Below are 57,671 nucleotides of genomic sequence, written 5' to 3' on the forward strand. Positions count from 1 at the left end.
TTTGCCAAATCGATACTAATTGTTGTAACTTTCATGGGTGGACACCTCGTTTGAGATTATTGAACACATCACTTCAATAATGGCGCATTACGACGCCGTGTAAAGCGAGGTGTCCATCCCATCATCCATGTGGCGCTATGATCCACGCCATCCATGGCGTGGACATTTCGGTGGCGTAAGCCCCTACAACACTCGCAGCATCCCTAGCGGTAACAACCCCTTACCAAACTCGCGTGCTCTCTCATTCAGATCAATAGATTCAGATATTAGCGGCGAATTAATTTAATAATTCACTTATCAATTAGATGCACGTAGAGTGGCGTTACTATTTGGACATTAAAGTGAAACTATTATGGATAATAAATACATTCTCGCCCCACTATTGTTACTCGCGCTTGTAGGTTGTAATTCAAGCGATAACGATAACGAAAGAATAACCGTAACGATTGGAAGCAAGCCACCACTCTGTCCGCCCACAAATGAGTTCAGAACGCTTTGCACTCCCGCTTTGTTCGATGAATCTGGTTCAAATCAGGGCTCAATTGCACTGCTAGTAGATTTTCAGTACGAATTTGGCACTGAGTATGAACTATTGGTAGAGATCGTTGAGTTAGCCGATCCTCCGGCCGATGGTTTTAGTGCTGAGTATCGGATCTTGGAAGTATTGCAAGAAGAGCAGGATGCCATTGGCACCGTCTATACTTACGAATCTGTAACCTTAATCCATGATGCTTTTGTCTTTGTCGATGAGGGAATTTACGCACTCCCACCTCATAACTTTTTATGTGCTGACGACGTTGATTGTGACACCTTGGTTGATATGGCCAACAGCGGTGGCGTAGTTTCCATCGAACTCACAATGACCGGCGGCGAGATTCCAGTTACCGTCACCAACTGGAATTAAAACCGGGATCGTAGCGCTGCATAGATGTGCTCGAGCGGTTCGAGGTGGCAAGCTCTCATGCCACGGAAGTGCCTCATCGCTAGGAATACCGCGAGTGTTGTAGGGGCTTACGCCACCGAAATGTCCACGCCATGGATGGCGCGGATCATAGCGCCATAGGCGTGTGCTTGAGTGGTTCGAGGTGACAAGCCCTCACACTACGGAAGGTATTCCGGGTAAAGCTTCAGGGACGCGAGTGCGGTGAGGCGCTGTAAGCTTGAAATGTCCGCGCCAAGGATGGCGCGGATCATAGCGCCACATGGATGTGCTTGAGCGATTCGAGCTTACAGTGCCTCACCGCACGGAAGTCACTGAAGATCCACACGCACAAAAAAAGGCCCCGGAGGGCCTTTTTTATGCTCGAAGAGAAGCTTAACCAAGCTTTTCTTTGATACGAGCAGATTTACCGCTACGCTCACGAAGATAGTACAGTTTCGCACGGCGAACAGCACCACGACGTTTCACGGTGATACCCGCGATAAGAGGGCTGTGCGTTTGGAAAGTACGCTCAACGCCTTCACTGTTCGAGATTTTACGAACGGTAAATGCACTGTGTAAACCACGGTTACGAATGCGAATAACAACACCTTCAAAGGCCTGTACACGCTCACGCTCACCTTCTTTAACCTTTACATTGACGACAACAGTGTCACCCGGAGCGAACGCCGGGAGATCTTGCTTCAGTTGCTCATCTTCAAGCAACTTAATAATATTCTTGTTAACTTTAGCCATGATTTTCTCCGCCTAGAATATACTACCCGAACTAATCCTGCTGCTGCGCATCGAGGCTATCGATAAAAGCAGTTAGCAGTTTTTGCTGCTCGTCAGTCAGAGCTAGGTTATTTAAGAGTTCTGGTCGCCGTTGCCACGTTCGCCCTAGAGCTTGTTGCAACCGCCACCGCCTTATTTCTTCGTGGTTACCGCTAAGTAACACCGACGGAACCTGCTTGCCGTTCAAAATTTCCGGCCGTGTATAATGTGGGCAATCTAATAATCCATCAGCGAAAGAATCTTCCGTTGCTGAATTCTGATGCCCTAAAACACCCGGCACTTCGCGCGCTAACGTATCAATCATTACCATTGCTGGGAGCTCACCGCCGCTGAGAACAAAATCCCCAATCGACCACTCTTCATCAATATCAGTTTCGATCACACGTTCATCTATACCTTCATAACGACCTGCAACTAACACCAACGCTTTATGTTGGGAAAGTTCGCGAACACCCTGTTGATCTAACTTGCGGCCTTGCGGCGATAAGTAAATCACTTTCGGTTCCACGCCAGCTTGTTGCTGAACTCCAGCTTTTGCATCGCGTATAGCGGCAAGCAGCGGAGCAACCATCATCAGCATTCCCGGGCCACCGCCATAAGGGCGATCATCCACGGTGCGATGGCGATCTGTTGCATAATCTCGTGGGTTCCAAGGGGTTACTGAAAGTAAACCCTCTTGTACCGCCCGCCGAGTTACGCCGTATTCAGTGATCGCACTGAACATTTCCGGAAAGAGCGATACCACGCCCACATGCAAACTAGCAGCCATTAGAAATCAGCTGGCCAATCTACCGTTATCCGGCCTTCTTCTGCATCAACCTTCACAATATATTGTGATTGTAAAAACGGAATTAGGCGTTCACGTTTACCAAACGCATCGTTATGGTTGGCTGTTACTACCAAAACATCATTCGCAACGGTAGATAACAGATGACTCACAGTGCCCATATCGTAATTTTCAGTATTTACAACACGCAGCCCTACGAGATCACGCCAATAAAATTCATCTTCTGCAAGCTCCGGTAACTCAGTTACCGGAACGGCGATCTCCAATCCCGTTAACTGCTGCGCAGTATTTCGGTCTTGAATATCCGCCAATCGTGCTACCAGATCTTTGTTGTGCCAACGCCATTGGCTCACTTCGATCTCGCGCCACTGCCCATTGCGGCCAATTAGCCAAGGGCTGTAATCGAATATGCCTTCTTGATTCTCAGTGTAAGCATTGATGCGCACCCAGCCTTTGATTCCGTAAACTGCACCAATGGTGCCTACTACTACGTTCTCATTATCTTGAGTTTGCTGTTCTGCCATTACTTGAGATTCACTCATATTCAGTTGTGTACCGGTGTGTTGATTACGCAGCTTTACGCGCGTCTTTGATCAACTTAGCTACGCGCTCAGAAAGTTGTGCGCCTTGACCTACCCAATGTTCAACACGGTTTAGATCTACACGTACTTTTTCTTCCTGGCCACGAGCTACCGGGTTAAAGAAACCGACATTCTCAATGAAACGTCCATCACGGGCGTTCCGGCTGTCGGTAACTACCATTTGGTAGAATGGACGCTTTTTAGCGCCACCCCGTTGTAATCGAATGGTTACCATTACCGTTATCCTATCTTTTTCAATGTTTTCAAAGGTTAAAGAAACCCACCCAACACTAGGTTGGGGGGCTGCATTATTCTACGTATTTTTCGCGTAAACGCAAGTAAAACTGAGGGTTTGAGCAGATTCTTAACGGCCAGGGAACATTCCTGGGGGCATTTCCCCCCCCATTTGCCGCATCATTTTCGCCATGCCGCCGCCTTTCATTTTTTTCATCATTTTTTGCATTTGCATAAATTGCTTCAGCAGTTTATTCACATCTTGCACCTGCACACCGGAACCTGCGGCGATTCGGCGTTTCCGCGAGCCCTTAATTAAATCAGGATGCTCCCGCTCCTTCGGCGTCATGGAACTGATAATGGCCTCCATACGAACCGTTGTTTTATCGTCCATTTGCCCTTGCATCTTTCCGGCCATTTGGCCCATGCCAGGCAATTTATCCATCAACCCCATCATACCGCCCATGCTCCGCATTTGTTGCAGCTGTTGGCGGAAATCTTCGAGGCTGAACTTACCACTCTTCATTACCTTCTTGGCAACTTTCTCGGCTTGTGCTCGATCTACTTTCGATTCCACTTCTTCAATAAGTGAAAGCACATCGCCCATACCCAAAATGCGAGAAGCCACACGGTCAGGATGGAATGGTTCGAGCGCGTCATTCTTTTCACCAACCCCAAGAAACTTAATCGGTTGGCCAGTAATATGGCGAATAGAAAGGGCGGCACCGCCGCGGGCATCACCATCAACTTTGGTTAAAATCACCCCAGTCAACGGCAGCGCCTCGCCAAAGGCTTTTGCCGTGTTGGCCGCGTCTTGCCCGGTCATGGCATCTACCACAAACAAGGTTTCGATCGGTTTTATCGCCGCATGCAGCGCCTTAATTTCCGCCATCATGGCTTCATCAATGGCTAACCGGCCGGCGGTATCCACTAACACTACATCGATAAATTTTTTCCGCGCGTAATCGATAGCCGCATTCGCGATATCAACAGGCTTTTGCTCTACCGACGATGGGAAAAATTCCACATCAACATCCGCCGCTAATCGTTCGAGCTGGGCAATCGCCGCAGGCCGATAAACATCGGCGCTCACCACCAAAACCTTTTTCTTCTGCTTTTCTTTCAAAAAGCGCGCAAGTTTACCCACACTGGTGGTTTTACCCGCACCTTGCAGGCCCGCCATCATCATTACTGCTGGTGGTTGCGTGGCTAGGTTTAAGGGCGCATTTGCTTCGCCCATCGCCGCTTCGAGTTCGGCCTGAACGATTTTTACAAACACTTGCCCGGGATTAAGGTTTTTATTTACCTCTACGCCTAGCGCGCGTTCCTTCACTTTGGCGATGAACGCTTTCACCACTGGCAGCGCTACATCTGCTTCAAGCAACGCCATTCGCACTTCGCGTAAAGTATCTTTAATATTATCTTCAGTTAATCGCCCGCGTCCGCTGATATTGCGTAAACTTTGCGATAAACGATCGCTCAGGTTTTCAAACATACTATCTTCCTGTAAGCCGAGTTTCAGGTATTATAACGGAATGAGGTTGGGTTTGGCGATTTACAAGCCTATACTCATCTTTTATTTTGATCTTTTTCTTATACTTTGTGCTAATTAAGCTCTGTATGTGCGAGAATCTAAGCAATAATTTATGAGTGACAGCTGGAAACGGAGAATACATATCTAATGCTCACAGCGTTAACTATCTTTAGCATTGTGGCTTATCTCTTAGCCGGGTTTCTGGTGAGCAAGCGTATCAGTTCGCCAAACAACATGCAGCGGCGCACATTAATTATTTCCGTATTGGCACTCATTAGCCACTTTTTAGTACTTACCAGCATCGTAACGGAAACGGCGTTGGTAAAAATTAATCTCTTTACTACGCTAGCTATTATCACTTGGTTAATTGGTGTATTTAATAGTTTGCGCGGCGAGCAACCTGCTAGCTTGTTGCTGCGCCCATCGATCTATGCACTTGCAGCAATGAGTTTGTTAGCCCTATTTTTGGTACCCGAGGATGTTGGCCGGCCGCTAGAAATGAGCCCGGTATTTGCCTTACACATTAGTTTATCGTTACTCGCTTCGAGCATTCTCACCTTAGCCACGTTCTACGGTATTCAGCTCCTTTACGTAACGCGCTTACTAAAAACTCATAGCGTGAAAGCCGTTTCCGAACGCATGCCTTCATTGTTGTCAGTGGAGCAATATTTCTTCCGCTTACTCACTGCCGGTAGTGTTTTACTGGCGCTCGCGATTATTGTGGGCTTCATTTATCTCGATGATATTTTTGCCCGTGGCCAATTACATAAAACCATATTCTCAATGGCTGCCTGCTTAAGTTTTGGCGCTATTGTAGTGATTCACTATTGGCGCGGGCTACGTGGCCGTATAGCGGTGTTTTATACCTTGATCGCCAGTGCCTTGCTCATTTTAGGGTATTTTGGCAGCCGCTTTGTACGCGATATCATCATAAGCTAAATAATGAAAGGCAACGGCAGAACTTGACTTCACCACTGCTATCTCTACATTAAGAGTCTTATAATAAACCACAGGGTTCTCTCTTGAACGACATTGCGACTAGCACTTTATTTCTCATTCTCATTGTTTTAATTTTCGTTTCTGGCTATTTTTCCGGCTCAGAAACCGGAATGATGTCGGTTAACCGCTACAAGCTTCGGCATTTAGCCCAAGGTGGCGATAAAGGCGCAAAACGCGTATCGGCTATGCTCGATCGCCCAGATCGCCTAATCGGCCTCATCTTGATCGGCAACAATCTAGTGAATATTGCCGCTTCCGCCATAGCTACCATTATCGGCATGCGCTTATATGGTGATTATGGTATCGCCTTGGCTACTGTTGTGCTCACCCTAGTAATCCTGATTTTTGCAGAAGTAACGCCGAAAACTATTGCCGCTTTGCATCCAGAGAAAGTAGCCTATCCGAGCTCTTTGTTACTTTCCCCGTTAATGAAAATCTTTTATCCCATCGTTGCCACAGTTAACTTTATTACCAACAACCTTATGCGTTTGTTGGGCATTAACCCTAAAGCTGCCGGCCGAGATACGCTAAGCGCCGAGGAGTTACGAACAGTAGTGCACGAGGCCGGTTCTCTCATTCCATCACGCCACCAAGAAATGCTAGTAAGTATCCTTGATTTAGAAAAAGTAACGGTGGATGACATCATGATTCCACGGAATGAAATTGTCGCCATCGATGTAAATGATGAGTTACCGGCTATTATTCGCCAATTGAATCATATGCAGCACACGCTTATTTTGCTCTACCGCGGAGAAATCGACGATGCCATTGGTTTCTTGCACGCGCGCGATATCCTGCGCCTACTCACCCGCACTCATGTAGATCCAGAAAAAGCCGCTATTGTTCGGGCGGCAAGAGATATCTATTTTATTCCTGAGGGCACGCCACTAAACGTACAATTGCTAAAGTTCCAACGCAATAAAGAGCGTATCGGCCTAGTGGTTGATGAATACGGGGATATTCAAGGTTTAGTAACGTTGGAAGATATTCTTGAAGAAATTGTCGGGGAATTTACTACTAATATTGGTGGCCAAAGCCATGAACACATGGAAAAGCATGCCGATGGTAGTTTTATCGTTGAGGGTACGGTGAATTTACGGGATCTTAACCGCGAACTGAAAATATCACTGCCTATCGACGGCCCGAAAACTTTAAACGGCCTAATCATCGAGGAGTTTGGCGATATCCCTGAACATCCGATGTGTATTCGTATTTCTGGCTACGCCATTGAAATAGTATCGGTTAACGATAATCGAATAGAAAAAGTAAGGGTACAACCGCAAACGAAAAAGCGCCGAAAGCTGCTGAGTAAAGATAATAAAACCTAGAATATTAGCCGAAGAATAAGCGCCGGAACCAGCCTCGATTCAACTTCTCTTCACATTGGTTTAATTGTTGCGCGTACGTAATTGCGCGGGCATCTACGCGCCGAGCCACTTGTACTAACCATTCTTTTTGCAAATAAGTTTGCCGCTGATAACCGCCCCACCCTTCATGATAATTCAAGTATTGCGCATAGGCATCCCACTTAGAAACTCCGTTAATACGCTGCGATTTATCCATAAACCAACCAATAAAATCGATAGCATCATCAAAGTTATCTCGGCGGGCGCGGCGTTTACCGGTTTCCCGAATGTAATCATCCCAGGTCATGGTTTTAGCTTGGGCATACCCATAGGCATCGCTAATACGGCCCCAAGGAATAAAACCGAGAAAATATTTTCGCGGTGGCGCTGCATTGTGCTTGAACGAGCTTTCTTGATACATAATCGACATCGGCACATGAATAGGAACGCCCCACTCTTTATTCATATCTTTTGCGGCCCGCCACCAATCTCGCCGCTCTTCAAAAATATTACAAATATTATCTGGTTCCCGAGGCGGCGCTGTGGCGCAGCCGGCGGTAATTACAACGAGAGAGGCTACAATTAAAGTTCGAATTATATTTTTTTTCATAGTTTGTTGGAACTTTTCCCTAATCACATGTTCAGAGTTTATGTGTAGAGTTTTCATGTGTTAGATCCCTTGGTAAGTTTGGTTAGCGCGCCTTTTTAGGCGCGCTTTTTTTTATCTAAAGCTTGTTCGAAATATGCTGCTAAAAAATCACCAAAACTTCCCTTATCTTGCGCTTCTATCTCAGCTTGTTCCGCAAGTGATTGCGCGGCCATTTTCTGGAAATCTGCTTCAGTATAAAATTCGTAACCAGAGTTTTTTAACCTATCTCGATATTCCACAGCAAAACGCATTCCAACATGCTGGAAAATCTTGCTGGCTTCTTCGTACATGCGCAACAGTTTTGCTGAAAAAGTGGCATCGGGGTTGCTAATTGCTGGCGCAAAGCTTTGCAGGGCCCGATGATAAGCGCTACTTTCAGCTTCTAACACATCGGCAATCTTTGCCATCTCCGCGAACAAGTGCGCTAGCCGCTCTTGCACTGAATACTCACCAGCTTCATCCATTAGGGTTAATCCGGGCTCGCGGCCACGCAACACAACCTTGTTCACATTTTTTTCCGTGGCTTGTTGGCACTCAATACTCAGCTCAGGGCTTTCGGTAAACAAACAGAACAACAAGAATAAATCTAAAAACCGCATTTGCTCGGCAGTAATTCCCACTTCACTAAACGGATTAACATCTAATGCTCGTACTTCAATGTATTGAATGCCGCCGCGCTCTAAAGCCTGAGTTGGTGTTTCGCCGGAATCCGCTACCCGCTTTGGCCGAATGGGTGAGTAGAATTCATTTTCAATTTGTAGAATATTGGCATTTAACTGTTGCCATTTATCACCAGTTTGCACACCAATATCGGCAAATTGTTCCGAGCGTGTAAACACAGCACGGCGCAGGCCATCAACGTAATCATCAAGAGAATTATAAGTAATTTTTAAGGCGGCTTGTTCCTTGTTGGTATAGCCTAAATCACTCATGCGCAACGAGGTTGAGTGTGGTACATACACCATACCCGAGCTGAGTTCGTGAAAATCAAGATCAGCAGAACTATGTTTTAGAAAGGATTTACATAAAACAGGAGAAGCGCCGAATAAATAAGGAATCACCCAAGCCCAACGCTTAAAATTGCGAATTAAACCAAAATACCGTTCTGAGCGATAATCAGCATTGTTTTCCCGCCCTTCCTCCGCAGCAAGCAGAGGCCAAAGTTCATCACTTACCGACCAATTAAAATGCACCCCAGAAATGGTTTGCATCACCGCACCATAGCGATGAGTGAGGCCCTGACGATAAACCGTTTTCATTCGGCCAACATGAGATTTACCAAATTGAGCTAAGCGGATATCACTGGTAGCGTTCAAATAACATGGCATGCTCAACGGCCATAAGTATTCATCGCCAATATGTTGATAAGTAAAACGGTGTACATCACGAAGTTGCGCTAATGTGGTTGTGATTGAGGTGCTCACCGGCGTGATAAATTCCATCAACGCCTCAGCGTAATCGGTTGTAATTAACGGATGCGTTAAAGTTGCGCCAAGCGCTGCTGGGTGCATTGTGGTTGCCAGCTGGCCTTCACTGGTAATCCGCAAGCTTTCTCGCTCAATACCACGGTTCATTTTTGCCAATGCAGAACGAATATCTGCGCGCTCGAATTGCTCTAAACGAATGGTTTGCTTCATTGACAAGGCAACATCCCGGAAATTGTCTGATATGATATGCCTTAGTGTGCCACATTAATTGGCAAAATGCAGCGAAAGGAATACAGCTTGAAAACAAAACCTCGCTCTCGAATTTTAGTGCTTTTGCATCATAGCTATTGGCTTTGGAACATTCTCGGCTGTGTTGCTATCTTACTGATGCCAGCGCCTATTCCAACTGTGGTTGCCGCGATTTTATTGCTCATGGCTTTAATTTACGGTTGGCAAACTTGGCGTGGCTACCGCGAGAGCACTTTGAATACGGGTTCGGCAAAACCAGAGTTTTTCTCCACCTCGAGCACGCAACTTTTGCAGCAGGTATTCAATGATTTACCGAATCGGGTTTACTGGCGAGATAAGAACCTACGTTTTGTTGGTGCCAACCCCGGGTTTTTGCGAGATTTCGGCTTGTCTTCGGTTCAGGAATTACACGGCTTAACTGATGCCGATTTGCCACTTCTAGCGCAAAACCCGGAGCTTCGTGCCCGTGATGAGGCAACCTTCAAACAACAAGTTGCCTCGTGTAATCAAGAGCTCCGAATACAACTTAAACTTGATGATGATTCTCTTGAAAACGTACGTTGGGCGGAACACTCTAGCGTGCCGCTCTACGATGAATTCGGCGAGATTATTGGGATTCTTGGTAGCTATTACGATATCTCAAGTATTAAACGTGCCGCTGAAGAAATGTCCCGTGCGCGAGAAACCGCGGAAGAGGCACGCTCTGCCGCTGAAACGGCGAATCTAGCGAAAAGTGATTTTCTGGCCAATATGAGCCATGAAATTCGCACTCCGATTAATGCGATTGTGGGTATGGCGAACTTAGCGCTGAAAACTGATTTAACCGATAAACAAAAACGTTATGTGAAGGTAATTGATTCCTCTTCCCAAGCCCTTCTTGGGGTTATCAACGATATCCTTGATTTTTCAAAAATCGAGGCGAACAAACTAACTATTGAGCGGATCCCTTTCGATCTTGATGAAGTGCTCGGCACCCTAGCGGATATGTTTGCCTACAAGGCCTATGATAAGGGCCTTGAGTTCATCATAAACTTACCTGCGAACATTCCTACAATGCTGATGGGCGATCCTTTGCGCTTGCAGCAAGTGCTAATCAATCTGGTGAGCAATGCCATCAAATTCACAGATGACGGGGAAATTAATGTTTCCTGCACGCTGCTCGATATAAGTGAAGATAAAGTTTGGTTGCGTATTGAGGTGAAAGATACGGGCCTTGGCATGACAGCCGAACAAACTGCGAAATTGTTTCAAGCGTTTACCCAAGCGGATACCTCAACCACCCGTAAGTTCGGAGGCACGGGCCTTGGCCTAACTATTTCCCGCCGTTTAGTAACACTTATGCAAGGTGATATTGGGGTGAGTAGTAGCCCAAATCAGGGCTCTAACTTCTTTATTGAATTAGTTCTGCCACTGCAAGAAAGCCAGGATAGCTCTCATCACCAGCTTTTGATGTCGCAACTTCGCGATGTGAAAGTGTTAGCGGTTGACGACAACACCAGCACACGGGAAATGCTCAAAGAAACTCTGCGTTCCTACCGCATGAACGCTTTCACTTGCCACAGTGGTGAGCAAGCTATTAAACAGGTTGCCGCGGCCATTGCTGAAAAAGAGCCCTATCAACTCATGCTCATCGATTGGCGCTTACCCGGCATGGACGGGCTTACTTTAGTTGAGCGTATTAAGCAAAAAATTCCGCCTGAGCAGCAGCCTAAAATGATTTTAGCCACGGGCTACTACGCCGAGGAATTAGCTGAAAAAGCGCGGCAAGTAGGCACTGATGATTTCATCACTAAGCCTTACACAACCGCTACACTTGCCCGTGTAATGACAGGTGCTATGTTTGGTAGCCGGAAACAACAGGCAACTGAAAGCAATACTCAAAATATTCCCGAGGCGCTGCAAGGTGCGCCGCTTTTGGTGGTTGAAGATAATGAAATTAACCAGCATGTTGCTCGGGAAATGCTCTCCGGCCATGGTTTCAATGTGGATATCGCTGAAAATGGTGAAGTTGCTGTGAATATGGTGCAAGAAAATCAATACGCTGTGGTGTTAATGGATATTCAAATGCCCGTTATGGATGGCTACCAAGCGGCTGAGAAAATACGGCAATTTTATAGCTATCAACAATTGCCCATTTTAGCGATGACGGCCAATGCCATGAGTGGTGATGCTGAACGCTCGCTCGCCGCGGGTATGCAGGGCCACATTCCAAAGCCCATTGATGAAGCCTTACTACTTTCACAAATTGCGAAATGGGCAGTGCCAGGCCCCTACGAGAAGGTTGAGAAGCCGGCTAACAACGAAACGCCAGCAGAACAACCTCATCGTTACCCACAAATGCGCGGTATTCATCTTGAGCAAGCGCTGAGCCGGATTAATCATAACGTTGAGTTGTATACGAAGTTACTCGATCATTTGGTAGCAAGCTATCGCGGCAGTGCGATTAAAGTTTCGGAGTACATTAGCCGCGGCCAACACGAAGATGCGCGGCGTTATTTTCACTCGTTAAAAGGTGCTTCGGCTAATTTGGGTTTAACCGCACTGGCAGAAAAAGCAGCTCACTTAGAGAGCGCCGTTGTTGATCGCGATGTTGGGTTGATAGCCGACCAAATAAGTGGTTTAGAAGGATTACTGAACCACGCTGAACAAGCGGCGCAAGATTTACGTAGCTTAGATAGTGATTCACTGATAACACCGGAATAACACCATGATTCGATTTTTGTTCTTAATACCTCTATTGCTCTGTGTGATTTGGACGCTCTACCTGCAAATGCGCGGATTTCGCATTCGTGATGGCAAACAGGGTTATATCTACATCATCGTTGTAAGCGCGGTTATTGCTGCGTTTTATACAATAATGCTCTGGCTTACCAATTTGTAAACCAGAGCATTAATTAGGTTTTAACCCGCCAAAAACACAGGTTACTAGCCCGCGAGCGCTAATAAAATACCGGCCGCCACTGCAGAACCAAGCACGCCGGCCACATTTGGGCCCATAGCATGCATGAGCAGGAAGTTATGCTGATTCGCGCGTAAACCTTCCTGATTCACAACCCGCGCCGCCATCGGCACAGCAGATACACCGGCGGCGCCGATCAATGGGTTAATCTCTTGTTTGCTTACCAAGTTCATCAACTTCGCCATCAACACCCCAGCGGCGGTTCCTAAACAGAATGCAAACGCACCTAACAACAAGATGCCTAAAGTTTGCACGGTTAAGAACGACGTTGCCGTAAGTTGTGCACCCACAGCCAAGCCTAAAAAGATAGTTACCAAGTTGATCAACTCGTTTTGCGCGGCTTTACTCAAGCGATCAACCACGCCTGATTCGCGCATCAAGTTACCAAAACAGAACATACCAATTAGCGGCGCTGCGGTTGGTAGTAACAAGAAGGTAAGAATTAGCACCATCAATGGAAACAGAATTTTTGCGCGCTTAGAAACCGGCTTCAACTGCACCATTTTAATTTCACGCTCTTTCTTGGTGGTTAACAACCGCATAATCGGCGGTTGTAGCACCGGCACTAACGCCATATACGAATATGCAGCTACTGCAATTGCACCCAGTAACTCAGGGGCTAATTGAGAAGAAAGATAAATTGCAGTGGGGCCATCAGCACCACCAATAATAGCAATCGCCGCTGCTTGCTGAATGGTGAATTCCACGCCTGGCACTAAGTTTAATGCAATTGCACCTACTAAAGTGGCAAAAATACCAAATTGCGCCGCGGCTCCTAACAACAACATTCGAGGATTCGCTAAAAGTGCGCTGAAATCGGTCATTGCGCCCACGCCAAGGAAAATCAGCAATGGGAATAAGCCAGTGGCTACGCCGGAATTATAGAGGGTGTAGAGCACTCCGCCTGCCTCGTTCATACCAGCCAGCGGAATGTTGGTTAACACAGCACCAAAGCCAATAGGCAAAAGTAACAGCGGTTCAAATTTGTGCACGATAGCGAGGTAAATTAATACCAAGCCTACTGTGATCATTACAAGAGCACCAAAGGTGAGCGAGGCTATGCCCGTTGTTGCCCATAAGGTATTTAACGTATCCAAACCTTAAGCTCCTTGCAGGGTTAACAATACATCACCAGAAATCACACTATCGCCTTCCCGCGCAGAAATCTCCGCTACGGTACCATCAATCTCGGAGCGAACTTCTGTTTCCATTTTCATGGCCTCTAAAATCACAACAACATCGCCCGCTTTCACCTTATCGCCTACTCGCACCTGATATTTCCAAAGATTACCGGAGAGCGGTGCATTAATCGGCCGAGAATTGCCGGCAGCCGGCTTTTCTGCAGGCGCTGGTGCACTTGCTTGCTCTTCTTTCTGCGCAGGCTGTTGGCTTTGCTCAGAGGCTTTCAAGCTGCCATCAGGGCCAACTTCTACCGAGAAACACTCACCCGAAATACACACATCGTAGCGTTCAATACTATTATCGCCAGTTTCCGATTTTCGTACTGGTTTCTCTTTCTCTGTGCCCGGAGCCGGTTCAAACGCACTTTTATCATCTCGATTCTGTAAAAACTTCAAGCCTACTTGCGGGAACAACGCATAAGTGAGCACGTCGTCTACCACATCGGTAGCAAGGCGGATGTTCTCAACCTTCGCTTTTTCTTGCAGTTCGGCAGTTAGGCTATCTAATTCGTTCTCTATCAAATCAGCTGGACGACACGTAATGGGTTCCGCATCACCCAAAACTGTTTTCTGCAATTCCGCATTCACCGGCGCTGCCGTTGCACCGTATTCGCCTTTCAGCACGCCCGCGGTTTCTTTACTTACCGATTTATACCGTTCACCAGTAAGCACGTTCAATACCGCCTGCGTGCCTACAATTTGCGAAGTTGGGGTAACCAAAGGGATAAAGCCTAAATCTTCCCGTACCCGAGGAATTTCTTCCAATACCTGATCAAATTTATCTAAGGCCTTTTGTTCACGCAGTTGGTTTTCCATGTTCGTTAACATGCCACCTGGCACCTGCGCTAGAAGAATGCGTGCATCTACGCCTTTCAACGAGCCTTCAAAACGGGCATATTTCTTCCGAACATGGCGGAAATAACCAGCGATTTCCTCTAATTCCGCTAAATTCAATCCGGTATCCCGTTCTGTGCCCTCAACCATGGCTACTAAGGTTTCTGTTGCACTGTGGCCGTATGTCATACTCATGGATGAAATCGCGGTATCGAGCATATCAATGCCCGCATCAATGGCCTTTTGATAGGTTGCGGTGCTTAATCCTGTAGTGGCATGGCACTGCATGGCTACTGGAATTTTTAAGTTCGCCTTTAAATCGGTAATGAGCGCTTCGGCTTCGTATGGCCGTAACAACCCCGCCATATCTTTAATACAAATTGAATGGCAGCCCATGGCTTCCATTTCCAACGCCATTGCTACCCAACGCTCACGGGTATGCACTGGGCTTACCGTGTAAGATAAGGTTCCTTGTGCATGGCCATCATTGGCAATAGTGGCTTCAATCGCAGTTTTTAAATTACGCACATCGTTCATGGCATCAAAAATTCGAAACACATCAACGCCGTTAACGCGCGCGCGCTCCACAAAACGTTTTACTACATCATCCGCATAATGCCGGTAACCCAGCAAGTTTTGCCCCCGCAATAGCATTTGCTGGCGGGTATTCGGCATCGCCTTTTTGATTTCTCGTAAACGTTCCCACGGATCTTCACCCAAGTAGCGAATACAGGCATCGAACGTGGCACCACCCCAAGATTCCATCGACCAATAGCCCACTTTATCGAGCTTCTCCGCAATTGGCAGCATATCTTCGATTCTTAACCGCGTAGCGAGCAGAGATTGATGCGCATCGCGAAGTACGAGTTCTGTTAGTAAAAGAGGTTTAGACATGAATTACTCCTGTTGGTCCGCGGAACTTTCGCGGGCTTGCCGATACTTTTGCACGGCAACGGTAACAGCCGCGAGTTTTGTCGCTCTTGTTGTCGATTCTTGGTCACCGGCTGAGGCGGCTTCGCTACCCGCAGCTGTGCTAGCTTGCTTGCTATTGGGGCCTTGCGATGCATCACCTTCGGAAAAAAATTGAGTAAGGAGAGTAACGGCTATGGTTAAAAGAATAAGGAAAAGAAACACACCGCCCATTCCGGCTAGCATTATTTCTATGGTTTCGGCGAACAGTTCATGCATAACAAGCCCCTGTAACCCGCACGTTTAGAACGAGTGTATAAATTTGTTATGTAATTGTAGAGTGCTGCGCCGGGAAAGAAAAGGATAAACCTTATGCAGAGGAATGATAAAGGCTATAGCCGCAAACAATAAAGCGTAAGAATTGTACATCTTTTGTGGGCAAATAATGACTACCAAAGCGTAAGCATCAAAATGTGAGAATATCTGAGAACAAAGAAAAAGTAACCGCAAAGGCCTAGTGCACATTTGAGTTAAAACGAAGTGAGTTAAAACGAAGTGAGTTAAAACGAAGTGAGTTAAAACGAAGTGAGTTGAAACAAGATAGTGCTGAGTTTTTATAACTCAAGGAGGGAATCAATGGCGCGCTCGGGAGGATTCGAACCTCCGACCGCCTGGTTCGTAGCCAGGTACTCTATCCAGCTGAGCTACGAGCGCGTATTGATCCTATTGCATGTGATTTTTCAATCACCAAGTTGCAGAGCGTTTTGAATTGGCGCGCTCGGGAGGATTCGAACCTCCGACCGCCTGGTTCGTAGCCAGGTACTCTATCCAGCTGAGCTACGAGCGCGTCACATAACAATTTCAAGTAAGAATTAAGCTGCTGTTGAAGCTAGCTACTTTCTTTCTATCAACCATCTTTTCAAAACTGGCGGTGAGAGAGGGATTCGAACCCTCGATAGGGCTATAAACCCTATACTCCCTTAGCAGGGGAGCGCCTTCAGCCGCTCGGCCACCTCACCGCAACTTGTGGGCACGAATGATAGCGATTTGAGCGAGCATGTCAAACGCTTTTTCAACTTTGCACTTCTAACTGCGGTATATTTAAGCATTATGCTTAAATTTTGCTAGTTTTCATTCATTTTATAAGAGAAAAGCCGGCATTGCCGGCTTCTTATTTCTTTCTAAATTTCTCGAGATTTGCGGAGCCAAAACTACAAAAAACTAATCAGTGTTATCTGAATCGTCTTTCTCTGCTTGGATTCGCATGTAAATCTCTTCACGATGAACTGAAACATCTTTCGGAGCATTCACACCGATGCGTACTTGGTTACCCTTTACGCCCAAGACAGTGACCGTGACGTCATCGCCTATCATTAATGTCTCTCCGACACGTCGCGTCAATATTAGCATCCATCTGCTCCTTTCATGTTAGCTTCTCGTGCGTCTATCAACGACGCACTACAACAGAAGCCGTGAAATAGTATCAATTTGCCTAGATTTCGCGATATGACGATCTTCATATTTCGCTATGATTTACCTATAGCATCGTACGAGAAGCCTTACAGCGCACTCTCAAGCCAATGTTTGGCAGCTGCTAACGCAGCATCTAAATTTTCAGGTTGGGTGCCACCAGCTTGAGCCATATCTGGCCGGCCACCACCTTTGCCACCAACTTTTTCGGCAGCTACATTTACTAGGTCACCCGCTTTAACTTTACCGGTTAAATTCTTCGTAACCCCAACGATTAAACTTACCTTATCGTCTTGGCGGAGGCCGAGTACAACAATACCCTCGCCAATTCGATTTTTCAGATCGTCAACCATTTCGCGCAAAGCCTTAGCTTCTGTATTGTGAACTTCCGCTACAATAACTTTAACGCCGTGTATCTCACTTGCGGTATCCAGTAAAGATGCGCCAGCTTGTGCAGATGCTTGCTTTTGCAACTCCGCAAGATCTTTCTCTAGTTGTTTTTGCTTTCCTAGCAGCAACTCAATACGATCCGCTAATGCGCTGGGATCACTCTTTAATAAGCTTGCCGCAGTTAAAAGCTTCTGTTGCTGAGCTTGTGTATAAGCTACTGCACCCGCCCCTGTAACCGCATCAATACGGCGAATACCCGATGCAATTCCAGATTCAGCAACAATGCGAAAACTACCTATATCACCCGTGCGCTCAACGTGAGTACCACCACAAAGTTCCAACGAGTAATCGCTCATTTGAACGACACGCACGTTATCCGCATATTTTTCGCCAAATAACGCCATTGCACCGCGTGCTTTGGCTTCTTCCAAAGGCAATACATCGGTTGCCAACGGGCTATTCAAGCGAATTTGCTCGTTCACCTGTGTTTCAATCGCTTGTAACTCGGCATCGGTAACCGGTTGTGGATGGGCAAAATCGAAACGTAAGCGCTGTTCATTTACCAACGAACCTTTCTGAGCAACATGATCACCCAAAATATTTCGCAGTGCAGCATGAATCAGGTGAGTAGCTGAGTGGTTACGCCGAATCGCCCAGCGCCTTTCATCATCAACCACAGCAAGCACGGTATCGCCTACCCGCAGATCGCTATCAGCGGTGCCATGGTGGCCAATAGCCTTACCAATATACTGAGTATCCGCCACGGTATAAACCGGTTCGCCGGCTACTTCGAGCACACCAATATCGCCAACTTGGCCACCGCTCTCGGCGTAAAAAGGTGAGTTGTTCAATACGATAATACCGGTATCACCTGATTTAAGCTCGCCAACCGATTCCCCGTTGGCAAAAATCTCAACGATTTTGGCTTCACTCTCATAGGCACTGTAGCCCTCAAAATCGGAAACTACTTCAGATTGCAAACGTTCATTATAATCGGCACCGAATTGCGAGGCCTGTTGGGCTCTTGCTCGTTGTTCGGCCATCGCCTGCTCAAAACCCGCTTCATCTAACCCAAAGCCACGTTCGCGCAAAATATCAGCGGTTAAATCGTAAGGAAAGCCATAAGTATCGTACAATTTAAAAGCAACATCGCCAGCTAACACGCCTGCTTCGGGTAGTTGCGCCACTTCGTCTTCTAACAAACTCATACCGCGTTGCAAGGTACGTGCGAATTGTTGTTCTTCCTGCAGCAATGCCTTTTCAATTTGCTTTTGCGCAGCTGCTAATTCTGGGAATGCTTCGCCCATTAAACGGACAAGCTCGGCAACTAACGTATGGAAAAACGGTTCGCTGGCGCCGAGTTTCGAACCATGGCGCACAGCGCGGCGAATAATACGGCGCAATACGTATCCACGGCCCTCATTCGAGGGTAAAACACCATCAGCAATTAAAAAGGAACAGGAACGAATATGATCGGCAATTACACGCAGTGATTGTGCATTTAAGTCATCAGTGCCAACCGCCGCAGCGGCCGCTTTAATAAGGGCAACAAAGGTATCGGTTTCATAGTTCGAATGCACATTCTGCAATACCGCAGCAATGCGCTCTAAGCCCATACCGGTATCTACTGAAGGCTTAGGTAGCGGCTCCATGGAACCATCAGCTTGGCGGTTGAACTGCATAAACACCAAGTTCCAGATTTCAATATAACGATCACCATCTTCTTCCGGTGTTCCCGGCGGCCCGCCCCACACGTCTTCACCGTGGTCATAGAAAATTTCAGAGCATGGTCCACAAGGGCCCGTATCACCCATTTGCCAAAAATTATCTTTAGCGCCTATCCGGCTAATACGATCGTGAGGCACGCCAATTTCATCAGCCCAAATATCGTAAGCTTCGTCATCTTCTTCAAAAACAGTAACCCAAAGCTTCTCTTTTGGTAATTGCAGCTCTTCGGTTAAGAACGACCAGGCATACTGAATTGCTTCGCGCTTGAAATAATCACCAAAGCTAAAATTACCGAGCATCTCAAAGAAAGTATGGTGGCGCGCCGTGTAGCCCACATTCTCTAGATCGTTATGCTTACCACCGGCACGCACACAGCGCTGAGAACTGGTTGCACGCGTATAATCACGCTTATCTGAGCCCAAGAACACATCTTTAAACGGCACCATTCCCGCATTGGTAAATAGCAGCGTGGCATCATTACCCGGAATGAGCGAAGAACTTTGCACAACCTGATGGCCACGCTCAGCAAAGAAATTCAAAAAAGCCGTACGGATCTCGGCGCTTGTCATGCTCATAAATACTACCCTGCCTCAAGTTCGAATCTTCGGTATATGCTAAATTTTATGGCGCGATCTTCTCACAAAATGGCCACTTCGTCATCATCTTCCGCCGCTGCAATCGCAGCATATACTTGCTCTGCGGTGAAGCCACGTTGGGCTAAAAACCGCTGGCGTTTAGCCCGTTCTTTTGCATCTAATTGGCGAAAATTACCGGCTTTTGCAAAGCGCCGTTGATAGCGATCTTTGGCTAGTTCTCGCCAATCAGGCGCGCTAGTGGCAAACACTTCCTCAATTTCCAAATCAGAAAGGCCTTTTTGGCTCATTTCCATACGAATTCGCAAAGGCCCATACCCTTGCTCCACGCGTTGCCGAAAGAAACTTGCCGCGAACCGTTCGTTTGATTGCCATTGGCGTTCTTGCAAGCGTGCTAAAACGCGTTTTATGGCTTCAACATCGAAGCCTTTGTGTTCAAGTTTACGCCGTAACTCATAATCGCTGTGTTCTCTGCGGCTGAGAAGATCCACAGCCCGATGTTCAATCGAACTCTCATCATTCGGATCTTTTGGCGGTTTTGGCACACGATTCAAAAGGTTAACCCACTACTGAAAAATAAATTTCACACTTACCGATACTGATAATTGTTGTTGCCCTACTTCGGTAGCCGTATCCCGTGTACGCAAGGCCATGGAACGCTCTGCATAAGCCGGCGCGGCCCCATGTTCTACCACTTCATGCACGCGAGCAATAGTGCGGTTACTCGCCTCAGCCAACTCTCTCGCTTTTTGCCACGCTTGGGCCATGGCATCAGCGCGAGCTTCGGCGTACAACGGAGAAGGGTCCGCTACTTGAAACTGCACCTGCTCAACACGGCCAATATCCGCCGCCAAGGCTTGATCAATAATTACATCGAAGTTTGCAATATCATCGAGCTGCACTTTCACTGACCGGCTTACCCGATAGCCCAAAAATTGCTGCTCACCATCACGATAATTATACCGAGGGGAAACATCGAGTTGCCAACTGCTAATATTCTCTCGCGGCACTTGCAATCCATCCAGCACCTCTAAAAACGTAAGTGTGGTGTTATCCACGGCCTGCTTAAGCACCCCGAGTTCAGTACCTTCTTCAACAATTACAAAGCTTAAACGTGCTTGATCTGGAATACCCAAGGCCGAGCCTGTTGCCTGCACTTGCACAGTATCCATCACTGCTGCCGTTCCAGAAGCTTGCCCACTCGATTGCCCACAACCTCCGAGAGCCAGTGCGAATAACAGGAGCAAAGAATAAGGTAAAAATTTGTTCACATGTAATGCCTTTCTCGCCTCAACGGGGGCTGCTGCGTTAATACGCGAACTATGGTAAATCGAATTCATGGCCTACTCCTTGGTTATTTCCTAAATTAAGCTTACCAGCAAGATTGCTGCTCACGTAAAGAATGAGCTACAGAGCAAGATTAAATTACTCCCTTAACCTCAATACGCAAAGCTTGCACAATGCCAACCGCCCCCGCCCACGAGCAATGCGCGAGCAGGAACGCTTACTACGCGATAATCAGGCAACCATTTTGCCATCAGGTTCCTTGCAATCTCATCACTAGGCAAGCCAAAGCCCGGCATTACAATTAATTTACTTTGCACAGGGCTTCCACTTTCCTCCGAATCTGCGGCAAGCCGACAGTTTATTCGCAAAAAGTTGACGTAAGAGGCCATCAAAGGCATCCCAGCGATCCGCCGCCGCACACCCGGCCGCTGTTTAATAGTAACCGCTTCGGCGGCACTTAATCGCGGCGCTCTAGGCAGCGGTAGTTTGTGGATTACAAACGCACGGCCCTGTGCATCAACCGCATCCTCAAAAAAATCCAAAACGCGCCGACAAGTTGCATAATCTGGGTGGCTAGCATCATCTGTGTAAGCAATTACCACCACACCCGGCGCTAAAAACGTCGCTAGGTTATCAATATGGCCTCCGGTTTCATCGGCGGCCAAGCGCCCCGGCACCATTAACACTTTATCGATCGCAAACACATCATGCAGCTTTTGCCGAAATTCCGCCGCGGTTAACCCATCGTTACCTGGCCGGAACAAAATACTGCCCGCACAGGCAATTGCCGTTCCTTCACCGTCGTGGTGCAGGGCACCGCCCTCTAGCACCATACTATCGGTTTGTACCCCATCTGCGGGTACACCTAGTTGTGCAGTTAACCAATCGCGCGCTTGAATATCACTTGGATATTGATCATCGATTCCGCCCCAGCCATCAAACTGAAAGTGCCAAGCTGCCGGCTTCGAGCTAGGCGTGCTAGAACTATTCGCGCTCGAACCACCTGAGTTAACCGCAAGAAAAGGTGCACAATCACGCAGCCAAACATCACCATAGCTCACTTCGTGCAAATGAACCGCAAGTGCCGGCGTGAAACTTTGCGCTGCTAACCACTTATTCACAGTGTCTAAGTGCCCGGGCGCAACTTGCAAATTCACCGGAATATTCGCCGCCGCCAACGCTTGTAACAATAGTAAATATTCATTTTGCACAGCAGCCCACTCATCGGCGGTTTGCGGCCAAACTTCCTCGCGATATGGCCAGCGCAACCAAAGGCTTTCGCTTTCGCTCCACTCAGTTCGCAACGCTATGGCCGTAGCTTGCTCGATCGATACACTACTCATACTGCTTACTTCTTCCCACTACCCGATGTATTTTGCGCTTGCCCTTGATGTTGCCGTTGTGGCCGGCCTTTACCTTGCCCTTTGCCACTATGCTTACCTTGATGCTTGCCATGATTTTTGCCGCGTGCTGCTGGCTTGCGATCTTGCCGTGCGCCATCTTGTCCCGTGCCCTCGTTGCGTTCTTCGCTGCGTTTCACATTCCGTGAATGCTCGCGGGCACTGATTGAATCCGAACCAGCGGATAATCGGCGGCCACCTCGGCCTACCGGATTCTCCTTTCGATGCCGCATACTGCCACGGCGCGCTTGCTTTAATTGCCGGCGCTGCTCTTCATCGGTAATTACCGGTGCCGATTCAATCAGTGGTAACTCCACCAAGCGCCGTAAATAATTTACTTGCTCGGTTTGCAACTCCATCCAGCCGCCCTGCACCAAGCCCTTCGGCAACAATAAATCGCCCATGCGAACACGCATCAAGCGGCTCACGGTGCAACCTTGTGATTCCCATAAGCGCCGAACTTCTCGGTTTTTACCCTCAGTTAGAATCACATGGAACCACTGGTTCATGCCTTCGCCACCACGGCGTTTAATCTTCTTAAACTTTGAAACGCCGTCTTCTAATTTCACACCCTTCAACAGCCGTTGAATTTGCGCTTCGCCAACTTCCCCAAACACGCGTACTGCGTATTCGCGTTCTACTTCATAGCTTGGGTGCATGAGCCGGTTTGCCAACTCGCCGTCGGTTGTCATTAACAATAAGCCGGAAGTATTGATATCTAAACGGCCCACCGCAATCCAACGGGCCGCATTTACATAGGGCATGCGTTCATACACGGTCGCACGCCCCTCAGGATCTTTCCGTGTCACTAGCTCACCTTCCGGCTTGTGATACACCAAAACACGACATGGCTGTTCCTCGGCATTGCGCACCTTTACGTGATGACCATCAATACGAATATCCGCAGTGGCGGTTACCCGCTCGCCAAGTGTGGCAACGTGGCCATCAACACGAATTCGGCCTTCGCTAATCATCGTTTCTAGTTCACGGCGTGAGCCATGGCCAGAACGTGCTAATACTTTTTGTAACTTTTCGGTGTCTTTCACGGGTTTTCTTCCTTATTTGTGCCACGCTCCCGCGTGTCATTAGTATCTGCTGCACTTTCCAAGTCGAGCTCAAGCTCAGGCCGAGGTTGTGCTAAAGCCGGTAAATCAGCCACAGATTGTAGCGAAAAATAATCTAAAAATGCTTTCGTTGTTGCATAGAGCGCGGGCCTTCCCGGCACTTCTTTGTGGCCTACTACTTTTACCCAGCCCCGTTCTTGCAACGTTTTCATAATTTGTGTGCTTACCGAAACACCACGCACAGCCTCAATTTCACCGCGTGTTACCGGTTGCCGCCAAGCGATTAAAGCCAAAGTTTCAAACAATGCCGCCGAATATCGGGGCGCGCGATCTGGCCACATATTAACCAATGCCGGGCCTAATTCCGAGCGTGTTTGGAAACGATACCCCGAGGCTACTTCTACCAGCTCAATCCCGCGTTCCCGGTAATCATCTTTCAATTCATCCAGTACTTGCCGAAGCCGTGGCCGATTCAAGCGATAATCTGCAAGCACGCCACCAAGCAGTTGATCCAGAGTAACGGGTGCTTCAGCTGCAAACACGGCCGCTTCTACCAGTTGCTTTAATTGTTTATCTGCAATCATGCCAATTAACCCTCGGCTCTATGCTCTGTTGCGCCTGCGGTTGATTTGCTAACAACATAAATCACTGAATATGATTCAGCCTGAGTAAGCGCGATCAAACCCTCTTTATTGAGCTCTAAAATTGCCAAAAAGCTTACAACAACGCCGGATCGCCCTTCATTTGTTTCGAAAAGCTGCGAAAACTCAATTCTGGTATTCGTTTGCAGCTTCTCAAGTATTCGGCTCATACGCTCACGCGTAGAAAGCGCTTCACGTTTCACTTGGTGATGGGCTTGCACATCCACTAGTTGCATCACTTTTAGCAGCGCTAAACTTAACTCCTCTAGGCTTACCTCTGGCGGCGCATGGCCTGCCAAATCGCGTGCATCCGTATCAGCGTGAGCAATAAAGTAATCGCGCTCTTGCTGCGGTTGCATATCGAGTTCATGGGCACCACTGCGCACGATTTCATATTCTTTTAAGCGCCGAACCAACTCAGCGCGCGGATCTTCCTCTTCATCTTCATCGCTGGCTATCTTGGGCAACAACATGCGGCTTTTGATTTCTGCTAACATCGCTGCCATCAATAAATAATCAGCCGCTAGCTCTAACTTCATTTCCCGCATCATATCCACATACACCATGTATTGCTCGGTAATACGGAGAATGGGTAAATCAAGAATGTCCATTTTTTGCTTGCGAATCAGATACAGCAATAAATCCATCGGCCCAGAGAATAAATCCAGCATCAATTCCAGGGCTTCCGGGGGAATATATAAATCCTCCGGTTGTTCAAAAACCGGTTCGCCCCGCACAAAGCCTAAGGGTAAGGATTGCTGCTCAGTAACCAAATGCTGTTTCCTAATTAGTTATCTTGTTGGCTCAAAAGAACCCTGTTCAATTCAACTAAAACGGCTTGGATCGCCCTCACCTACGCGAATAATTTCCACTTCATCATCCACCAAATCAACCACTGTAGTGGGCTTTTCCATTAAATGGCCACCATCAATAATTAAATCCACTAACTTTTCTAAGCGTAGGCGAATTTCGTAAGGATCAGGCTCTGCAAACTCTTCGTTTGGAAAAATCATCGTGGTCGACATCATCGGCTCGCCCAACTCCGCCAACAAAGCTTGGGCGATATCGTTGTCTGGCACCCGCAAGCCGATCGTTTTTCGTTTTGGATTCATTAACCGTTTCGGTACTTCTTTCGTCGCCATTAACACAAAAGTATAGGGACCAGGCGTATTATTCTTGATTAATCGAAATGCTTGGTTTCCTACTCGCGCATAAACTGAAAGCTCCGATAAATCACGGCACATCAGGGTAAAGTTATGTTCTTTCCCGAGTTGGCGAATAGTTAAAATTCGTTCTACCGCATCTTTATTTTGTAACTGGCAACCAATACCGTAGCCGGAATCTGTGGGATACACGACCACGCCACCCTTGCGGACAATATCAGCCGCTTGCACTATTAATCGATGCTGTGGATTTTCCGGATGGATTTGAAAAAACTGGCTCATCCTTACATTCCTCTTATCTGGAGCGGCCAATCGTGCCACACCGGTGTGAGTTCATTCGGCATTGTTAAATTACGCCCCAACTCACGGTAGCGCCCTGGATAATGAAAATCTGAGCCTGCCGATGCTAATAGCTCGTATTCTAGCGCTAATTCCGTGAGCCATCGGCGCTGCTCTGGGTTTTGCTGGCTACTGATTACTTCCAGCGCTTGGCCGCCATCATCTTTAAATTCGGTAATTAACCGCCGTAACCACTTGTTACTCAAATCATACGCTAATGGGTGGGCAATGCTGGCAACACCGCCAGCAGCATTTATCACGGCTACTGCCTCACTCATCAAACACCACTGGGGCTTTTCGTAGGCGCACTGGCCCTTTCCTAAGTACTTTTCAAAGGCATTTTGCACCGAATTACAATAGCCATGGGCAAATAGCGCTTCTGCATAGTGCAGGCGCGTTACCACCTTAGCGGTAGATTCAGAGTTCAGCTCCGGCCTTGAGTCCGGCCTCGGTGTGGGCAACACATCGGCCGCAACCCCTTGCTTTACAAGTTTGGCATGAATGGCTTCCGAACGTTGATGCCGCCGCTCACGTTGTTCCGCAAGCAACCGAACAATTGCTGGATGCTCAAGGTCAAACTGCCAACCTAAAATATGGATTTCAAAACCTTCCCAAAGCGTGCTGAATTCAACCCCGGGAATCAATTGCAAGCGCGCTAAACGTTGCTCTTCGCGGGCTTTCTTTGCCGCATAAAAGCCACTCACAGAATCATGGTCGGTAATGGCTAATACATCGATTTGCATTACCCCAGCTCGCATCACCATTTCTGCAGGCGTGAGTGCCCCATCAGAGGCCGTGGTATGGCAATGTAAATCAATTTGCATGAGCACGCCTCCATGTATAGTTGCTAGTAGTGATGTAAGTAAGGTTAGCAGTGTGTTTTACAGTATAATTAATAACAAAATTCATAGCGTTATCATACGCCCTTTGCACACACAAAACCATTATTGTGCCCGCCTGTCAGGTTACTGTTCGCGCAAATTTCTTGTCGCGATCTTGTCTGGCCCTTGTTCTGGTGTGTTTAGTTCTAGTGTGCTCAGTTCTGTACTACTCGCATACAACTCGCGTTCAACTCATTCTCCAAGGTTTCACAGCTTTTTGAAAAACCTATTGACAGATTTTAGCGCTGCCGTTATCGTTCACCTATTAATTTTTGCATACAACTTGCATGCTCTTGTAAACGCACAGTTTGTAAACATTCGTTTTGTAATTGTTTGTGCTTTGAAGTTTCGCAACAATTTTCGAGCAACAATTTTTCGAACAACAATGTTTCCCATTACAAAAGCATCAACGTATACCCTTTAATTTGTAACGAGCCCGCCAGAAAGGTTGGGGTTAAACTGTTAAGAGAAACGCACAATATGAACCAATTCGCATCTGTACAACATCATTGGTGGTGGCACTTCCTTCGCGGGTAGTGGATGCGTCTGTGCGCTTTTTATAAAGCAAATTAGAAAACAGAAATTCATTCAAAACCCGCTTAGTAAGCGGGTTTTGCTGTTTTAGCATTCCGCTGAGTGGGTATAAGAAGTACCAAAAAAGCGAGTAAAGGCGAATAAAACACACGCATTTACTAAATACGAAAAGTTTAAATCTAAAATGGATGCCGAAACATCATGCTTGGGAACGAAACAACCAGCACATCGTTAAAGCAGTTACAAACACTGGGAAATCTTTTTCCGATTTCGGTGGCTACGCAATATCAAGCCGACCCGGTTGACGTACTAAAGCGCCTTGCACACAGTGGCGGTGAGCACATTCTGTTGGAATCAGCAGAAATTGATTCACGGCAAAATCTCAAAAGCCTGTTTATGATCGACGCTTCCTTGAAGCTTGTTTGTAGAGGCCAGCAGGTAACGGTTCAGGCGCTTAGTGAAAACGGTGAATGCATTTTAAGTTGGTTACGAGCAGAGCTAAATGAGTTTTTAATCGAAGATGAAGCCAGCGCTAACACCAACTCTAAGGCTAACGCAGGCAAGAGGCAGTGTGTGTTCGAATTTACACTCCCCAAGAGCGATTTAACCGAGCAAGAGCGTTTATCAGCACCGGCCAATACCTTGCCGTTGCGCACACTGCAACAACAGTTAACCGCTTTACAACCGCACCCTTTCGCCATCTTTTTAGCCGGCGTTTTTGCCTACGATTTGTTAGCTACATTCGAGCAGCTTCCGGCCGTAGCCGAAGGCATTAACGATTGCCCTGACTATCAATTCTATTTGGCCGAAACCCTGCTCATAATGGACCATGCAGCGCAACAAACGGAACTGCTTGGGGTTCTCGCCAGCGGTAACAACGCCGAATACAGGCACCAACAACTATGCCAGCGCTTAGGCGAATTAATGAGCCGCATGCAGGCACCTTTTAGCGGTGGTGCTGATCTCTTTTCAACGCATAGCGCGCCAAAACAAGAGCATAGCGCGCCAAAACAAGAGCAAAGCGAACCTAAGCACAGTTCCGGGGCAACAGCCAAAACAACAAGAGCAAAGCTTGATTTCGCTAAAATAACCAGCCACCCGAAACGCGAAGAATTTAAAGCCATTGTTTTGGATATGAAGAAGCACATTGCCGCCGGTGATATTTTCCAAGTTGTGCCCTCGCGCAACTTCACGTTGCCTTGTACAAACGCCTTACTTAGTTACGCTGAATTAAAAAAGAGCAACCCAAGCCCTTACATGTTTTATCTCCGCACTGCTGAGTTCGAACTCTTTGGTGCTTCACCCGAATCCGCATTGAAATTTACCGCCAGTAATCGGCAGGTAGAACTTTACCCTATCGCCGGCACCCGCAGCCGAGCGCGTGATGCTGCGGGTAACATTAAGCCCGATCAGGATTCCCGCATTGAACTTGCTTTGCGGCAAGATCAAAAGGAGCTGGCCGAGCACATGATGCTGGTTGATTTGGCCCGCAATGATCTAGCTCGCATTGCCCGCACAGGCAGCCGCTACGTAGCTGATTTGTTGAAAGTTGATCGCTATTCCCATGTGATGCATTTGGTATCGAGAGTAGTAGCCACGTTGCGCGATGATCTCGATGCCATCGATGCCTACCGCGCCTGCATGAACATGGGCACCTTAGTTGGCGCGCCAAAAATTAGTGCAGCCAGCCTTATTCGAGGTGCCGAAGGCTGCCGCCGAGGCAGTTACGGCGGCGCCGTTGGCTACCTGAACGGAGCCGGTGATATGGATACCTGTATTGTGATTCGTTCAGCTTATGTGAAAAACGGCAACGCTATCGTGCAAGCCGGCGCAGGTGTTGTATTTGATTCCGATGCTGATGCCGAGGTGGCGGAAACCGAACAAAAAGCTGGCGCAGTGCTCCAGGCAATTTTGCATGCCAATGAAGCACTTTCCGCCGAAAATGAGGTAACTGCATGAGCGCTGAACTGAAAAATCACAACGCCAACACAGCAGCCAAAGGCCACATTATTTTTATCGATAATCTCGATAGCTTCACCTATAACTTGGTTGATGAGCTTGCACAAATGGGCTTCGGGCTCGATGTTTATCGCAATACTGTGAGCACTGATTTCATCGCCGCTCGTTTGGCCGAACAAGCAGCCAAAGGCCCCGTACTTTTGTGTTTATCACCGGGACCTGGGCACCCTAGCGATGCAGGCAACTTAATACCGATCATTCAACATGCTAATGGTGTTTACCCAATGCTCGGCATCTGTTTGGGTTTCCAAGCTTTGCTTCAACAAGCTGGCGGTGTTGTTGATCGCTGTTTTGAAACCGTACACGGCAAAACTAGCCACATTGAGTGTTTAGAACATCCTATTTTCGCCGGCTTAGCGAATCCACTACCGGTGGCTCGATATCATTCCCTTATGGCCACTGTGGTTCCTACTGGAACAGAAATTATTGCGTCAGTGAATAAGATTCCAATGGCCTTTTACCATGCTAAGCAACGTAGTATTGGGTTCCAATTTCACCCGGAATCCATCATGACAACTGATGGCGTGCAGCTATTGCAGCAAAGTATCGAATTTTTAATGCAGGAGAGAGTAAATGCTTGAACTCGTGAAAGTGATTAATGGTGAAGTGTTGTCGATGGATGAAACAACCAAACTATTTCAGCATTTAATTGCTGGCCAGCTCACGCAAAACCAAATTTCTGCCATGCTCATTGCCCTGAAAGTGCGCGGCGAAACGCCAGCCGAAATTGCTGGGGCTGCGCGTGCTCTGGTGAACGGTAGTAAAAAGTTCCCCGAGCTAGCTTATGCTGTTGCCGATACCTGCGGTACTGGCGGCGATGGAAGCAACACAATTAATATCTCTACTGCTGCAGCCTTGGTTTCCGCCAGTATGGGCCTAAAAGTGGCCAAACATGGTAATCGCAGCGTATCCTCACGCTCGGGTTCCGCTGATGTTTTAGAATCACTGGGGGTACCCCTTGATCTATCACCTGATGAGAATAAAGTGCTACTCGATGAGTTCGGCTTTTGTTTCTTATTTGCACCTCACTATCACCCGGGTATTCGTTACGCGATGCCGGTGCGGCAAGAATTGAAAACCCGCACACTGTTTAACCTTCTCGGCCCCCTTTTGAATCCGGCTCGGCCGCAAGCACAATTACTCGGTGTTTACACACCTGATTTGTGTTTGCCCATGGCGCAAACCCTGCAACTTTTAGGCTGCGAGCGTGCGATGGTAGTAAACGGCAGCGGGCTCGATGAAATTGCATTACATGGGCCTACCAAAGTAGTGGAAATCAATGCTGGCGAATTACGTGAATACGAGCTCACGCCGGCTGATTTTGGCCTTGAAGAAGCGAGTTTAGAAAGCCTTCGAGGTGGTGATGGCAACCAAAATGCACGCATGCTACACGATGTGTTTAATGGTTGTGGAAAAGATGAGCATGCCAACGCCATCGCCATGAATGCCGCGGCGGTGCGCTATTTAACTGGCAACGCCGATAGCCTAAAAACAGCCACTAACGATGTGCTCGAGCACTTAGCCAGCGGCAAAGCCGCTGAGCATTTACGTCGCATGCAGGAGGAATTTAAAGCATGAGCTTTGTAGTTCATTCCGATACGCCAACCGTATTACAAGAAATTGTTGCTAAGCGCCAGCAACGGCTAGCAGCAATGCGTGAGCATTATCCTGAAGCGGAGATCGCAGCCAGTGCCCTTGCAAGCTCGCGGCCTGTGCGTGATTTCACTGCAGCACTTGCCGAGCCGGGCGCACAATTTATTTTGGAGTGCAAGAAAGCATCGCCTTCCAAAGGGCTTATCCGAGAAAACTTCGATCCAGTAGCAATTGCTCGGGTTTATGGCAGTTATGCAGCGGCTATTTCCGTGTTAACTGAGCCCGATTATTTCCAAGGTGATTTTGCCTATTTACAGGCGGTAAGCGCACAGGTAAACACCCCTGTGTTGTGCAAAGATTTTATTGTTAGTACTTATCAAGTTGATCTTGCCCGATACTTTGGGGCTGATGCCATTTTGCTGATGCTTTCGGTGTTATCGGATGATGAATACCGGGCGTTGGCAGCGCGAGCGGAACAACTTGGCTTGCATATTCTAACCGAGGTAAGCGATGCTGAGGAAATGCACCGTGCCGCGGCTTTAGAAGCCCGAGTGATTGGTGTTAACCACCGCAATTTGCGCGATCTTTCTGTGGATTTAAACCGTAGCCAAGAACTAGCAGCACTAGCGCCAAAAAATGCCTTGCTGATTGCCGAATCAGGTATCGAAAATAACCGCCAAGTGCGCAGTATCAGCCCGCATGTTGATGGCTTCTTAGTTGGGGGTGCGCTAACTGCGCAAGATGATGTTGATATGGCTTGCCGAGCGCTGATTTACGGTGAGCACAAGGTTTGCGGTATCACCAGCGAAGCACAAGCCATTGCTGCGCGCAGTGCCGGCGCAGTTTATGCGGGGTTAATTTTTGCTAAACGCTCACCGCGGGCGGTTACTCAAACGCAGGCAAAGCAAATCTGCCAAACGAGTGGTTTACAGTTTGTGGGGGTTTTCAGCCTCGATGATTATCCCCATGCAACGGAGCACGATACAACGGAAACGGCAGAGGCCATTGCAAAACTTGCCATCGATTTGGATTTAGCGGCCGTGCAATTACATGATGTTACCGAAAATCAGGTGATTACCAAGCTAGCGGCACTGTTGCAAGTGCAAGCACAAAGCCAGGTGCATTCAAGCTCGCGAGTAAAAGCGCGTGGAAAAGATAACTTAGTAACAGGTAACTCAAAAACAGCTAACTCAGCAACAGAGAACCAGCACAAGGTTATTGAGATTTGGCAGGCTCATAGTGTGAAACCTGAGGAATCAGCGATTAACACAGCACCATTTACGCCAGAAGTTGCACGCATATTGTTTGATCATGGCCGCGGTGGCAGCGGCCAAACCTTTGATTGGCAATTGTTACCGGCAACGCCAGAGCAACGGCAACACATTCAACTCGCCGGCGGTTTAAACAGAGAGAATATTGCAAAAGCTGCAGCACAAGGCTGCCGTGGTTTAGATATTAATTCAGGATTAGAGCGCCAGCCGGGGCATAAAGATCCGGCATGGTTGCAACAAGCATTTCGCGCGATTCGGTTATATTAACGAGGTTATGACGATGAGTTCAGAACAAATTTTAAGCCCCTATTTTGGGAATTTCGGTGGCCAATTCGTGCCAGAAATTTTACTCCCAGCGCTCGATCAACTAGAGCGCGCGTTCATTGATGCGCAGAATGATCCTGAATTTCAGGCCGAATTTAAAGATCTTCTTAGCACCTATTTAGGCCGCCCTACACCCTTAACCCTATGCCATAATTTAACCAAAGGCTCACCGGTTAAAATTTACTTAAAACGTGAAGATTTACTCCATGGTGGCGCTCACAAAACGAACCAAGTGCTCGGCCAAGCACTCTTGGCCAAACGCATGGGTAAAACTCGGATTATTGCCGAAACCGGTGCTGGCCAACATGGTACCGCAACCGCATTAGCATGTGCCCTTCTTGGCCTTGAATGCATTATCTATATGGGCCGCAAAGATGCCGAGCGCCAACAACCTAATGTATTTCGCATGGAATTAATGGGGGCAACAGTAGTGCCAGTTGATGCTGGCAGTGGCACCTTGAAAGATGCGGTAAACGAAGCAATGCGTGATTGGACAGCAAGCTACCCGAACACCCATTATCTTTTGGGTACCGCCGCTGGGCCGCATCCCTTCCCTACCATTGTGCGCGAATTTCACCGCATGATTGGCGCCGAAGCAAAAGAGCAAATTTTAGCTCAAGAAGGCCGGTTACCCGATGAAGTGATCGCTTGCGTAGGTGGTGGCTCGAATGCGATTGGTATGTTTGCCGAATTCATTGATGAACCCAGTGTGCGTTTAACTGGGGTGGAACCTGCTGGCCACGGGATTGATAGTGGTGAACATGGCGCTACCTTGAGCGCGGGTAAGCCTGGCGTATTGCACGGCTGCCGTTCATTTTTAATGCAAGATACGGATGGTCAAATCGAAGAGAGTTACTCCGTATCAGCGGGGCTTGATTACCCCGGTGTAGGCCCACAACACGCCCATTTGCACTCGATTGGCCGCGCTGAATATACTAGCGTTACCGATCAAGAAGCCTTAGATGCCTTTAAGATTTTATCCAGCACTGAGGGTATCATTCCAGCTTTGGAACCTGCCCATGCCTTGGCCTATGCTATTAAGCGTGCCCAAACCAGCACTAAGCCAGAAATTTTACTGGTAAACTTATCTGGGCGCGGCGATAAAGACATTGATCACGTACGTAAAATTCTTGCCATGCAAGCAGAAGAAAAAAAACCACAGGAAGGTGAAGTATGAGCCAAGCCGGAAAACGCTATGAAACCATGTTCACGGCCCTAAAAGAGCGAAATCAGGGTGCGTTTGTACCCTTTGTTACTTTGGCTGATCCTGATTTAGCCACCAGTGAAAAGATTATCCGTACACTTATTGAGAATGGTGCCGATGCATTAGAGCTTGGTTTACCTTTCTCAGATCCTGTGGCGGATGGCCCGGTAATACAGGCCGCGAATATTCGAGCGTTACAACATCATGTAACTAAGCAGCAATGCTTCGATTTAGTTGCTCGCATTCGCGCTGATTACCCAGAAATTCCGATCGGCTTGTTGGTGTATTGCAACTTGGTGGTTGCAAACGGTGCGGACGCTTTTTACGCCCAAGCTGCGGCTGCAGGTGTTGATTCGGTATTAGTAGCCGATGTACCGGTAAAAGAAGGTGCTAGCTTTATCAAAGCAGCCCACGGTGCCGGTGTGCAACCGATTTTTATTGCACCACCCGATGCTTCCGCAACCACATTACACCGAGTTGCCGAGGCTAGCGAAGGGTATATCTATTTACTGAGCCGCTCTGGGGTAACGGGCGATACTCAGCAAGCGAGTGCTGCACCAGCGGCCGAATTAATTCAAGTATTGAAAGATGCAGGTGGTGCACCACCATTATTGGGTTTTGGCATTGCCAAGCCAGAACATGTTCAAGCCGCAGTTTCTGCCGGTGCAGCAGGGGCCATAAGTGGTTCAGCTATTGTTCGAATCATTGCCGATAACCTTGAAAATACCGAAAGTATGCTAGATAAACTCGGCGTTTTTGTAAAAAATATGAAGGCGGCTACCCAGCTTTAATGCGCTAGCCTAGCTCGGGAGTTCAAGAGTTCAGGAGTTCAGGAGTTCAAGAGTTCAAGAGTTCAAGAGTTCAAGAGTTCAAGAGTTCAGGAGTTCACAAAAAAGCACCGCTAATACATAATTAGTGGTGCTTTTTTTATATTCCCGAAGCCTTTTCGCGAAAACCTAAGCTGTTATGGAATAAGAAAAGTGCGGCCTAGCCATCTGTTTTTTCAATCGGCAACTGTTGAGTTTCCGCATCGAGGTGGCGTACTTCATCGCCCGAGAGCAAAATAGCGAGCCAACGCGTGCCCGGATTTTCATTAAAACCAATTTTCACGCCCATGGTAAGCGGCACCGAGAGCAACATACCCACCGGGCCCAAGAGCCAACCCCAGAATATCAAGGATAGAAACACCACTAGGGTTGATAAGCCAAGGCCACGGCCCATCATTCTTGGCTCTACAAAATTACCCATCACTACGTTAACGGCTAAGAATAGTAACGCAACGAAACCAGCCATCGCTGGGTTAAACTGAATTAATGCCATTAACACGGCCGGAACCGCCGCAATAATCGAACCAATATTTGGAATATAATTGAACAAGAAAGCGATAACGCCCCAAAGGATATAGTGGTCAACCCCCATCAGCCAAAGCCCAGCACCGATCAACACGCCGGTTAAAATACTGATCACGGTTTTCAAGGCGAGGTATTTATTAATTGCCATTAAAAGGTGGCTCATTTGCGAGAGCTTCTTCTCTGGGCTTGGGAATGCTAACGCTATTTTTTTCGGCATCAGGGCCGCTTCGCTCAGCATAAACACCACGATAAGTAGAATAATGAAAATATTTGTCATCATATTGCCAAGCCCAGATAACAAATTCACCGACATTGAAAGCAAGCGCGAAGGATCGAATTGATTTTGCAGCATCTGCGTATCTAAATGAATATTGAAACCTGCCGCGAAAACCGTTAACGCCTGAAACTGCTCACTCAAGCGCCCCCGATACTCCGGCATATTGGTAGTAAATTCATTTACCGAGTTCACCACTAACCCTGCAAACCCAGAACCGAGCACCAAAATAATTACAAAAATGGCGCTAGTGGCTAAAATTGGCGGTAGCCCTTTGCTGCGAAACCAAAAAATGGCCGGCTGGAATACAATAGCGATAAATAAGGCCAATAAAAACGGCACCACAATCACGCTGGCGGCTTTTATGCTTGCTAAAATTACCATGATAGCCGCGGCTACCAAGAAAAAACGGCTACTGGTTAATAGACCCGGATTGTGGTCTGACATTGTGAGTTCTCCGTATTCGTAACCACATCATCCGCAAAAAGCGTTGTTGGTTTTTTATATCCCAAATCATTATCTTACGTTAAGGCTTCGAAATTAACTATACTGCTTTTGCAACAGCGTATATTGCCATAACGATACGGCAAACCCATATCAGCGGCAACGCATTAAGGGAGGAATCACATGAAAATTCTAATTACCGGCGCCACAGGGCTAGTTGGCTCGGCATTTATTCGTAAATATGGCGAGCAGCATGAAATAACCGCCCTCTCGCGAACGCCAAGTAAAGCCAGTAAAAAATTGGGTAGAGGTATTCGTGTGTTAGGTTCGCTTGCTGAACTTGATAATCTGAACAACTATGATGCGGTAATCAATTTGGCCGGTGAACCTATTGCCGAGAAACGTTGGAGCGAGGCGCAAAAAGAACGCATCGAAAACAGCCGTTTTCGTATCACCGAGCAGCTCACGGCATTGATTAAAAACTCTGAACATCCGCCGGAGGTGTTCATTTCTGGCTCCGCCGTGGGTTTTTATGGACGCCAAGGCGAGAAGCTTGTATCGGAAACCGAAGGTACGCCACATAAAGAGTTCAGCCATGAACTTTGCCAGCGCTGGGAGCAATTAGCGAATGAGGCGGCTTCCTCGCAAACTCGGGTATGCCTACTGCGCACGGGAATTGTGCTCGCTCGTTCCGGAGGGGCCTTACAACGAATGGCACCGCCGTTTAAGTTTGGCTTGGGCGGCCCGATCGGTGATGGGCAGCAAATGATGTCGTGGATTCATATTGCCGATATGGTGGCTGCCATCGATTTTCTACTCAACAAAACAGCCTGTGCCGGCGCCTATAACCTTACCGCGCCAGAGCCTGTGAACAACGAAGTTTTTTCGAAAACCCTTGCGAAAGTGCTGCATCGGCCCGCTATTTTTCGAGTTCCCGCGTTTGTGATGCGTTTAGCTTTTGGCGAAATGTCTGATCTCTTGCTCACTGGGCAAGCTGTGGTGCCAAAACGTTTACTCGAAGCTGGATTCCAATTCGAATATTCTAAACTTGAGCCTGCATTGGCAAACGTTTACCCAAGGTAATTGTGCTCGGCGTTTACTCTGCACCTTTGTGCCAGTGCCAACGCGTTTATACCGATAACAAAAAGCACCGCTACTCTACTAAGAGTGCGGTGCTTTTTCACTGCGCGCTACGTAATTGTACGCTAGGTAATTGCGCGCTACGTAAATTAGCGATATTAGGTGCTCAAAACCACAGCTATTGCCAGGTATTTCGCCACGCTAATTCAGTTGCCGAATCAAATTCCCCGTTTGTTGCCGCATTAACCGCCAACACACCGACCAACCCAACAAGGCAACAATACCCGCACCCACTAATGGCCCGAGAATCCAGAAACGCAAGTGAATACTTGGGTCCATGTTAAACACTTGGGTTTGCAGCATGAAAATCGATAGCTCCATGGCTATGGTGGCAATTACACCAGCTAACGCCCCAAGCACCACAAACTCATAGGTAATAGCCCGAGTAAGTAACGCTGATTTTGCGCCTAAGGTGCGTAAAATCACGAGTTCTTGTTCCCGCTCTTCTAACGAAGCTTGCACTTGCGCAACAAGCACTAACGCACCTGCCCCAATCACTAATACCATCACAAAAGTAACCGCGAGGGAAACATGGCTGATGACATCGCGTACCTGCTGCAAAATATCATCCACATCAATTAAAGATGCTTGTGGGAAATCACGAAATAGCTGGTAAAGCTCCGGCTGCCGCTCTTCCGGCAAATGAAAGCTCGCAATATAGGTAGCCGGCATGTTTTCAATAAGATTGGGGCTGAACACCATGTAAAAGTTTGGCTGCATGGTGTTCCAATCAACATTACGAATATTACTTACTGGCACAGTAAATTCATCGGCACCAATCAAAAATGTGAGTTCATCGCCAATGTTGATACCAATCCGATCTGCTACCTGAGATTCTACCGATACCCCAGATTCGCCCTCGGCAAACCACTCGCCTTCCCGCAATGTATTTTCTTCTGGAAGATCAGCCTGCCAAGTGAGCTGTAGCTCACGGCCAAAGCCTTCGCGATATTCACTATCATCCCGCTCCTCTTTGCTTACGGCATCGCGCACCAGCGTACCGTTAATTGCAGTTAAGCGCCCGGGAACAATTGGATACAAGGTAGTTGCCGACAAATTTTCCCGATCAAACATCGCTTGCATCGGCTCTGCTTGCTGGCTTGCCACATTAACCACGAAGTAGTTGGGTGCATCCGCTGGTAATTGTCCGCGCCAATCTTCAAGTAATTCGTGGCGCAATGCGAGTACCAGCAAAAACAACATAATAGCCACGGAAAAACTCAGCATTTGCATGCTGTTTTCTTTCGCTCGGCGTTGCAAGCCTGCCATGGCTAAACGCCAACTGCTTCCCGCTTGCATGCCGGCTTGCCGGCTGGCGCGAATGAATAATCGGCTCACTGCGAGTAATAACAACATCGCCAACAAACCACCAGCAAACAGCGCAAGCGATAGCATGGCACTGCCGCTGTATATCACCATTAATAGGAATATCGTGCCACCGGAAATAACCCAATGTAGCCAACGCGCTAATCCAGAAGCGGTTAAATCACGGCGCAGCACCCGCAAAGGTGGGACCTTCAGTAAGCGCAACAAGGGGTACAAGCTGAACATGAGAGCACATAAAAGCCCGGTTGCAATGGCTAATAAATATGGGCCTGAGCCTGTGGCTGGCAAATCATAACCAAGCGCGCCACTCACCCAACCCACCACGGAGGCTTGCAAGCCAATACCCAGCAACAAACCAACTACAATGCTTGCCGAGGTTAACAGCAATAAATGTAGCGTGAAAATCTTGCCCACTTGTGATTTTCGCCCACCTAGGGTTTTCATCACGGCTACGGCATCGAAGTTACGCTGTGCATAGCGTTGTGCTGCCACGGCAACTGCGGTAGCCGCCAACACAACCCCTAACAAGCTAGCGAGCAGCATAAAGCGTTCCGCTCGTTCAAGCGCAGCTGAAAGCGGCGAATCACCATCTTGTACATTGCGCCAACGCTGGGTTACTTCGTCGAGTTGTGGTAACAGCCAGTTCTCGAAGCGTTCTAAATCAGCGGGATTCCCCGCGAACAAATAGTTATAGTTAACCCGGCTGCCTGGTTGAATTAGCGCGGTTGCTGCTAACTCATCAAAATGAATGAGTACCGTGGGGCTATCGGCGAATACATTAAAGCCCGCATCGGGTTCGCGGCTTAATACTCGAGTAACCACGAACTCAGATTCGCCCACTTCCAAGCGATCGCCCAATGCTAAACCCAACTGCTGAAATAAAGTGCTTTGCACCCAGGTTTCACCCGGGCCTGGCAAACCCTCGGCTACCTCACCCTGAATAAAAGGTTCTTCGGCTGTTTCCAGGTTGCCCCGCAAGGGATAACCATCACTTACCGCCTTCACATCAACAAGCGCAAGCTCACCGTTGGCGAACGCCATCGAATTGAATGTTACTCGGCGCGCACTGGCCACGTTCTCTGCCTGGGCGCGAGTTAACCATTCAGTGGGTATTTCATCGCCACGGCTACGAAGTACCCGATCAGCCGCCAAAAATTCTGCGCTGCGCTCCATTAAGCCAAGCTGTAAACGCTCGCTAAACACCGACAACGACAACACCGCACATACGGCTAAGGCCACGGCCGCAGCCATGATGGTGAGCTCTCCCCGGCGCAACTCGTGTTTTAATAAACGCCAAGAGATCTTGTGCCAATTCGATTGTTTTTGCCCAGCAACCTGAGCTGTTTCCTGGTGAGTGCCATTACCCATCGCTTGGCTCCAGCAATTTACCCGCGCTTAACCGTAAAATGCGATCGCAGCGTGCCGCCAATTCATCATCGTGGGTAACCATCACCAGCGTGGTGCCATACTCACGGTTTAATTCAAACAATAACGCCTCTACTTTTGCACCGGTGGCAGAATCAAGATTGCCGGTAGGCTCATCGGCAAATAAAATTTGCGGTTGGCCGATAAATGCTCGAGCAATGGCAACGCGCTGTTGTTCACCGCCTGATAGCTGATTTGGGTAGTGGGTAGTGCGATCGCCTAGCCCTACCTTTTCAAGAAGCTCACGCGCTTGTTTTTCGGCATCGCGGCTGCCGGCCAGTTCCGCCGGTAACATAACGTTTTCTAAAGCGGTTAAACTTTGAATCAGCAAAAACGATTGGAAGATGAAGCCGATTTTCTCGCCCCGTAAAATCGCCCGTTGCTCCTCATCCAAATCATTGAGTTTTACGTTATCAATTACAATATCGCCAGTTGTAGGTAAATCTAAACCTGCCAATAAAGATAGCAAAGTAGATTTACCTGAGCCTGAAGTTCCCACAATCGCTACCACTTCTCCGGCATCGATAGAAAGGCTTAAGGGCGAGAGAATTTGCAATTCACCAGCGGTGGTTGCAACATTGCGAGACACTGAAGATGCTTCTATTAGGGCCATAATGATTAAAATTTTCCTTACAAAACTGAGTTCCATTAAATTAGCATACCAGCCGCTAACCCGAACGTTGCTGCTCGCTGCCATGGCGGTTGTCATGTCGCTGTCATTTTCAATACGCGCTGCACATGCAAACGTATCACTTATGGTGTTAGGTGATAGCCTAAGCGCGGGCTATGGCCTATCGCAAGCAGATAGCTGGGTGAGTGAAATAGCCAGAGATTGGCAAGCCAATCACCCGCACCTAGAAATTATTAATGCCAGCATTAGCGGCGAAACCACCGCTGGTGGATTAAATCGGTTACCTGATCTGCTTGAACGCCACCAACCGAGTATGGTGTTTATTGAGCTTGGTGGCAACGATGGCCTGCGCGGTTTTAATTTAACCACGATGGAAAATAATTTACGGGAAATGGTTGCCCTCATCGAAAGCAGAAACATTAAAGTGGCATTGAGCGAAGTTGAAATACCACCCAACCTTGGTCGCCGCTATACCGAAATGTTCAAACAAGTATTTCATGATGTTGCCGAAGATATGGATATTCCGCTGGTGCCATTCTTTATGCGGGAGATCGCAATCGATGAGAGCCTAATGCAAAACGATGGTATTCACCCTAACCTCGCCGCGCAGCCGATTATCGCTACCATCATGGAACCGCAGCTGCGCCAGCTCTTGGAGAAAGAGGTTCTCGCCGAACAAGCGAGTAGCGGCCAAACGCAATTCAAACAAGCCAAACCCACGTATTTGCAAACCGAATTTCGGCAACACAAAACAGGAATATCCCAGTGATTTTTTACCTAAGTTTAGGCAGTAATCTAGCACCCGATGAACACATCGCCCGCGCACTCCGTGAATTGAGTGAGCGTTATGGCTCTATACTCGTTCTGCCTATTGTGCGTACTGAACCCTGTGCAATAAACTCCAGCAACGGCTTTTTAAACACCATTGCGGTGATATCCAGCAAGGAAAGTAGCTCAGCATTAAAGGCTTGGTTAAATAGTTTAGAGATGGCGCACGGGCGCGATCGTAACGACCCGAATCGAAGCACGAAAGATCGTACACTAGACATCGATATCTTATTGGAGCAAGGGTGTTTTGATTTTAGCGTGGCGCACAGCCAACATGAAGCGTTCGCAGAACCTTACGTGCAAGCCTCGATAAAAGCGTTAGATAAATACCTTGAGCAACCGGTAACGAATGACGCTAACGGATCTGAAGCTCAGGTATCGGAAGCAAATGAATCTGGGGCAAAGATTGATGCTGAAGCAACCTCCACGCCCGCTAACGATTCTGTAAATACAACCACAGTTCGTATTCCGGGCGCGCCTGTATCTTTAGGTCACCGAGCGGCCACCATCGATTTTGAGTACAGTAGCGGTGATATACTCATTGCCGAGAATAGCCTCAATACCCTTCTCCAGCGCTTCGAAGCCACCTTCGATCGGCAACAAGGTTTCGCTTAACACCTGCGCTTGCTCATTACTCGAGTGCTCGGGCAAAAATTTAATGGGCCCGGGCTGTATTGCATTAACACGAATTTTCGGGGCTAATCGTTTAGCGAAACTCAGCATCAAATTTTCCAACCCAGCTTTGGTGGAGCAATATAGCGCGTACTCTTCATTTGGGTTGGTGGCGTAGATATCAGTGATATGAATAATGTTGCCGCTAGGCCGCACCGTGTTCTCTAGCAAGCCGCTGAAAGCACGATTTAACGCTGCTGGCAATTTCATATGAATTTGATAGAGGGCATCATAGAAGGCACTAAAATCATCCTCGTGGGCGTTATCACGCTCGTAAATTGAGGCATTGTGTAAGATAAAATCAAGATGTGGGTAATTGCTTTGTACATAGGCAATTACTGCATTCACACTCTCATCACTCAGCGCATCGCACTCCACAATATCAAGTTCTGAAGTTTCTTCTGCAAGCTCTGCAAGTTCACCACCACGGCTACGTGATAGCGCAATAACGCGCCACCCTTGAGCAAGGAGTGAACGGCTCATGTGTAAGCCTAAGCGGCGCCCAGCTCCAGTAATCAAAGCCACTGGTTGTTGATTGTGTTCGGGTAAAGTAACTGATGAGTGTGACAAAGAGAATCCCTCATTTGAAAAGCGAATAATGCATAGCTTAACGGATTCTAAGAAAAAGCAGATCAAAAACCAGATCACAAAAACGCAAAAACCCGCAGATAGCGGGCTTTTTGTGTTTACTGGTAGAGCTGGCTTGTTTTGGAAGTGGCGTCCCCTAGGGGATTCGAACCCCTGTTACCGCCGTGAAAGGGCGGTGTCCTAGGCCTCTAGACGAAGGGGACTAAGTATATACACAGCACTTCAAAACATATCACAAAATTGGCGTCCCCTAGGGGATTCGAACCCCTGTTACCGCCGTGAAAGGGCGGTGTCCTAGGCCTCTAGACGAAGGGGACGCAGCATTTGTGAGTGTAAGCAGATTGGCGTCCCCTAGGGGATTCGAACCCCTGTTACCGCCGTGAAAGGGCGGTGTCCTAGGCCTCTAGACGAAGGGGACGCATTTCTGTTTACGCTGCAAAACTTTTCACGTTGGTTATTATACGTGTAATTAACACTTAATGTTCATTACATGATTGGTGGAGCTAAGCGGGATCGAACCGCTGACCTCTTGCATGCCATGCAAGCGCTCTCCCAGCTGAGCTATAGCCCCAAATAACCAGATTTTGCAGTTTGCCACCAGGACTTCATCCCCGACAGCGAGGCGCATTCTATGAATAGCCCGCTAAAGTGTCAACTTTTTTTTCGGACTTATTGACCGTTCGCCTATTTTTTTACCAATATGAGTTCTTTTTCAACAAATCAATAGCAAATAGGCGCCGATAAGCGTTTTATTCTTCATCTGAATTTTCACGAAGATAATCGATTAAAGCGTTCATCATTGGATAAAAATTGTGCTGATCCGTAATGCCGGTCCAAGTCGTGTCCAGATAAGTTTCCGTGATAAAGTAATCATCTAACGTTAATGGATCCGTCAATATGAGTTGCTGATATGACCGGAATCCATCTTCTCGGATATCCCAACGTATCCACAGAAATGGCTTGTACTCTTTAGCTGCACGATTCACTCCAATACGATCAGAAATCGACGATACTTCATCGGTAAGATCTTCTTGGATAATGATTTTCTCTAGATCCTCAAAGTTAATAACCCGGTCAAAGTAACCAATATTTTCTATCATTCCTTTCGTGAAATCGCCATTAGGAACCAAAACCAGCTCTTTTCTCGAGCTAAGGTCAATAGTTTCACTTTTAACCACAACAGCTACTTGTTGAGTTGGAAAATAGCCAGTGTCGGCATCAGTTTCCACTACCTTAAAGGTGGTGCAACCTGATAGGATAAATAGCATTACAAAAACAACGAAATTACGCATGTAAACCCCTAAAGTTATTGTTCGCCGAAGCTTAGTTTTTATTATTTAAAATTATTTATGTGTTTCAGATAGGAAAATGAAGCGGCCAAACAAATTCGGGGCGTTCAAGCTCATACTGATGGTTTCTGTATACTTACTCGCTATTTATAATACAAAAAGAGTAAAAACTCTCGAGTTTTTACTCTCAAAATTGTAACAAATTGTGTTTACATTCGATGAAACAATAAAAACCAAACACGCATTTGGCACTTAATCTTAATCGTCCGATTCTTCATCTGAATAATATTGGTAAATCGGATCTAAGCCCTCTTTACCGGTAATGGTGACACCTAGATCACGGACAATGCCATCGCGAACACTGTAGCACCAGCCATGAATACTCAGCTTTTGGCCGCGATCCCAAGCTTCTTGGATAATATGATTCTTGGATAAGTTATGTACCTGCTCAATCACATTGAGTTCGCACATGCGATCGAATTGCGCTTCATACGGCAAGCCCAGCAGCGTTGATTCATTACTCCGATAAATATCTTTTATCGGGTGTAACCAATGATCTACTAACCCATGGCGGCTGGTTTCCAAAGCGGCTTTCACGCCACCACAGCCGTAATGGCCTACAACTAAAATGTGTTTCACTTGCAAATTCAGCACCGCGAATTCAACCACCGCCAAGCAATTGAAATCAGTTTGGATAACCTGATTTGCCACGTTTCGATGCACAAATACTTCACCGGGCGCCATACCAACAATCTGATTCGCGGGCACACGGCTATCGGAGCAGCCGATCCATAAATATTCGGGTTTTTGTTGATTCACCAATCGATTGAAGTACTCAGGATCTTGCTGCAATTGGCCTTTTGCCCAACTCTTATTATTGGCGAGTAAATCGCGAATCTTCGGCATTAACTGTTTTCCTCTCGCGCCCGAATGAACGCGAGTGCTAAATCAATTCGTTCAACAACAGTGTGCCTTGGGATTAAAGCAAGGGTGGCATCCAAGGATGGTGAATTCCCACCTCCGGTAGCGGCTACACGCAATGGCATACCCACTTTACCCATGCCAATATCGAGCGCAGTGCAGGTTTCTTGAATAGCCTGTTGTATCGCTTCCGGTGTCCAGGTGCTTAATGCTTCAAAGCGATCCCGAATATCCTGCAAAGCATCTTTAGCCACTGGCCGTAGATGTTTTTTCGCGGCTTGCGCTTCAAACTCGGTAACGGGTTCAAAGAAATAACGGCTTATTTCCGCCATTTCCTTCAACGTTTTTACCCTATCTGCCTGCAGCGTAACAATTGCAGCCAAATTCGGGCCACGATCTGTGGCTACACCAATGCGGCCAAAATGCCACGCTAACTCAGCTGCCACCTGCTCAGCCGGTAAGGTTTTCATGTAATGTTGGTTTAGCCAATTTAGCTTTTCGGTATTAAAAGCTGACGCTGCTTTATTGATGTCGCTTAATTTGAAAATCTTAATTAATTCATCACGGCTAAAAATTTCCTGATCGCCATGGGACCAACCCAATCGTACTAAGTAATTGATCACAGCATCCGCTAAATACCCATTATCGCGATACTCAGTAACACTCACTGCACCATGGCGCTTGGATAACTTCTTGCCATCATCGCCCAAAATCATGGATACATGGGCATACTCTGGAATGGGTGCGCCAAGTGCTTGCAGGATATTGATTTGCCGTGGTGTATTATTGATATGATCTTCGCCACGCACCACATGGGTGATACCCATATCCCAATCATCTACCACTACACAAAAATTGTAGGTTGGTGCGCCATCGGTGCGAGCAATGATTAAATCATCAAGCTCTTTATTTCCAATTTCAATACGCCCGCGAATATGATCATCAAAAACTACTGAGCCATCTTGTGGGTTACGGAAACGTATTACAAAGGGCTTGCCTTCAAGCTCCGCCTGTTGTTCAGTGCTTAAATGCCTGCACTTACCGTCATAACGAGGTTTCAAACCGGCTTCCATTTGCTCTTCGCGCATTTTTTCTAAACGCTCATGGGAGCAATAACACTTATAAGCTTTATCTTCAGTGAGCAGCTTATCAATCAGGGTTTTATAACGATCAAAACGCTGAGTTTGATAAATAGGCTCTTCATCCCACGTGAGGCCAAGCCATTGCATTCCCTCAAAGATGGCATCAATCGCTTCTTGTGTGGAACGTTCACGATCCGTATCTTCGATTCGCAATACAAACTTACCGCCAGCCGCGCGGGCGACAAGCCATGCATAAAGCGCTGTACGAGCGCCACCTACGTGTAAGTATCCGGTGGGGCTAGGTGCAAAACGAGAAACAACTGACATAGATCATTTTCCTGTGGGCAGAAGAGGTTAAACGAATTTTTTCGATGCCCGCGATTATAGCAGAATTATCTACACCACTACACTGATCCACTTTCATGTTCCGCGGCTATTCATAGTGTTGAATAGTACATTTGTGGCACACAACGTATAATATTTGTGCAAAACAATAATCATAAACCCACAACGAGGACAATTTCTGTGAACATAATTTTCACGACATTATTCATAACAATGCTATTGCCCTTCTTGGCGAAAGCACCATTGGTAATCGCAATGAACCGGCAGCCCGGCGGTTACAACAACCGCTACCCGCGTAAACAACAAGCCGCTTTAACAGGCTTCGGCGAGCGCGCTACCGCGGCTCACTATAACAGCTTTGAAGCCCTAGCAATTTATGCGAGCGCAGTGCTCATGGTTGCGATTTCAGGAACTGCTGATGCAGTTACGATTGGTTTAGCCTGGGTATTTGTAGCCTCCCGCATACTTTATCTCATTTGCTATTGGTATGATCGCAGCAGTATCCGCTCCTTGGTTTGGTTGGCAGGCATCGTTGCGGCGTTTGTAATGGCCGGCAGAGCAATTTGGGGTTCGTAACTCGCAACAGCGGTTTAGGCTTAGCAACAAAAATACCGAGCAACAAAAAACGCCCTTTAATTACTTAAAGGGCGTTTTTAATTTGGTGGATGGTACTGGGCTCGAACCAGTGACCCCCGCCTTGTAAGGGCGGTGCTCTCCCAGCTGAGCTAACCATCCGGGAAACTTGCTTGTACTAATTACGCCAAAAACTAAACTTGGCACAACCTAAAAATTTGGTGGATGGTACTGGGCTCGAACCAGTGACCCCCGCCTTGTAAGGGCGGTGCTCTCCCAGCTGAGCTAACCATCCTGGGAATTAACTAAAATCATTATTTGTTAGATTTTAAATTAAATAGCAACTTTTGGCGAATTTGGTGGATGGTACTGGGCTCGAACCAGTGACCCCCGCCTTGTAAGGGCGGTGCTCTCCCAGCTGAGCTAACCATCCACATTTCGCTGAGTTGCAGGCCGCTATTATAGGGATGCGGCGAAAGCTGTCAACCGCAATTTACCTGCTTTTATCCTAACTGCCGATTTTTGCACCATTTCGCCGAGAAATTAGCCGTGCGTTTTCAGTTGCTCCCTCAGTTGCTTTAATTCATCCCTTATTTTCGCAGCCTTTTCAAACTCTAAATCTTTTGCCGCTTGATACATAGTTTTCTCACGCACGCTAATCTCTTGCATTAACTCTTTCGGATCACGGTACTCTGGAATTCGAATGCCCGCTCCTGCAGCGGCTACTCGTTCTTTATCACGCTTACGTTTGGCCGCATTACCACCAAGATCCATTACATCGGTAACCCGTTTGTTCAAACCTTGTGGCGTAATGCCATGTTCAAGATTGTGCGCAACCTGTTTTGTTCGGCGCCGCTCCGTTTCATCCATGGCGCGTTGCATCGAGCCCGTAATGCGATCCGCATATAGAATGGCTTTACCATTCACGTTCCGCGCTGCGCGGCCAATTGTTTGAATCAATGAGCGTTCGGCGCGCAAAAAGCCTTCTTTATCTGCATCAAGTATTGCAACTAGGGATACTTCCGGAATATCCAAACCCTCTCGCAATAAGTTAATACCAATTAGCGCATCAAACTCACCTAAACGTAGATCGCGAATAATTTCCATGCGCTCTACCGTATCAATATCGGAATGCAAATAACGTACGCGAATACCATGTTCATCGAGATAATCGGCTAAATCTTCCGACATACGTTTGGTAAGTGTAGTAACTAAAACACGCTCACCATTCGCGGCGCGAAGCCGAATTTCCGACATCACATCATCAACCTGGGTAGCCACTGGCCGTATTTCGATTTCCGGGTCAATCAGCCCCGTTGGCCGCACCACCTGCTCTACCACCTCGCCACCGCACTTCTCTACTTCATAATTACCGGGCGTGGCGGAAACATAAATAGTTTGTGGTGAGATAGCTTCAAATTCAGCAAACTTTAATGGCCGATTATCTAGCGCTGAAGGCAGCCGAAATCCATAGCCAACAAGATTTTCTTTCCGCGAGCGATCGCCTTTATACATGGCGCCTACTTGCGAAACCGTTACGTGTGATTCATCGATGATGAGTAGTGCATCGTCGGGCAAATAATCCATCAAAGTTGGTGGCGGCTCGCCAGGGGCTCGTCCAGAAAGATAGCGGGAATAGTTTTCAATGCCCGAGCAATAGCCAAGCTCCAACATCATTTCAATATCAAATTGAGTGCGTTCGCGAATCCGCTGTTCTTCAATCAGCTTATTTTCACCAATAAATTGCTCACGGCGATCTTTCAGTTCTTCTTTTATCCGATCGATAGCTTCAACGATTTTATCCCGTGGCGTCACGTAGTGGGTTTTCGGATACACGGTAAAGCGCGCTAGATCGGCTTGCAGTACTTGGCCAGTTAAGGGTTCAAACAGGCTTATTCGCTCTATCTCATCATCAAAGATTTCGATACGCACGGCGGTATCATCGGATTCAGCCGGGAAGATATCAATCACTTCACCGCGTACACGGTAGGTACCCCGGGTAAAGGCCTCGTCGTTACGCTTGTATTGAATAGTGGCTAGGTTACGAATAATATCGCGCGGATCGATAATATCGCCACGGCGAATATGCAACATCATTTTCCGATAGGATTGCGGATCGCCCAAACCATAAATCGCAGAAACGGAAGCAATCAACACAACATCACGGCGTTCCATCAGCGCTTTCGTAGCAGATAAGCGCATTTGCTCGATATGCTCGTTTATTGATGCATCTTTCTCGATAAAGGTATCAGTGGTTGGTACATAGGCTTCAGGCTGATAATAATCGTAGTAGGATACGAAATATTCCACCGCATTATTCGGGAAGAACTCTTTCATTTCACCGTAGAGCTGTGCTGCAAGGGTTTTATTATGGGCAAGAATAAGGGTGGGCCGATTCGTGCTCGCAATCACATTAGCCATGGTAAAGGTTTTACCCGAACCGGTTACGCCGAGCAGCGTTTGCTGCGCAAGGCCAGCATCGAGATTCTCAATCAGTTTAGCAATCGCTTTGGGTTGATCACCTGCTGGCTGATATTCTGATACCAGCTTAAAATCACGCGCCATGCTGTTCTCCTTTCGGTTCATTCGCAGTAGCTGTTGCTACCGCGTTAGCTGCCGTTATGCGCCCTGCTTGCCCGTTTGTTTCCCGCATAAACCAGCGGTAGGCCAAAAACGCCGTGATCACATTCGCCAGCACGCCGCCAACGAACATGCCCGGTAAATCAGCTATCATATTGCCCAACCACGATAAGGGCACAAACATCACAAATAAACGCAGCAAACTCAATAATAAAGCTTGAATCGGCAAGTGCAGCGCGTTTAACGATGAATTCGTAAGAATTATCCAACCCTGCACGCCATACCCTAGCGGCATGATCCAAACAAACAATGCCAGCACACGCGCTACTTCCGCATCTCGTGCAAAGGCCATTTGAATAACCGGCAACAGTGCCAGCATGAGGAGATATACCCCAGCTTGCAAAAGTAGAATGAGTTTTAGTGCGGTTTTATACGCGGCTTGAACCCGTTGGATCTTACCGGCTCCAAAGTTTTGGCTGATGAAGGGTGGCAGCGACATCGAAAGCGCCAAAATCACTACAGAAGCGATAGATTCTAACCGCGCTCCCGCACCAAATGCGGCTACCGCAGGCGCACCATGGGTGGCCACTATGGCGGTGAGCACTCCCATCGCAATCGGCGTTAACATATTTGCACTAGCCGCTGGAAGGCCGATACGAAGCAGCTGCTTCGATGCTCGCCAAAAATCAACAAAACCGGGCGGTAACGGCTCAATCAAGCGTTTACGCCACACTAGTAAATAAATAATCGCAACGAAACCTATCAACCACGAGCCCACACTGGCGTATGCCGCGCCCTCCATACCCATTGCCGGCACCGGGCCCCAGCCGAAAATCAAGATGGGATCTAAAATGGCGTTTACTAAACCACCTGTAGCCATGATCAGTGAAGGGGTTTTGGTATCGCCAGAGGCGCGCAATATGCTGTTCCCCACCATGGGTAACACAAGAAAAATAGCGCCCAAAAACCAGATATTCATATACTCGTCGATTAACGGCATGATTTCAGGAGTGGCGCCGAGCATGGCGAATATTGGCCGGGAAAAAACAAAACCCAAAAACGCTAAAATACCAACTAAGAGAGCCGAGAGCCATAATGCGCTACTGCCACTATTACGAGCCTCTTCATCTTCATTAGCTCCAAGCTTGCGGGCAATTACCGCTGACGTACCAATTCCTAAGCCAATGGTTAAGCTAATCACTGTAAAGGTTACCGGAAAGGTAAAACCAATGGCTGCAAGGGCTTCCGTGCCTAAAAGGCTAATGAAAAAGGTATCAACTAAGTTGAAGCTAATGAGCGTGGCCACCCCAGCGATCATCGGCCAAGTCATTGACCATAAAGTAGGCGTAATGGGGCCATTAAGCATTTGTTGTGATTTTTGCGTGGATGCCGCCGAGCGCATACCATCTCCTCGAACTACTGGGCTAAAGGCGAAACAAAGGCATAAAAAACCGCCATAATGCGCTCACTTAAACACCGGCGAGTGCATCTTGCTAAAGCTACGGGGAAGCCTTGTGGAAAGCCTGACACTATACCCGAATTAGGTTCTAAACACCATGTTGGCGGCAGCGCTACCACTGGACATTTAACCTCACTCCACATATAGTTAGCAGCCAGTGCTCACATCTTAATTTCTCTTCAAACTACGTTAACAGGTGCCTTGTGGATTACAAACTTTCCAAGCGCGTCAATGCTATTAAACCATCTCCAACCTTGGCTGTTAGCCAAAAAGCGGCTGAACTAAAAGCTGCCGGTGCCGATGTAATTGGTTTAGGTGTTGGTGAGCCCGATTTTACTACCCCAAAATTTATCTGCGATGCGGCAAAAGCAGCCATTGATGCGGGCCATACGCGTTACACTGCCGTTGATGGCATCCCTGAGCTGAAACAGGCCGTTTGCGATAAGTTTGCGCGTGATAATAAGCTACAGTATGAACCCAACCAGATTTTGGTTTCTGCCGGTGGCAAACACAGTATTTTTAATCTACTCACAGCCTGGCTAGATGAGGGCGATGAAGTAATTATTCCAGCGCCTTATTGGGTTTCCTATCCGGATATGACGTTATTAGTAGGCGCTAAACCCATTGTTATTGAAGCCGGTATTGAACAAGCCTATAAAATTACTGCCGAGCAATTGTCAGCCGCCATCACCGAAAACACTAAACTACTATTTTTGAACAGCCCATCGAATCCAACGGGTATGGCCTATACAGCAGAAGAACTCAAGGCGTTAGCAGAAGTTCTGCGCCAACACCCGCAGGTGTTGATTGCCACGGACGATATGTACGAGCATATTTTGTGGACCGAGGCATCTTTTGTGAATATCGCTATGGTAGCGCCCGATTTAATCGAGCGTACTGTGATTCTTTCTGGAGTTTCGAAAGCATACGCAATGACAGGATGGCGGATTGGTTATGCCGCTGGCCCTAAAGCCATCATTGCTGCGATGAAAAAAGTACAATCGCAAAGTACCTCCAACCCTGCTTCGATCTCGCAACATGCTGCCCTTGCTGCATTAACCGGTGATCAAAGCTTCATTGCTGAAATGGTTACTGAATTTCGTGCTCGCCACGATACGTTAGTGGCGGATTTGAGCAAGATTCCAGGCTTAAAGGTGATTTCAGGTGATGGTACTTTCTATACCTTTCCCAATATCGAGGGTTTAATGGCAAAAGTTGGCGTAGAAACCGACGTTGAGCTTTGTGAAAGGTTATTGAGTGAAGCTAACGTGGCACTGGTGCCGGGGTCAGCATTCGGATCTCCGGGGCATTTCCGCTTATCCTTTGCCGCTAGCCGCGAAGTGTTAGCAGAAGCCGTGAAGCGCATTGCAAAGTTCGCTGCGGATTATGCCTAGGGGCCTCACCTGCTAAATTAAAATCTCAACGAAAAGGCGTTAGCAATATGAATTGCTAACGCCTTTTCTTTTGTTTCCATAAAAACCGTAAAAGTATTTGTTTTGATGTTCAAAAAATCACTTAAACAAGCATAAATACGAACTTGAAAGTGCAAATTAAGTCAAGCTGTCATATTTGCCAAATAGTATAAAAATCCCGCATGTTGGTGATTACTCCGCGTTAACTATGCGAAAAATAAAGCATTCTTAAAGCAAAAAAATTAAAGTAATACACAAGCTTTTGCGAATATTGTTGGAATAACGCACCAAGCCTGTGCAAAATCCAACCTTTTTTGTGATAGTTTTATAACTCATTGAAAAATATGGATTATAAAAATCATGCCAGTTTTTAACCTATCACATAAATCCGCTATAACCCCCGTGAAATAGGCTCGCCCACAGAGTTAACCACAGCTTTATCCACAGAAATAGTGGATAAGATCCTACGGAGCACGTACTGTAAGCGATCAACTCAATTGTGGATAAATTGTTAGTGGCCGTAACCACAAAATTGGAGAAATCACCACACATATTTTAGTTTTTGCGTAACATAGGCGAAAATCAACACAACACGTTCAAAATATACGCAAATGGCTCGGAAATTTGAAAATTGTTCAGCTTCCATATTGACAGCGTAGGCCCATGCATTTAACATCTCGCCCCGTTAAGCGATTCCCCAGTAGCTCAGTTGGTTAGAGCGGTGGACTGTTAATCCATGTGTCGTTGGTTCGAATCCAACCTGGGGAGCCACTTGCTTAACACCCTTCAATATCAATTCCCCAGTAGCTCAGTTGGTTAGAGCGGTGGACTGTTAATCCATGTGTCGTTGGTTCGAATCCAACCTGGGGAGCCATTGAGCGCCAGCCAAACTCTCAAGCTAATTTCTTCTCTTTTGCCAATACTTAAACATCAGCAATGCTAAAGAATCCCGAAGAAATCCGAGAACCCATCATTTCAAAGCGTGAAAGGTGTTGGTAGCAAAGTAACAATGAAGGCGGCGATAGAGGTGCCGAGAATAGCTCCGGCAACCACATCACTAGGGTAATGCACACCAAGCGCAACCCGTGAAATGGCCACGGCAGCAGCCCAGCCGTAGAACAGAGGTGCCCATACCGGAAAGCTTGCCACAACTAAGGCAGCAAATAGAAAGGCAGCCGTGGAATGGCCGGAAGGAAACGAAAACCGATCGGCGGGTTTCAAAACCACTTTTTCTTTGCGCCGCAAAATCGGGCGATCTCGGCGGAGCAGGTTTTTCAGCGCGATAAACAGCGGGATCTCTAATGCAAAAGCCAGTAGCGCACGCTGAATGAACAAGATACTGCCTTCAAACGCCGCCACGCCCGCTAAAAGAGCGAACAGCGCATAATACGGGCCATCACCACTGCGTGAAAGCCAGAACGCGAGCCTACTTTTTCGCAATGAGCGCGTAGTATGAAATAACCAATGAAACGTCATTTCATCAAATGCGCGCAAGCGTTTAAATAATGATATCAAACGAGAGCCCTCACCACTCTTCTCGGCCTCCCGGCTGCAAACTGAACCCCATATCTTACTGCAAAGAGGTACGGCTGCCTACACGGCAGTATAGGAAATTACCGGATTCAACAGAATTACCCGGAAAAACCTACATTCTGTAAGTTGTTTCCCGGGCCGTAAACCCGGATAATAGGCGCATGTAATAAATTTCACGAGTGCATGTTTGCACGCGATCAATTTCTTTGCCCGCACGGAATGTTCGCGTGCAGGTTTTTCATGGGCAGGCATTGCAAAAGGTTGTAGATGACAGAAATACTCTTACTTCTGGTAGCTACCGTTTTAGTTAATAACTTTGTGCTGGTTCAGTTCCTTGGGCTGTGCCCGTTTATGGGTGTTTCTAATAAACTTGAAACCGCCATTGGTATGTCGCTTGCCACCACCTTTGTACTTACCTTAGCTTCAGTAAGTAGCTACTTGGTTAATCAATATATTTTACAACCTTTCAACTTGATGTCGTTGCGCACCCTAAGTTTTATCCTAGTGATTGCTGTGGTTGTGCAATTCACCGAAATGGTTGTGCATAAAACCAGCCCCACGCTGTATCGCTTACTTGGCATTTTCTTACCGCTCATTACCACAAATTGTGCGGTACTCGGCGTGGCGTTACTGAACGTTAATGAACAGCATAATTTTGTCCAATCTATCGTATACGGTTTTGGCGCAGCTCTTGGTTTTTCTCTAGTGTTGGTGCTCTTTGCCGCTCTGCGCGAGCGCGTAGCCGCCGCTGATGTACCCAAGCCTTTTCGCGGTGCTGCTATCGGCATGATCTTAGCGGGTTTGATGTCGTTGGCATTTATGGGCTTTGCCGGATTGGTGAGTAGTTCATGAGTTGGTTAGTTGGTATTATCGCACTTTCCGCTATTGCTCTGGCGGCGGGGTTAATTTTGGGCTTTGCCGCGATTCGCTTTCGCGTTGAAAGTGATCCTATCGTGGAACAAATTGATGGTTTGCTGCCACAAACCCAATGTGGGCAATGTGGTTACCCAGGTTGCCGGCCCTATGCGGAAGCAATAGCGAATGGTGATGAACTTAATAAATGCCCACCGGGCGGCCAAGCTACGATAGATCAACTGGCCGATTTACTCGGCCGTGAGGCAAAACCACTAGATGAAGCCCATGGCGAAGAAGCGCAGAAAACTGTAGCAGTGATCCGTGAAGATGAGTGCATTGGCTGCACAAAATGTATTCAAGCGTGCCCTGTAGATGCCATCTTAGGTGCCGCCAAGCAAATGCATACGGTTATCGCGGATGAATGCACAGGTTGCGATTTGTGTGTAGAGCCTTGCCCTGTTGATTGCATTGATATGGTGCCCGTTGCCACTAAGCCAGAGCGTTGGAAGTGGCAGCTTGACCAAATTCCAGTGGCGGTTGTTGATGCCGGTCAAAACACCGCAACATCGGCGCCCAGCGCAAGTAAGGTAAGTTGATGGCCGTAGAAATTTCCGCAACAAGTAAGCTATGGCGTTTTCCGGGCGGTATTCATCCGCCGGAACGCAAAGCGCCGGCTAATTTAAACAATATTCAGCGCTTTCCTTTGCCACCCATGCTCTTTATCCCGCTGCATCAACATATCGGCGAGGATGGCGAACTCTGTGTTGCAGTAGGTGATTATGTTTTAAAGGGGCAACCGCTCACTATTCCGGGGGTTAATAATGGCCTGCCGGTTCATGCAACAACGTCGGGCACCATTACAGCGATTCACGAGCACCCTCTGAACCATCCATCAGGATTAACTGGGCTAACCGTATGCCTTGAACCTGATGGCAAAGAAGCGTGGTATCCGCGCCAGCCGCTTAACAACATGGATGCCTTAAGCCAACGTGAGGTTTTACAGCATCTTCAGGCTATGGGAATAGCGGGCCTCGGGGGCGCCGGTTTCCCAACCGCGCGAAAAGTTGCCGGTGCGAAAAATATTGATGTTTTAATTATCAACGGTGTTGAATGTGAGCCCTACATCGCCTCTGATGATCGCTTAATGCGTGAGCATGCCAAAGAAATATTGGCCGGTAGCCATATTTTACAAAAGCTCACCTTTGCCAAGCAACTGGTGATTGCTATAGAGGATAACAAGCCAGAAGCTGCGGCAGCATTTCGGGAAGCTATCGAGCAGTTTTCCGTAACTGCTGATTTTTCTGCTGATGGTGCTGACCCAGCCGGTTCTGCGGCAAGAACCAACAGACAACCGATTTTAAAAATTGTACCTACACGATACCCATCAGGTGGCGAAAAACAGCTTATCCAAGTACTCACCGGCAAACAGGTGCCGGTGCGCGGCTTACCGGCCGATATTGGTATTCTCATGCAAAATGTGGCAACTGCCTATGCGGTTGAACGTGCCGTGAATCATGGTGAGCCGCTGCTTGAGCGAGTTGTTACCATTACCGGTGAAGCAGTAAAAAATCCCGGCACAGCTTGGGCTTTATTAGGCACCCCAATTGATTATCTGTTGGCGCAATCAGGTTTTAAACCCGGTAAAAAACAGCGAGTGATCATGGGTGGCCCAATGATGGGTTTCACCGTTACGAACCTGCAAATTCCAGTGATTAAAACAACCAACTGTGTGTTGGCACCTACGCATAAAGAGCTTACGCCGCCACAAGCAGAAATGGCCTGTATACGCTGCGGCGCCTGTGAAATCGCCTGCCCCGCATCGCTCTTACCACAGCAATTGCAATGGTTAGCAAAAGCTCAAGATTATGCAGGTTTGAAACAGCATCATTTAGCCGATTGTATTGAATGTGGCGCTTGCGCCTATGTATGCCCAAGCCAAATTCCACTGGTACAATATTATCGGCAAGCGAAAGCGGAAATTCGCGAACAAACGATTGAGCAACAAAAATCGGAAATTGCTCGGCAACGTTTCGAAGCGCGGCAAGCTCGGCTCGAACGTGAGAAAGAAGAGCGCTTAGAAAAGCACCGCAAAGCCGCTGAAGCTAGGAAGGCAGCGCAGGCAGCTCGGCAAAGTGAAGCCACTGCAACCGAGCAAGATCCAGTAAAGGCAGCTTTGGCGCGGGTTAAGGCCAAAAAAGCGCAACAAACTGCGCCGGCAGCAAACACGGAGAGCCCACAAGGCCCCGCAGGCTCAGCGAGCCAAACAACACCTGAGCACAAAGTTGACCAAAAAACCGATCAAAAAGATGCCGTTGCTGCTGCGGTAGCGCGCGCGAAAGCGAAGAAAGCCGAGCGCGATCGTTTAGCGCAAGCGGAAAACAACAATGAAGCTGAGAAGCCAATTGCTGCCAAGAACGCGCCTGATCATGATAAAAAAGATGCGGTTGCTGCAGCCGTGGCACGGGCAAAAGCAAAAAAAGCCGAGCGCGAACGCTTAGCGCAAGCGGAAAACAATGCCAGCACAACCAACACTAAAGGTAGCGATAACGGATGAGTTTCTATATTGCATCATCACCCCATCACCATCAGCGGCGCACCACTGCGAAACTGATGCAATGGGTGTTAATCGCCATGCTTCCGGGCTTTTTAGCACAGCTATATTTCTTTGGCTGGGGCGTTATCTTGCAACTGTTGCTGGCAATCGCGGTGGCATTAGCGGCTGAATCGTTATGCTTACTGGCTCGAGATAGAGCCCCAAGTACCGGCTTGCAAGATAATACAGCCATCGTAACCGCAGCTTTGCTGGCCGTGAGCATTCCACCACTTGCACCTTGGTGGATTATTGTTATCGGTACCCTGTTCTCTATCGTGGTGGTAAAACACTTATTCGGTGGCGTTGGCCACAATATTTTTAATCCCGCCATGGCTGGGTATGTTGTGTTGCTCATCTCCTTCCCGGTACAAATGACAGCCTGGATGCCCCCTACCGGGTTGGCCACCCAAGCCCCGAGCTTTATCGATTCGCTGTATTTATTCTTGTTTCAGTTCACTAGCGAAGGGTTTAGCTTAGAGCAAATGCGGCGCGTAGATACGGGCGCTATGCTCGATGCAGTGGTGATGGCCACCCCGCTTGATCATCTAAAAACACAACTGAGCCAAGGCGCTACGCTCAGTGAGGCCATGCAGCATCCGCAGTTTACCGGCCTCGCAGGCATGGGCTGGCAGTGGGTGAATTTAGGTTATTTACTCGGTGGTTTATTGCTACTGCAGCAACGAATAATTCAATGGCATATTCCAGTAGCCTTAATTGCATCCTTAGCGTTTTGCGCTCTGCTCGGCAGCATTTTAGCGCCTGATTATCTACCCGGCCTAAGTATCCATTTATTCAGCGGCGCTACTATGTTCGCGGCCTTTTTTATTGCTACCGATCCAGTTTCCGCGGCAACCTCTAGCAAAGGTAAGCTGATCTACGCCGGCCTCATTGGCGTTTTGATTTATGTTATCCGCAGCTACGGCGGCTACCCTGATGCGGTTGCTTTTGCTGTGCTGCTGGCTAATTTATGTGTGCCGGTTATCGATCAATATACCCGCCCTGTTACTTATGGCCATCGCAAGGAACAAGGTTAATGTTAAAGAAT

The 57,671-nt window shown here is 47.6% G+C and carries 49 protein-coding genes, 12 tRNA genes and 2 pseudogenes (1 of these 63 running past the window's edge); 23 read left to right on the plus strand and 40 right to left on the minus strand.

The genetic code is table 11. The features are described 5' to 3' along the window. Window positions 1–352 precede the first annotated feature (352 nt). Window positions 353–904: a DUF4377 domain-containing protein gene (locus CWE08_RS09660; RefSeq protein ID WP_126767845.1), complete on the plus strand. Its 552-nt coding sequence runs from the start codon at window positions 353–355 to the stop codon at window positions 902–904. A 411-nt stretch (window positions 905–1,315) separates the two neighbouring features. Here the strand turns inward: CWE08_RS09660 and rplS are convergent, their stop codons facing one another. The 5 genes from rplS to ffh all read right to left on the minus strand — a co-directional run bounded on the left by rplS (window position 1,316) and on the right by ffh (window position 4,811). Further along, a complete protein-coding gene (gene rplS / locus CWE08_RS09665; protein WP_126767846.1) occupies window positions 1,316–1,675 on the minus strand; it encodes a 50S ribosomal protein L19 in 360 nt (119 codons plus the stop codon). A 31-nt stretch (window positions 1,676–1,706) separates the two neighbouring features. Further along, complete coding sequence (gene trmD, locus CWE08_RS09670) at window positions 1,707–2,471, minus strand: tRNA (guanosine(37)-N1)-methyltransferase TrmD (RefSeq protein ID WP_126767999.1); 765 nt, start codon at window positions 2,469–2,471, stop codon at window positions 1,707–1,709. An 11-nt stretch (window positions 2,472–2,482) separates the two neighbouring features. Next, the gene (gene rimM, locus CWE08_RS09675; RefSeq protein WP_420837083.1) at window positions 2,483–3,043 is read right to left on the minus strand and encodes a ribosome maturation factor RimM; all 561 of its coding nucleotides are present in this window, start codon (window positions 3,041–3,043) and stop codon (window positions 2,483–2,485) included. A 25-nt stretch (window positions 3,044–3,068) separates the two neighbouring features. Next, complete coding sequence (gene rpsP / locus CWE08_RS09680; protein WP_007421085.1) at window positions 3,069–3,317, minus strand: 30S ribosomal protein S16; 249 nt, start codon at window positions 3,315–3,317, stop codon at window positions 3,069–3,071. Between the two features lie 129 nt (window positions 3,318–3,446). Beyond that, window positions 3,447–4,811 (minus strand): signal recognition particle protein, encoded by a 1,365-nt coding sequence (gene ffh / locus CWE08_RS09685; protein ID WP_126767848.1) that lies wholly within the window; start codon window positions 4,809–4,811, stop codon window positions 3,447–3,449. Between the two features lie 186 nt (window positions 4,812–4,997). Between ffh and CWE08_RS09690 the strand changes: the two genes are divergently transcribed. Together CWE08_RS09690 and CWE08_RS09695 are read left to right on the plus strand one after the other, a co-directional pair. Beyond that, window positions 4,998–5,789, plus strand: coding sequence for a cytochrome C assembly family protein (locus tag CWE08_RS09690; protein ID WP_126767849.1), 792 nt, complete (start codon window positions 4,998–5,000; stop codon window positions 5,787–5,789). Between the two features lie 83 nt (window positions 5,790–5,872). After that, window positions 5,873–7,177 carry an HlyC/CorC family transporter gene (locus CWE08_RS09695; protein WP_126767851.1) on the plus strand — a complete coding sequence of 435 codons (1,305 nt, stop codon included), beginning with the start codon at window positions 5,873–5,875 and terminating at the stop codon, window positions 7,175–7,177. A gap of 4 nt (window positions 7,178–7,181) precedes the next feature. Here CWE08_RS09695 and CWE08_RS09700 read toward each other — a convergent pair whose 3' ends face one another. After that, window positions 7,182–7,805: a transglycosylase SLT domain-containing protein gene (locus CWE08_RS09700; RefSeq protein WP_126767852.1), complete on the minus strand. Its 624-nt coding sequence runs from the start codon at window positions 7,803–7,805 to the stop codon at window positions 7,182–7,184. Between the two features lie 95 nt (window positions 7,806–7,900). Further along, window positions 7,901–9,481, minus strand: a complete 1,581-nt coding sequence (gene gshA / locus CWE08_RS09705; RefSeq protein WP_126767854.1) for a glutamate--cysteine ligase — start codon at window positions 9,479–9,481, stop codon at window positions 7,901–7,903. A gap of 87 nt (window positions 9,482–9,568) precedes the next feature. Between gshA and CWE08_RS09710 the strand changes: the two genes are divergently transcribed. Together CWE08_RS09710 and CWE08_RS12200 are read left to right on the plus strand one after the other, a co-directional pair. Beyond that, window positions 9,569–12,223: a PAS domain-containing hybrid sensor histidine kinase/response regulator gene (locus CWE08_RS09710; protein WP_126767855.1), complete on the plus strand. Its 2,655-nt coding sequence runs from the start codon at window positions 9,569–9,571 to the stop codon at window positions 12,221–12,223. Window positions 12,224–12,227: 4 nt separating this feature from the next. After that, a complete protein-coding gene (locus tag CWE08_RS12200) occupies window positions 12,228–12,401 on the plus strand; it encodes a hypothetical protein (protein ID WP_198677148.1) in 174 nt (57 codons plus the stop codon). A 44-nt stretch (window positions 12,402–12,445) separates the two neighbouring features. On the opposite strand, the gene CWE08_RS09715 is transcribed toward CWE08_RS12200, so the two are convergent. The 16 genes and pseudogenes from CWE08_RS09715 to CWE08_RS09790 form a co-directional block, all read right to left on the minus strand. Beyond that, on the minus strand, window positions 12,446–13,576 hold the full coding sequence (locus CWE08_RS09715) for a sodium ion-translocating decarboxylase subunit beta (protein WP_126767857.1): 1,131 nt from the start codon (window positions 13,574–13,576) through the stop codon (window positions 12,446–12,448). A gap of 3 nt (window positions 13,577–13,579) precedes the next feature. Continuing rightward, on the minus strand, window positions 13,580–15,388 hold the full coding sequence (gene oadA / locus CWE08_RS09720; RefSeq protein ID WP_126767858.1) for a sodium-extruding oxaloacetate decarboxylase subunit alpha: 1,809 nt from the start codon (window positions 15,386–15,388) through the stop codon (window positions 13,580–13,582). Window positions 15,389–15,391: 3 nt separating this feature from the next. Then, window positions 15,392–15,682 (minus strand): OadG family protein, encoded by a 291-nt coding sequence (locus CWE08_RS09725; protein WP_126767860.1) that lies wholly within the window; start codon window positions 15,680–15,682, stop codon window positions 15,392–15,394. Window positions 15,683–16,040: 358 nt separating this feature from the next. Next, window positions 16,041–16,117, minus strand: a tRNA-Arg gene (locus CWE08_RS09730). Window positions 16,118–16,173: 56 nt separating this feature from the next. Next, window positions 16,174–16,250: transfer RNA gene (locus CWE08_RS09735), tRNA-Arg, on the minus strand. Between the two features lie 79 nt (window positions 16,251–16,329). Then, a tRNA-Ser gene (locus CWE08_RS09740) sits at window positions 16,330–16,422 on the minus strand. A 202-nt stretch (window positions 16,423–16,624) separates the two neighbouring features. Then, window positions 16,625–16,813 (minus strand): carbon storage regulator CsrA, encoded by a 189-nt coding sequence (gene csrA, locus CWE08_RS09745; protein ID WP_126767862.1) that lies wholly within the window; start codon window positions 16,811–16,813, stop codon window positions 16,625–16,627. A gap of 149 nt (window positions 16,814–16,962) precedes the next feature. Continuing rightward, window positions 16,963–19,566, minus strand: a complete 2,604-nt coding sequence (gene alaS / locus CWE08_RS09750) for an alanine--tRNA ligase (RefSeq protein WP_126767863.1) — start codon at window positions 19,564–19,566, stop codon at window positions 16,963–16,965. A 62-nt stretch (window positions 19,567–19,628) separates the two neighbouring features. After that, complete coding sequence (locus tag CWE08_RS09755) at window positions 19,629–20,129, minus strand: regulatory protein RecX (RefSeq protein ID WP_241973885.1); 501 nt, start codon at window positions 20,127–20,129, stop codon at window positions 19,629–19,631. Between the two features lie 21 nt (window positions 20,130–20,150). After that, a complete protein-coding gene (locus CWE08_RS09760; protein ID WP_126767865.1) occupies window positions 20,151–20,924 on the minus strand; it encodes an SIMPL domain-containing protein in 774 nt (257 codons plus the stop codon). Between the two features lie 99 nt (window positions 20,925–21,023). Beyond that, the gene (locus tag CWE08_RS09765) at window positions 21,024–22,214 is read right to left on the minus strand and encodes an agmatine deiminase family protein (RefSeq protein ID WP_126767866.1); all 1,191 of its coding nucleotides are present in this window, start codon (window positions 22,212–22,214) and stop codon (window positions 21,024–21,026) included. A gap of 152 nt (window positions 22,215–22,366) precedes the next feature. After that, window positions 22,367–23,317 (minus strand): annotated as a pseudogene (gene rluB, locus CWE08_RS09770) (23S rRNA pseudouridine(2605) synthase RluB); the annotation flags it as partial. Continuing rightward, window positions 23,314–23,919: an SMC-Scp complex subunit ScpB gene (scpB, locus tag CWE08_RS09775; RefSeq protein ID WP_126767869.1), complete on the minus strand. Its 606-nt coding sequence runs from the start codon at window positions 23,917–23,919 to the stop codon at window positions 23,314–23,316. The gene scpB and the pseudogene rluB, both read right to left, overlap by 4 nt. A gap of 5 nt (window positions 23,920–23,924) precedes the next feature. Beyond that, window positions 23,925–24,749, minus strand: a complete 825-nt coding sequence (locus tag CWE08_RS09780; RefSeq protein WP_126767874.1) for a segregation and condensation protein A — start codon at window positions 24,747–24,749, stop codon at window positions 23,925–23,927. Between the two features lie 51 nt (window positions 24,750–24,800). Continuing rightward, window positions 24,801–25,421 carry an L-threonylcarbamoyladenylate synthase gene (locus CWE08_RS09785; protein WP_126767876.1) on the minus strand — a complete coding sequence of 207 codons (621 nt, stop codon included), beginning with the start codon at window positions 25,419–25,421 and terminating at the stop codon, window positions 24,801–24,803. Window positions 25,422–25,423: 2 nt separating this feature from the next. Beyond that, complete coding sequence (locus tag CWE08_RS09790) at window positions 25,424–26,302, minus strand: PHP domain-containing protein (protein ID WP_126767877.1); 879 nt, start codon at window positions 26,300–26,302, stop codon at window positions 25,424–25,426. A gap of 792 nt (window positions 26,303–27,094) precedes the next feature. Here CWE08_RS09790 and CWE08_RS09795 point away from each other — a divergent pair. Genes CWE08_RS09795 through trpA form a run of 6 tightly spaced genes read left to right on the plus strand, consistent with a single transcriptional unit; the run spans window position 27,095 to window position 34,095 of the window. After that, window positions 27,095–28,852, plus strand: coding sequence for an anthranilate synthase component 1 (locus CWE08_RS09795; protein ID WP_126767879.1), 1,758 nt, complete (start codon window positions 27,095–27,097; stop codon window positions 28,850–28,852). After that, on the plus strand, window positions 28,849–29,493 hold the full coding sequence (locus CWE08_RS09800; protein ID WP_126767880.1) for an aminodeoxychorismate/anthranilate synthase component II: 645 nt from the start codon (window positions 28,849–28,851) through the stop codon (window positions 29,491–29,493). Before CWE08_RS09795 ends, CWE08_RS09800 begins: the two co-directional genes overlap by 4 nt. Further along, window positions 29,486–30,490, plus strand: coding sequence for an anthranilate phosphoribosyltransferase (gene trpD, locus CWE08_RS09805; protein ID WP_126767882.1), 1,005 nt, complete (start codon window positions 29,486–29,488; stop codon window positions 30,488–30,490). Before CWE08_RS09800 ends, trpD begins: the two co-directional genes overlap by 8 nt. Continuing rightward, entirely contained in the window at window positions 30,487–32,043 is a 1,557-nt protein-coding gene (trpCF, locus tag CWE08_RS09810) for a bifunctional indole-3-glycerol-phosphate synthase TrpC/phosphoribosylanthranilate isomerase TrpF (RefSeq protein WP_126767884.1), read from the plus strand. Before trpD ends, trpCF begins: the two co-directional genes overlap by 4 nt. A 13-nt stretch (window positions 32,044–32,056) precedes the next feature. Continuing rightward, complete coding sequence (gene trpB / locus CWE08_RS09815; RefSeq protein WP_126767885.1) at window positions 32,057–33,277, plus strand: tryptophan synthase subunit beta; 1,221 nt, start codon at window positions 32,057–32,059, stop codon at window positions 33,275–33,277. Further along, entirely contained in the window at window positions 33,274–34,095 is an 822-nt protein-coding gene (gene trpA / locus CWE08_RS09820; RefSeq protein WP_126767886.1) for a tryptophan synthase subunit alpha, read from the plus strand. Before trpB ends, trpA begins: the two co-directional genes overlap by 4 nt. Window positions 34,096–34,291: 196 nt before the next feature. On the opposite strand, the gene CWE08_RS09825 is transcribed toward trpA, so the two are convergent. Continuing rightward, complete coding sequence (locus CWE08_RS09825) at window positions 34,292–35,377, minus strand: AI-2E family transporter (protein ID WP_126767888.1); 1,086 nt, start codon at window positions 35,375–35,377, stop codon at window positions 34,292–34,294. Window positions 35,378–35,557: 180 nt separating this feature from the next. On the opposite strand from CWE08_RS09825, the gene CWE08_RS09830 reads away from it, so the two are divergent. After that, complete coding sequence (locus CWE08_RS09830; RefSeq protein WP_126767889.1) at window positions 35,558–36,457, plus strand: TIGR01777 family oxidoreductase; 900 nt, start codon at window positions 35,558–35,560, stop codon at window positions 36,455–36,457. 198 nt (window positions 36,458–36,655) lie between these two features. Here CWE08_RS09830 and CWE08_RS09835 read toward each other — a convergent pair whose 3' ends face one another. Both CWE08_RS09835 and CWE08_RS09840 read right to left on the minus strand, forming a co-directional pair. Next, window positions 36,656–39,208, minus strand: a complete 2,553-nt coding sequence (locus tag CWE08_RS09835; RefSeq protein ID WP_126767891.1) for an ABC transporter permease — start codon at window positions 39,206–39,208, stop codon at window positions 36,656–36,658. Next, window positions 39,201–39,878, minus strand: coding sequence for an ABC transporter ATP-binding protein (locus CWE08_RS09840; RefSeq protein ID WP_126767892.1), 678 nt, complete (start codon window positions 39,876–39,878; stop codon window positions 39,201–39,203). Before CWE08_RS09840 ends, CWE08_RS09835 begins: the two co-directional genes overlap by 8 nt. A 94-nt stretch (window positions 39,879–39,972) precedes the next feature. On the opposite strand from CWE08_RS09840, the gene CWE08_RS09845 reads away from it, so the two are divergent. Then, window positions 39,973–40,665 (plus strand): arylesterase, encoded by a 693-nt coding sequence (locus CWE08_RS09845; RefSeq protein WP_241973881.1) that lies wholly within the window; start codon window positions 39,973–39,975, stop codon window positions 40,663–40,665. Then, window positions 40,662–40,985 (plus strand): annotated as a pseudogene (locus CWE08_RS12335) (2-amino-4-hydroxy-6-hydroxymethyldihydropteridine diphosphokinase); the annotation flags it as partial. The gene CWE08_RS09845 and the pseudogene CWE08_RS12335, both read left to right, overlap by 4 nt. A 225-nt stretch (window positions 40,986–41,210) precedes the next feature. Here the strand turns inward: CWE08_RS12335 and CWE08_RS09855 are convergent. From CWE08_RS09855 to gltX, 8 genes are all read right to left on the minus strand, one after another. After that, a complete protein-coding gene (locus CWE08_RS09855; protein ID WP_126767897.1) occupies window positions 41,211–41,966 on the minus strand; it encodes an SDR family NAD(P)-dependent oxidoreductase in 756 nt (251 codons plus the stop codon). Between the two features lie 145 nt (window positions 41,967–42,111). Continuing rightward, a tRNA-Glu gene (locus CWE08_RS09860) sits at window positions 42,112–42,187 on the minus strand. Window positions 42,188–42,225: 38 nt separating this feature from the next. Continuing rightward, window positions 42,226–42,301 (minus strand) — tRNA-Glu (locus CWE08_RS09865). Window positions 42,302–42,326: 25 nt separating this feature from the next. Then, window positions 42,327–42,402: transfer RNA gene (locus CWE08_RS09870), tRNA-Glu, on the minus strand. Between the two features lie 77 nt (window positions 42,403–42,479). Continuing rightward, window positions 42,480–42,555, minus strand: a tRNA-Ala gene (locus tag CWE08_RS09875). 178 nt (window positions 42,556–42,733) lie between these two features. Beyond that, on the minus strand, window positions 42,734–43,276 hold the full coding sequence (locus CWE08_RS09880; protein WP_126767898.1) for a hypothetical protein: 543 nt from the start codon (window positions 43,274–43,276) through the stop codon (window positions 42,734–42,736). Between the two features lie 255 nt (window positions 43,277–43,531). Continuing rightward, window positions 43,532–44,179, minus strand: a complete 648-nt coding sequence (can, locus tag CWE08_RS09885; protein WP_126767900.1) for a carbonate dehydratase — start codon at window positions 44,177–44,179, stop codon at window positions 43,532–43,534. Beyond that, the gene (gene gltX / locus CWE08_RS09890) at window positions 44,179–45,603 is read right to left on the minus strand and encodes a glutamate--tRNA ligase (RefSeq protein ID WP_126767901.1); all 1,425 of its coding nucleotides are present in this window, start codon (window positions 45,601–45,603) and stop codon (window positions 44,179–44,181) included. Before gltX ends, can begins: the two co-directional genes overlap by 1 nt. 198 nt (window positions 45,604–45,801) lie before the next feature. Between gltX and CWE08_RS09895 the strand changes: the two genes are divergently transcribed. After that, window positions 45,802–46,197 carry an MAPEG family protein gene (locus CWE08_RS09895; RefSeq protein WP_126767903.1) on the plus strand — a complete coding sequence of 132 codons (396 nt, stop codon included), beginning with the start codon at window positions 45,802–45,804 and terminating at the stop codon, window positions 46,195–46,197. 83 nt (window positions 46,198–46,280) lie between these two features. Here the strand turns inward: CWE08_RS09895 and CWE08_RS09900 are convergent. The 5 genes from CWE08_RS09900 to CWE08_RS09920 all read right to left on the minus strand — a co-directional run bounded on the left by CWE08_RS09900 (window position 46,281) and on the right by CWE08_RS09920 (window position 50,176). Then, window positions 46,281–46,356: transfer RNA gene (locus tag CWE08_RS09900), tRNA-Val, on the minus strand. A 57-nt stretch (window positions 46,357–46,413) separates the two neighbouring features. After that, window positions 46,414–46,489 (minus strand) — tRNA-Val (locus CWE08_RS09905). A gap of 62 nt (window positions 46,490–46,551) precedes the next feature. Then, window positions 46,552–46,627 (minus strand) — tRNA-Val (locus CWE08_RS09910). Between the two features lie 110 nt (window positions 46,628–46,737). Then, complete coding sequence (uvrB, locus tag CWE08_RS09915) at window positions 46,738–48,759, minus strand: excinuclease ABC subunit UvrB (RefSeq protein WP_126767905.1); 2,022 nt, start codon at window positions 48,757–48,759, stop codon at window positions 46,738–46,740. After that, a complete protein-coding gene (locus CWE08_RS09920; protein ID WP_126767906.1) occupies window positions 48,749–50,176 on the minus strand; it encodes an MATE family efflux transporter in 1,428 nt (475 codons plus the stop codon). Before CWE08_RS09920 ends, uvrB begins: the two co-directional genes overlap by 11 nt. A 260-nt stretch (window positions 50,177–50,436) precedes the next feature. Between CWE08_RS09920 and CWE08_RS09925 the strand changes: the two genes are divergently transcribed. The 3 genes from CWE08_RS09925 to CWE08_RS09935 all read left to right on the plus strand — a co-directional run bounded on the left by CWE08_RS09925 (window position 50,437) and on the right by CWE08_RS09935 (window position 52,519). After that, on the plus strand, window positions 50,437–51,627 hold the full coding sequence (locus CWE08_RS09925; RefSeq protein WP_126767908.1) for a pyridoxal phosphate-dependent aminotransferase: 1,191 nt from the start codon (window positions 50,437–50,439) through the stop codon (window positions 51,625–51,627). Between the two features lie 712 nt (window positions 51,628–52,339). After that, window positions 52,340–52,416, plus strand: a tRNA-Asn gene (locus CWE08_RS09930). Between the two features lie 26 nt (window positions 52,417–52,442). Then, window positions 52,443–52,519: transfer RNA gene (locus CWE08_RS09935), tRNA-Asn, on the plus strand. Window positions 52,520–52,620: 101 nt separating this feature from the next. On the opposite strand, the gene CWE08_RS09940 is transcribed toward CWE08_RS09935, so the two are convergent. Next, on the minus strand, window positions 52,621–53,160 hold the full coding sequence (locus CWE08_RS09940; RefSeq protein ID WP_126767910.1) for a phosphatase PAP2 family protein: 540 nt from the start codon (window positions 53,158–53,160) through the stop codon (window positions 52,621–52,623). Window positions 53,161–53,445: 285 nt separating this feature from the next. On the opposite strand from CWE08_RS09940, the gene rsxA reads away from it, so the two are divergent. The 5 genes in view from rsxA to rsxG are tightly spaced (each overlapping or abutting the next) and all read left to right on the plus strand, a layout consistent with a single transcriptional unit that may run on beyond the window. After that, window positions 53,446–54,030 carry an electron transport complex subunit RsxA gene (gene rsxA, locus CWE08_RS09945; protein ID WP_126767911.1) on the plus strand — a complete coding sequence of 195 codons (585 nt, stop codon included), beginning with the start codon at window positions 53,446–53,448 and terminating at the stop codon, window positions 54,028–54,030. Further along, window positions 54,027–54,629, plus strand: coding sequence for an electron transport complex subunit RsxB (gene rsxB, locus CWE08_RS09950; protein ID WP_126767913.1), 603 nt, complete (start codon window positions 54,027–54,029; stop codon window positions 54,627–54,629). The genes rsxA and rsxB overlap by 4 nt, the downstream gene beginning before the upstream one ends. Then, window positions 54,629–56,587 carry an electron transport complex subunit RsxC gene (gene rsxC, locus CWE08_RS09955; protein WP_126767914.1) on the plus strand — a complete coding sequence of 653 codons (1,959 nt, stop codon included), beginning with the start codon at window positions 54,629–54,631 and terminating at the stop codon, window positions 56,585–56,587. Before rsxB ends, rsxC begins: the two co-directional genes overlap by 1 nt. Continuing rightward, window positions 56,584–57,660, plus strand: coding sequence for an electron transport complex subunit RsxD (gene rsxD, locus CWE08_RS09960; RefSeq protein WP_126767916.1), 1,077 nt, complete (start codon window positions 56,584–56,586; stop codon window positions 57,658–57,660). Before rsxC ends, rsxD begins: the two co-directional genes overlap by 4 nt. Next, window positions 57,660–57,671: the start of an electron transport complex subunit RsxG gene (gene rsxG, locus CWE08_RS09965; RefSeq protein WP_241973883.1), read on the plus strand. Its footprint extends 681 nt past the window's final position; 12 of the gene's 693 nt are visible here — the first part of the coding sequence; it begins with the start codon at window positions 57,660–57,662; the stop codon falls past the right edge of the window. The genes rsxD and rsxG overlap by 1 nt, the downstream gene beginning before the upstream one ends.

This window comes from Aliidiomarina iranensis (assembly GCF_003987135.1).
Lineage (GTDB): Bacteria > Pseudomonadota > Gammaproteobacteria > Enterobacterales > Alteromonadaceae > Aliidiomarina > Aliidiomarina iranensis.

Coding starts and splice junctions, on each gene's coding strand:
- CWE08_RS09660 (WP_126767845.1), top strand. CDS start 353: ATGGATAATAAATACATTCTCGCCCCACTATTGTTACTCGCGCTTGTA.
- rplS (WP_126767846.1), bottom strand. CDS start 1,675: ATGGCTAAAGTTAACAAGAATATTATTAAGTTGCTTGAAGATGAGCAA.
- rimM (WP_420837083.1), bottom strand. CDS start 3,043: ATGAGTGAATCTCAAGTAATGGCAGAACAGCAAACTCAAGATAATGAG.
- rpsP (WP_007421085.1), bottom strand. CDS start 3,317: ATGGTAACCATTCGATTACAACGGGGTGGCGCTAAAAAGCGTCCATTC.
- ffh (WP_126767848.1), bottom strand. CDS start 4,811: ATGTTTGAAAACCTGAGCGATCGTTTATCGCAAAGTTTACGCAATATC.
- CWE08_RS09690 (WP_126767849.1), top strand. CDS start 4,998: ATGCTCACAGCGTTAACTATCTTTAGCATTGTGGCTTATCTCTTAGCC.
- CWE08_RS09700 (WP_126767852.1), bottom strand. CDS start 7,805: ATGAAAAAAAATATAATTCGAACTTTAATTGTAGCCTCTCTCGTTGTA.
- gshA (WP_126767854.1), bottom strand. CDS start 9,481: ATGAAGCAAACCATTCGTTTAGAGCAATTCGAGCGCGCAGATATTCGT.
- CWE08_RS12200 (WP_198677148.1), top strand. CDS start 12,228: ATGATTCGATTTTTGTTCTTAATACCTCTATTGCTCTGTGTGATTTGG.
- oadA (WP_126767858.1), bottom strand. CDS start 15,388: ATGTCTAAACCTCTTTTACTAACAGAACTCGTACTTCGCGATGCGCAT.
- CWE08_RS09725 (WP_126767860.1), bottom strand. CDS start 15,682: ATGCATGAACTGTTCGCCGAAACCATAGAAATAATGCTAGCCGGAATG.
- csrA (WP_126767862.1), bottom strand. CDS start 16,813: ATGCTAATATTGACGCGACGTGTCGGAGAGACATTAATGATAGGCGAT.
- alaS (WP_126767863.1), bottom strand. CDS start 19,566: ATGAGCATGACAAGCGCCGAGATCCGTACGGCTTTTTTGAATTTCTTT.
- CWE08_RS09760 (WP_126767865.1), bottom strand. CDS start 20,924: ATGAATTCGATTTACCATAGTTCGCGTATTAACGCAGCAGCCCCCGTT.
- CWE08_RS09765 (WP_126767866.1), bottom strand. CDS start 22,214: ATGAGTAGTGTATCGATCGAGCAAGCTACGGCCATAGCGTTGCGAACT.
- scpB (WP_126767869.1), bottom strand. CDS start 23,919: ATGATTGCAGATAAACAATTAAAGCAACTGGTAGAAGCGGCCGTGTTT.
- CWE08_RS09785 (WP_126767876.1), bottom strand. CDS start 25,421: ATGAGCCAGTTTTTTCAAATCCATCCGGAAAATCCACAGCATCGATTA.
- CWE08_RS09790 (WP_126767877.1), bottom strand. CDS start 26,302: ATGCAAATTGATTTACATTGCCATACCACGGCCTCTGATGGGGCACTC.
- CWE08_RS09795 (WP_126767879.1), top strand. CDS start 27,095: ATGCTTGGGAACGAAACAACCAGCACATCGTTAAAGCAGTTACAAACA.
- CWE08_RS09800 (WP_126767880.1), top strand. CDS start 28,849: ATGAGCGCTGAACTGAAAAATCACAACGCCAACACAGCAGCCAAAGGC.
- trpD (WP_126767882.1), top strand. CDS start 29,486: ATGCTTGAACTCGTGAAAGTGATTAATGGTGAAGTGTTGTCGATGGAT.
- trpCF (WP_126767884.1), top strand. CDS start 30,487: ATGAGCTTTGTAGTTCATTCCGATACGCCAACCGTATTACAAGAAATT.
- trpB (WP_126767885.1), top strand. CDS start 32,057: ATGAGTTCAGAACAAATTTTAAGCCCCTATTTTGGGAATTTCGGTGGC.
- trpA (WP_126767886.1), top strand. CDS start 33,274: ATGAGCCAAGCCGGAAAACGCTATGAAACCATGTTCACGGCCCTAAAA.
- CWE08_RS09825 (WP_126767888.1), bottom strand. CDS start 35,377: ATGTCAGACCACAATCCGGGTCTATTAACCAGTAGCCGTTTTTTCTTG.
- CWE08_RS09830 (WP_126767889.1), top strand. CDS start 35,558: ATGAAAATTCTAATTACCGGCGCCACAGGGCTAGTTGGCTCGGCATTT.
- CWE08_RS09835 (WP_126767891.1), bottom strand. CDS start 39,208: ATGGGTAATGGCACTCACCAGGAAACAGCTCAGGTTGCTGGGCAAAAA.
- CWE08_RS09840 (WP_126767892.1), bottom strand. CDS start 39,878: ATGGCCCTAATAGAAGCATCTTCAGTGTCTCGCAATGTTGCAACCACC.
- CWE08_RS09845 (WP_241973881.1), top strand. CDS start 39,973: ATGTCGCTGTCATTTTCAATACGCGCTGCACATGCAAACGTATCACTT.
- CWE08_RS09880 (WP_126767898.1), bottom strand. CDS start 43,276: ATGCGTAATTTCGTTGTTTTTGTAATGCTATTTATCCTATCAGGTTGC.
- can (WP_126767900.1), bottom strand. CDS start 44,179: ATGCCGAAGATTCGCGATTTACTCGCCAATAATAAGAGTTGGGCAAAA.
- gltX (WP_126767901.1), bottom strand. CDS start 45,603: ATGTCAGTTGTTTCTCGTTTTGCACCTAGCCCCACCGGATACTTACAC.
- uvrB (WP_126767905.1), bottom strand. CDS start 48,759: ATGGCGCGTGATTTTAAGCTGGTATCAGAATATCAGCCAGCAGGTGAT.
- CWE08_RS09920 (WP_126767906.1), bottom strand. CDS start 50,176: ATGCGCTCGGCGGCATCCACGCAAAAATCACAACAAATGCTTAATGGC.
- rsxA (WP_126767911.1), top strand. CDS start 53,446: ATGACAGAAATACTCTTACTTCTGGTAGCTACCGTTTTAGTTAATAAC.
- rsxB (WP_126767913.1), top strand. CDS start 54,027: ATGAGTTGGTTAGTTGGTATTATCGCACTTTCCGCTATTGCTCTGGCG.
- rsxC (WP_126767914.1), top strand. CDS start 54,629: ATGGCCGTAGAAATTTCCGCAACAAGTAAGCTATGGCGTTTTCCGGGC.
- rsxD (WP_126767916.1), top strand. CDS start 56,584: ATGAGTTTCTATATTGCATCATCACCCCATCACCATCAGCGGCGCACC.